The 57,671-nt window shown below is 41.7% G+C and carries 50 protein-coding genes, 2 tRNA genes, 1 other RNA gene and 3 pseudogenes; 33 read left to right on the top strand and 23 right to left on the bottom strand.

The window, feature by feature from the left end; translation table 11 throughout:
• Window positions 1-75: 75 nt before the first annotated feature.
• The 6 genes from KVY11_RS02745 to KVY11_RS02720 all read left to right on the top strand — a co-directional run bounded on the left by KVY11_RS02745 (window position 76) and on the right by KVY11_RS02720 (window position 3,905).
• Window positions 76-597, top strand: a complete 522-nt coding sequence (locus KVY11_RS02745) for a PadR family transcriptional regulator (RefSeq protein WP_218288025.1) — start codon at window positions 76-78, stop codon at window positions 595-597.
• Between the two features lie 9 nt (window positions 598-606).
• Window positions 607-909, top strand: coding sequence for a DUF3861 domain-containing protein (locus KVY11_RS02740; RefSeq protein WP_218288024.1), 303 nt, complete (start codon window positions 607-609; stop codon window positions 907-909).
• Between the two features lie 28 nt (window positions 910-937).
• Window positions 938-1,198: a DUF2798 domain-containing protein gene (locus KVY11_RS02735; protein WP_218288023.1), complete on the top strand. Its 261-nt coding sequence runs from the start codon at window positions 938-940 to the stop codon at window positions 1,196-1,198.
• Window positions 1,199-1,427: 229 nt separating this feature from the next.
• A complete protein-coding gene (locus tag KVY11_RS02730; protein ID WP_218288022.1) occupies window positions 1,428-2,420 on the top strand; it encodes an NAD(P)H-quinone oxidoreductase in 993 nt (330 codons plus the stop codon).
• A 202-nt stretch (window positions 2,421-2,622) separates the two neighbouring features.
• Window positions 2,623-2,853, top strand: coding sequence for a hypothetical protein (locus tag KVY11_RS02725; RefSeq protein ID WP_238953681.1), 231 nt, complete (start codon window positions 2,623-2,625; stop codon window positions 2,851-2,853).
• A gap of 146 nt (window positions 2,854-2,999) precedes the next feature.
• The gene (locus tag KVY11_RS02720; protein ID WP_218288021.1) at window positions 3,000-3,905 is read left to right on the top strand and encodes a YafY family protein; all 906 of its coding nucleotides are present in this window, start codon (window positions 3,000-3,002) and stop codon (window positions 3,903-3,905) included.
• Window positions 3,906-4,042: 137 nt separating this feature from the next.
• On the opposite strand, the gene KVY11_RS02715 is transcribed toward KVY11_RS02720, so the two are convergent.
• Both KVY11_RS02715 and KVY11_RS02710 read right to left on the bottom strand, forming a co-directional pair.
• Window positions 4,043-4,128 (bottom strand) — tRNA-Leu (locus KVY11_RS02715).
• A 10-nt stretch (window positions 4,129-4,138) separates the two neighbouring features.
• Window positions 4,139-4,212 (bottom strand) — tRNA-Cys (locus KVY11_RS02710).
• 152 nt (window positions 4,213-4,364) lie between these two features.
• Between KVY11_RS02710 and folD the strand changes: the two genes are divergently transcribed.
• Window positions 4,365-5,213 carry a bifunctional methylenetetrahydrofolate dehydrogenase/methenyltetrahydrofolate cyclohydrolase FolD gene (folD, locus tag KVY11_RS02705; protein WP_218288020.1) on the top strand — a complete coding sequence of 283 codons (849 nt, stop codon included), beginning with the start codon at window positions 4,365-4,367 and terminating at the stop codon, window positions 5,211-5,213.
• A gap of 272 nt (window positions 5,214-5,485) precedes the next feature.
• The gene (locus KVY11_RS02700; RefSeq protein ID WP_218288205.1) at window positions 5,486-6,172 is read left to right on the top strand and encodes a methyltransferase; all 687 of its coding nucleotides are present in this window, start codon (window positions 5,486-5,488) and stop codon (window positions 6,170-6,172) included.
• Between the two features lie 27 nt (window positions 6,173-6,199).
• Here KVY11_RS02700 and KVY11_RS02695 read toward each other — a convergent pair whose 3' ends face one another.
• Window positions 6,200-6,628, bottom strand: coding sequence for a hypothetical protein (locus KVY11_RS02695; RefSeq protein ID WP_058869220.1), 429 nt, complete (start codon window positions 6,626-6,628; stop codon window positions 6,200-6,202).
• Between the two features lie 172 nt (window positions 6,629-6,800).
• Window positions 6,801-8,120, bottom strand: a complete 1,320-nt coding sequence (locus KVY11_RS02690; protein WP_062034098.1) for an MFS transporter — start codon at window positions 8,118-8,120, stop codon at window positions 6,801-6,803.
• A gap of 537 nt (window positions 8,121-8,657) precedes the next feature.
• On the opposite strand from KVY11_RS02690, the gene glpD reads away from it, so the two are divergent.
• Entirely contained in the window at window positions 8,658-10,175 is a 1,518-nt protein-coding gene (gene glpD / locus KVY11_RS02685) for a glycerol-3-phosphate dehydrogenase (RefSeq protein WP_218288019.1), read from the top strand.
• 71 nt (window positions 10,176-10,246) lie between these two features.
• Here glpD and KVY11_RS16575 read toward each other — a convergent pair.
• Both KVY11_RS16575 and KVY11_RS02680 read right to left on the bottom strand, forming a co-directional pair.
• Window positions 10,247-10,458 (bottom strand): annotated as a pseudogene (locus tag KVY11_RS16575) (hypothetical protein); the annotation flags it as partial.
• Between the two features lie 189 nt (window positions 10,459-10,647).
• Window positions 10,648-12,480 (bottom strand): phosphoenolpyruvate carboxykinase (GTP), encoded by a 1,833-nt coding sequence (locus tag KVY11_RS02680; protein WP_218288018.1) that lies wholly within the window; start codon window positions 12,478-12,480, stop codon window positions 10,648-10,650.
• A gap of 415 nt (window positions 12,481-12,895) precedes the next feature.
• Between KVY11_RS02680 and KVY11_RS02675 the strand changes: the two genes are divergently transcribed.
• The 7 genes and pseudogenes from KVY11_RS02675 to KVY11_RS02645 all read left to right on the top strand — a co-directional run bounded on the left by KVY11_RS02675 (window position 12,896) and on the right by KVY11_RS02645 (window position 21,452).
• Complete coding sequence (locus KVY11_RS02675) at window positions 12,896-13,819, top strand: diacylglycerol kinase family protein (RefSeq protein WP_159128221.1); 924 nt, start codon at window positions 12,896-12,898, stop codon at window positions 13,817-13,819.
• A complete protein-coding gene (locus KVY11_RS02670; protein ID WP_218288017.1) occupies window positions 13,816-14,574 on the top strand; it encodes a metallophosphoesterase in 759 nt (252 codons plus the stop codon). Before KVY11_RS02675 ends, KVY11_RS02670 begins: the two co-directional genes overlap by 4 nt.
• Window positions 14,575-14,786: 212 nt before the next feature.
• Window positions 14,787-15,077 carry a co-chaperone GroES gene (groES, locus tag KVY11_RS02665; protein WP_010326285.1) on the top strand — a complete coding sequence of 97 codons (291 nt, stop codon included), beginning with the start codon at window positions 14,787-14,789 and terminating at the stop codon, window positions 15,075-15,077.
• A 67-nt stretch (window positions 15,078-15,144) separates the two neighbouring features.
• On the top strand, window positions 15,145-16,779 hold the full coding sequence (gene groL / locus KVY11_RS02660; RefSeq protein WP_218288016.1) for a chaperonin GroEL: 1,635 nt from the start codon (window positions 15,145-15,147) through the stop codon (window positions 16,777-16,779).
• A gap of 208 nt (window positions 16,780-16,987) precedes the next feature.
• A pseudogene (locus KVY11_RS02655) lies at window positions 16,988-17,887 on the top strand (IS5 family transposase).
• A gap of 630 nt (window positions 17,888-18,517) precedes the next feature.
• Complete coding sequence (locus tag KVY11_RS02650) at window positions 18,518-19,783, top strand: anaerobic sulfatase maturase (protein WP_218288015.1); 1,266 nt, start codon at window positions 18,518-18,520, stop codon at window positions 19,781-19,783.
• 118 nt (window positions 19,784-19,901) lie between these two features.
• Window positions 19,902-21,452, top strand: a complete 1,551-nt coding sequence (locus tag KVY11_RS02645; RefSeq protein WP_171527545.1) for an arylsulfatase — start codon at window positions 19,902-19,904, stop codon at window positions 21,450-21,452.
• A 111-nt stretch (window positions 21,453-21,563) separates the two neighbouring features.
• On the opposite strand, the gene KVY11_RS02640 is transcribed toward KVY11_RS02645, so the two are convergent.
• Complete coding sequence (locus KVY11_RS02640; RefSeq protein ID WP_218288014.1) at window positions 21,564-22,040, bottom strand: copper resistance protein NlpE; 477 nt, start codon at window positions 22,038-22,040, stop codon at window positions 21,564-21,566.
• Window positions 22,041-22,317: 277 nt separating this feature from the next.
• Here KVY11_RS02640 and KVY11_RS02635 point away from each other — a divergent pair, with 277 nt between their 5' ends.
• Window positions 22,318-22,914: a 1-acyl-sn-glycerol-3-phosphate acyltransferase gene (locus KVY11_RS02635; protein WP_010326291.1), complete on the top strand. Its 597-nt coding sequence runs from the start codon at window positions 22,318-22,320 to the stop codon at window positions 22,912-22,914.
• A 70-nt stretch (window positions 22,915-22,984) separates the two neighbouring features.
• Here the strand turns inward: KVY11_RS02635 and KVY11_RS02630 are convergent, their stop codons facing one another.
• The 4 genes from KVY11_RS02630 to mrdA all read right to left on the bottom strand — a co-directional run bounded on the left by KVY11_RS02630 (window position 22,985) and on the right by mrdA (window position 27,040).
• Entirely contained in the window at window positions 22,985-23,320 is a 336-nt protein-coding gene (locus KVY11_RS02630) for a hypothetical protein (protein ID WP_218288013.1), read from the bottom strand.
• Between the two features lie 163 nt (window positions 23,321-23,483).
• The gene (locus tag KVY11_RS02625) at window positions 23,484-24,218 is read right to left on the bottom strand and encodes a sulfite exporter TauE/SafE family protein (protein ID WP_218288012.1); all 735 of its coding nucleotides are present in this window, start codon (window positions 24,216-24,218) and stop codon (window positions 23,484-23,486) included.
• 207 nt (window positions 24,219-24,425) lie between these two features.
• A complete protein-coding gene (rsmD, locus tag KVY11_RS02620) occupies window positions 24,426-24,992 on the bottom strand; it encodes a 16S rRNA (guanine(966)-N(2))-methyltransferase RsmD (RefSeq protein ID WP_218288011.1) in 567 nt (188 codons plus the stop codon).
• A 2-nt stretch (window positions 24,993-24,994) separates the two neighbouring features.
• The gene (mrdA, locus tag KVY11_RS02615; protein ID WP_218288010.1) at window positions 24,995-27,040 is read right to left on the bottom strand and encodes a penicillin-binding protein 2; all 2,046 of its coding nucleotides are present in this window, start codon (window positions 27,038-27,040) and stop codon (window positions 24,995-24,997) included.
• Between the two features lie 241 nt (window positions 27,041-27,281).
• Between mrdA and KVY11_RS02610 the strand changes: the two genes are divergently transcribed.
• From KVY11_RS02610 to KVY11_RS02595, 4 genes are all read left to right on the top strand, one after another.
• Window positions 27,282-27,800 (top strand): hypothetical protein, encoded by a 519-nt coding sequence (locus KVY11_RS02610; protein WP_168159166.1) that lies wholly within the window; start codon window positions 27,282-27,284, stop codon window positions 27,798-27,800.
• Window positions 27,801-27,863: 63 nt separating this feature from the next.
• Window positions 27,864-29,180 (top strand): hypothetical protein, encoded by a 1,317-nt coding sequence (locus KVY11_RS02605; protein ID WP_004694304.1) that lies wholly within the window; start codon window positions 27,864-27,866, stop codon window positions 29,178-29,180.
• Window positions 29,181-29,257: 77 nt separating this feature from the next.
• Window positions 29,258-29,917, top strand: coding sequence for an adenylate kinase (gene adk / locus KVY11_RS02600; RefSeq protein ID WP_058869236.1), 660 nt, complete (start codon window positions 29,258-29,260; stop codon window positions 29,915-29,917).
• A 94-nt stretch (window positions 29,918-30,011) separates the two neighbouring features.
• Window positions 30,012-30,197 (top strand): hypothetical protein, encoded by a 186-nt coding sequence (locus tag KVY11_RS02595; RefSeq protein WP_371315909.1) that lies wholly within the window; start codon window positions 30,012-30,014, stop codon window positions 30,195-30,197.
• A gap of 12 nt (window positions 30,198-30,209) precedes the next feature.
• On the opposite strand, the gene nth is transcribed toward KVY11_RS02595, so the two are convergent.
• Window positions 30,210-30,920, bottom strand: a complete 711-nt coding sequence (gene nth, locus KVY11_RS02590) for an endonuclease III (protein ID WP_010326297.1) — start codon at window positions 30,918-30,920, stop codon at window positions 30,210-30,212.
• A 3-nt stretch (window positions 30,921-30,923) separates the two neighbouring features.
• Window positions 30,924-31,718, bottom strand: coding sequence for an RnfABCDGE type electron transport complex subunit B (locus tag KVY11_RS02585; RefSeq protein ID WP_218288008.1), 795 nt, complete (start codon window positions 31,716-31,718; stop codon window positions 30,924-30,926).
• A gap of 347 nt (window positions 31,719-32,065) precedes the next feature.
• On the opposite strand from KVY11_RS02585, the gene gdhA reads away from it, so the two are divergent.
• Entirely contained in the window at window positions 32,066-33,409 is a 1,344-nt protein-coding gene (gdhA, locus tag KVY11_RS02580) for an NADP-specific glutamate dehydrogenase (protein ID WP_183176240.1), read from the top strand.
• A gap of 74 nt (window positions 33,410-33,483) precedes the next feature.
• Here gdhA and KVY11_RS02575 read toward each other — a convergent pair whose 3' ends face one another.
• The 3 genes from KVY11_RS02575 to rlmH all read right to left on the bottom strand — a co-directional run bounded on the left by KVY11_RS02575 (window position 33,484) and on the right by rlmH (window position 35,775).
• Entirely contained in the window at window positions 33,484-34,266 is a 783-nt protein-coding gene (locus KVY11_RS02575) for a DUF4377 domain-containing protein (protein WP_218288007.1), read from the bottom strand.
• A 141-nt stretch (window positions 34,267-34,407) separates the two neighbouring features.
• Entirely contained in the window at window positions 34,408-35,184 is a 777-nt protein-coding gene (locus KVY11_RS02570) for a dioxygenase (protein WP_218288006.1), read from the bottom strand.
• Window positions 35,185-35,292: 108 nt separating this feature from the next.
• Complete coding sequence (gene rlmH / locus KVY11_RS02565) at window positions 35,293-35,775, bottom strand: 23S rRNA (pseudouridine(1915)-N(3))-methyltransferase RlmH (RefSeq protein WP_218288005.1); 483 nt, start codon at window positions 35,773-35,775, stop codon at window positions 35,293-35,295.
• Between the two features lie 146 nt (window positions 35,776-35,921).
• On the opposite strand from rlmH, the gene KVY11_RS02560 reads away from it, so the two are divergent.
• The gene (locus tag KVY11_RS02560) at window positions 35,922-36,863 is read left to right on the top strand and encodes a M20/M25/M40 family metallo-hydrolase (RefSeq protein WP_218288004.1); all 942 of its coding nucleotides are present in this window, start codon (window positions 35,922-35,924) and stop codon (window positions 36,861-36,863) included.
• A 245-nt stretch (window positions 36,864-37,108) separates the two neighbouring features.
• Here KVY11_RS02560 and KVY11_RS02555 read toward each other — a convergent pair whose 3' ends face one another.
• From KVY11_RS02555 to KVY11_RS02540, 4 genes are all read right to left on the bottom strand, one after another.
• Window positions 37,109-37,489, bottom strand: coding sequence for a VOC family protein (locus KVY11_RS02555; protein ID WP_004980894.1), 381 nt, complete (start codon window positions 37,487-37,489; stop codon window positions 37,109-37,111).
• Window positions 37,490-37,618: 129 nt separating this feature from the next.
• Window positions 37,619-40,048 carry an endopeptidase La gene (gene lon, locus KVY11_RS02550; RefSeq protein ID WP_148826423.1) on the bottom strand — a complete coding sequence of 810 codons (2,430 nt, stop codon included), beginning with the start codon at window positions 40,046-40,048 and terminating at the stop codon, window positions 37,619-37,621.
• A gap of 148 nt (window positions 40,049-40,196) precedes the next feature.
• Window positions 40,197-40,787, bottom strand: a complete 591-nt coding sequence (locus tag KVY11_RS02545) for a 5-formyltetrahydrofolate cyclo-ligase (RefSeq protein WP_218288003.1) — start codon at window positions 40,785-40,787, stop codon at window positions 40,197-40,199.
• 71 nt (window positions 40,788-40,858) lie between these two features.
• On the bottom strand, window positions 40,859-41,254 hold the full coding sequence (locus KVY11_RS02540) for a MerR family transcriptional regulator (RefSeq protein WP_218288002.1): 396 nt from the start codon (window positions 41,252-41,254) through the stop codon (window positions 40,859-40,861).
• An 82-nt stretch (window positions 41,255-41,336) separates the two neighbouring features.
• Here KVY11_RS02540 and KVY11_RS02535 point away from each other — a divergent pair, with 82 nt between their 5' ends.
• The 7 genes and pseudogenes from KVY11_RS02535 (at window position 41,337) to KVY11_RS02505 (ending at window position 52,105) form a co-directional block, all read left to right on the top strand.
• On the top strand, window positions 41,337-44,294 hold the full coding sequence (locus KVY11_RS02535; protein ID WP_218288001.1) for a heavy metal translocating P-type ATPase: 2,958 nt from the start codon (window positions 41,337-41,339) through the stop codon (window positions 44,292-44,294).
• A gap of 342 nt (window positions 44,295-44,636) precedes the next feature.
• Window positions 44,637-45,548 carry a LysR family transcriptional regulator MumR gene (mumR, locus tag KVY11_RS02530; protein ID WP_004694273.1) on the top strand — a complete coding sequence of 304 codons (912 nt, stop codon included), beginning with the start codon at window positions 44,637-44,639 and terminating at the stop codon, window positions 45,546-45,548.
• A 346-nt stretch (window positions 45,549-45,894) separates the two neighbouring features.
• Window positions 45,895-47,149: pseudogene (locus KVY11_RS02525) on the top strand (NRAMP family divalent metal transporter).
• A gap of 35 nt (window positions 47,150-47,184) precedes the next feature.
• Window positions 47,185-47,967, top strand: a complete 783-nt coding sequence (locus KVY11_RS02520; RefSeq protein WP_218287999.1) for a LamB/YcsF family protein — start codon at window positions 47,185-47,187, stop codon at window positions 47,965-47,967.
• Window positions 47,960-48,766: a putative hydro-lyase gene (locus KVY11_RS02515; protein ID WP_151836205.1), complete on the top strand. Its 807-nt coding sequence runs from the start codon at window positions 47,960-47,962 to the stop codon at window positions 48,764-48,766. Before KVY11_RS02520 ends, KVY11_RS02515 begins: the two co-directional genes overlap by 8 nt.
• A gap of 34 nt (window positions 48,767-48,800) precedes the next feature.
• The gene (locus tag KVY11_RS02510) at window positions 48,801-50,384 is read left to right on the top strand and encodes an urea amidolyase family protein (RefSeq protein ID WP_218287998.1); all 1,584 of its coding nucleotides are present in this window, start codon (window positions 48,801-48,803) and stop codon (window positions 50,382-50,384) included.
• Window positions 50,384-52,105, top strand: a complete 1,722-nt coding sequence (locus KVY11_RS02505) for a biotin carboxylase N-terminal domain-containing protein (RefSeq protein ID WP_218288204.1) — start codon at window positions 50,384-50,386, stop codon at window positions 52,103-52,105. The genes KVY11_RS02510 and KVY11_RS02505 overlap by 1 nt, the downstream gene beginning before the upstream one ends.
• 286 nt (window positions 52,106-52,391) lie before the next feature.
• Here the strand turns inward: KVY11_RS02505 and ssrS are convergent.
• From ssrS to KVY11_RS02490, 3 genes are all read right to left on the bottom strand, one after another.
• Window positions 52,392-52,575, bottom strand: a non-coding RNA gene (gene ssrS, locus KVY11_RS02500) — 6S RNA.
• A gap of 99 nt (window positions 52,576-52,674) precedes the next feature.
• On the bottom strand, window positions 52,675-52,959 hold the full coding sequence (locus tag KVY11_RS02495) for a cell division protein ZapA (protein WP_004694243.1): 285 nt from the start codon (window positions 52,957-52,959) through the stop codon (window positions 52,675-52,677).
• A gap of 2 nt (window positions 52,960-52,961) precedes the next feature.
• A complete protein-coding gene (locus KVY11_RS02490; protein WP_183173965.1) occupies window positions 52,962-53,513 on the bottom strand; it encodes a hypothetical protein in 552 nt (183 codons plus the stop codon).
• 64 nt (window positions 53,514-53,577) lie between these two features.
• Here KVY11_RS02490 and KVY11_RS02485 point away from each other — a divergent pair, with 64 nt between their 5' ends.
• The 3 genes from KVY11_RS02485 to KVY11_RS02475 all read left to right on the top strand — a co-directional run.
• Complete coding sequence (locus KVY11_RS02485) at window positions 53,578-54,210, top strand: UPF0149 family protein (RefSeq protein ID WP_218287997.1); 633 nt, start codon at window positions 53,578-53,580, stop codon at window positions 54,208-54,210.
• Window positions 54,211-54,289: 79 nt separating this feature from the next.
• Window positions 54,290-55,612, top strand: a complete 1,323-nt coding sequence (pepP, locus tag KVY11_RS02480) for a Xaa-Pro aminopeptidase (protein WP_218287996.1) — start codon at window positions 54,290-54,292, stop codon at window positions 55,610-55,612.
• Window positions 55,613-56,285: 673 nt separating this feature from the next.
• A partial coding sequence (locus KVY11_RS02475) for an ESPR-type extended signal peptide-containing protein (protein ID WP_256350565.1) occupies window positions 56,286-57,671 on the top strand: 1,386 nt, incomplete at its 3' end.

The following is a 57,671-nucleotide window of genomic DNA, read 5'->3' as shown; positions in this document are numbered from 1 at the left end:
TTTCAGAATTTAAGGTTGCAATCATTAAAAATGTAGTTAAGATATATCTTAATTGTTTTAAGTTGTATCTTAGATATGTCTAAAACACAAAAAGTTGAATCCTTTACTGATTTGGAAATAGCGCCAGTGTTACGTAAACAGCGCCTATTTGAAGCGGGTCAGATGAAACTTTTAGCCTTACATCTCATTTCATTCGCGCCTAAATATGGCTATGACCTTATTAAAGAAGTGGGTGAAATTGTGGGAGGGGGCTATTGCCCAAGTGCAGGAACGATCTATCCAACCTTGAATTATTTGGAAGAGCAGCAGTTTGTTCAGGTCGTGTTAGATGATGCTGAGCGCAAGCAATACCGTATAACGGCCTTGGGTTTGAAGCATCTTGAGGTTGAGCAAGCAAATGTGGAAAAGATTTTATCTCGTTTCGATACGCGTAAAAAAATTCAAAATAATGAACAATATCTTGACATTAAACGTGCGATGGAAAACCTCAAAGCTTCCTTAAAGCTCAAGATACAACACAGTGAGCTGAGCGCTGAACAAATTCGTGTTATTGCAGAACAAATTGATCAAGCAGCGGTGAATATTGCACGTCTCTAGGAAAACAGAATGAAACAACATGCTTATGAAGTCACACTTAAACACATTGCAGATGCTCAAGGCAACCCGTCGACCTATACCGATATTTTGAGTTTTAACAGCTATAACCACGACGATATTTTTAAAGTGTTACAGGTGATTCAAAACAGTCAAATACTGGATGATGAAGCAGTGAAATCATTTGCTGTTGGTTTAAAGCTCTTTAGTGAGGTAATGCTAGAGCATAAACACCTTCCGCTCTTTAAAGATTTTATGCCACATTTTGGGCAGTTTATGAAAGCTTTAAAACAAACAGTTAAAACGCAAAGCTAAAGTTAATTTTTATTTACTCAGGTCGATTATGTTCAACACGCTCCCCAAAATTCATATCAAACACTTAAATTGGTTAATGCCTTTATTGCTTTCTGGCCTGATGAGTGGTTCTATTTCTGGTTTTAACTTACTGTTAAATAAAGGCCTAGTGCATAATTTCTTCCATCTTTGGCTCAAAAGCTGGAGCTTATCTTGGTTGATTGCATTTCCACTAATTATGGTGTTTTTGCCTTTGGTTCGTAAATTTCTAATGCAGTTTATGTCTTTGCCTGATCAGCCACGCAACTGAATACCTGTGCTTTTCATCTGGTCCGAATCGTTCTAAGTAATGTTTGAGAGGGATGTCGAGTATAGTCGTATTGATGTCGCAGTTTACTTTTTTATCAATGATTAGTGCTATCACGCAGCAAAATAGTCTTCAGACTATACATAAGTACGGTGTTCTTCATTTCAATTTATTTCTATGATCAAATAGGTCTATGAAACTTGAAAAATATCGCAAGAGTTAGGAATAAATCATGTCACAAACAACGATGCAACAGGTCATTATTACAGAGCCGGGTGGTGTGGATAAGCTGGCATATGAAACAGTGACTATCCCTGAAGCAAAAGCAGACGAGGTCTTGGTTAAGGTTCATGCGTTTGGTATTAACCGTCCAGATATTTTACAGCGTCAGGGTTTATACCCAATGCCGCCTGGGGTAACGCAAGTGCCAGGACTTGAGGTTGCAGGTGAGGTTGTTGCAGTTGGAGCTGAAGTTAACCAGTTTAAATTAGGCGATAAAGTTTGTGGTTTGACTAATGGTGGTGGTTATGCCGAGTATTGTGTGGTTCCACAAAGTCAAACTTTACATATTCCAGAAAATGTAAGCTTTGTGGAAGCGGCGGCTATTCCTGAAACTTTTTTCACGGTCTGGGCCAATGTGTTCCAAATGGGTAAAGCCAAAGCAGGGGAAGTGGTGTTGGTACATGGTGGAACCAGTGGCATTGGCACTACGGCACTCATGTTATGTAAAGCATTGGGCATTAAAACCTTTGCAACCGTTGGCAGCGATGAAAAAGTACAAGCCATTGCGAATTTGACAGATGCCATCAATTATAAAACCCAAGACTTTGAACACGAGATCAATGAGAAAACGGAAAATGCTGGTGTTGATGTCATTTTAGATATGGTGGGCGCACCGTATTTAGAAAAGAATATGAACTTGCTCCGCCGCGATGGACGTTTGGTTTATATTGCTTTTTTAGGTGGTGCAAAAGCCAAAGAGGTTAAATTGGGGCAAATTATGATGAAGCGCTTAACCATCACAGGCTCGACCATGCGTGCACGAAATACGGCTGAGAAAGCTGAGATTGCACAAGGTTTACAAGATCATGTAGCACCGCTATGGGCCAAGGGCGAGTGCTTGCCAATGATTTATCAAACTTTTGAGTTCGATCAGATACAAGCAGCGCATGCGTGCATGGACACGGGTGAGCACGTGGGTAAAGTTGTGGTAAAAATTCTGTAATATTTCTATAGTATAAAAAGTAGAGCTGACCTAGTGTCAGCTTTTCTTTTGTCTAAAATTTTCCAAAAAATAAAAATAATGTACTGAAAACAGAAAATAATTTAACAAAGATTAAAAAATGATAACTGTTCGACACAACCTGTCAAAACTGTGGTGTAAATTTTCAACTAAATTTAAACCTGACAAATTTACGTGGTTTTAAATGAAAAATAAAACAGAAAAGAGGGTTGTCATGAAAATTTTATCGACATCATATACACATGCACATGGTTTCCGTGCGCTCAAGCGCTTGCATAAGGCGGTTATCTATAATAGTGTTTTACCTGATGAGTTACACAAGTTGTATAAAGCCTTAATTCATTTTGAGCGCTATATAGAGCGATTAGCGCATCAGCAAACCGCTGTAAAGAAGAAGAAATCTAACAAACATTGATCACTTTTGTTGATAAAAACATGACATAGCTTGAAAGCTAATCGTTTGTCTTTTACTTAATATTATTCAGTGACTTATATTGAATATAATGCTTAGGCATTTAACTATAAATAAAGACACAACATTGATTGTGCAGCGAGGGCAATATGAAGCGTAAAGCTTCAACACATGAACGCCTTGCGGAGCGTTTAGCAAATATTTTGACTAAATTAAATACTGGATATCAATTAGGGGTTGCAGAACTAGCACATGAATTTCAGGTGAGTACGCGAACGATAGAGCGAGATTTTGATCGTCTCAATACGTATTTGCCTTTACTTCAAGATGAATATACCAAGAAGTACTTCTTAGATCCGGTTTATCTTGGACGCTTTAAGCTACAAGACATTCAAAACTTTGCGCAGCTTTCTGGGATCAGTGAGCTCTATCCATCTCTAGATATGTCTTTTCTACGTGGTCTGCTTGATGAGCGTGCGAATCAAGTGTTCTCTGCCAAAGGTTATTATTATGAAAATGCACAGCAATTTGCTGAACATTTTCAGGTTTTTGCGGGCGCGATTCATAAGCGTCAAAAAATCAGTTTTATTTATAATGATCGTTTGCGCCATGTTGACCCGTATCGTTTAATTCATCATCAGGGAAGTTGGTATTTGGCTGCAGCTGTAGCTGATGAATTACGTGCTTATCGTTTAAGTAAAATAGATCAAGTGGTTGTACATGAGTCGGAGCTTTTCGAACACCATTTAGAAGTTTTGACCCAATTAGAGCTCAGTGAGGGGATTTGGTTTGCAAAGCATAAGCAAACGGTGAAAATATCGGTGCGGCCTGAAGTTGCCTTATATTTTAAGCAACGTTTGTTATTGCCAGAGCAACAAATCGTACTAGAAGATGTATCGGGTGGTTTATTAATTGATTGTCAAATTTGCCATGAAATGCAACTTTTACCTTTGGTGCGTTATTGGATTCCATACATTAAAATTATTGAGCCAGCTCATTTTCAAGAAAAATTAGAACAAGATCTGCAACATTATTTATTACCACCCTTATCGTGATAAACGAATGAGATATTATTTTTAAGAGAGTCAATGTGCTCTCTTTTTTGTGCATTGCATTATGCTTTTTCTGTAGGCATAAAAAAACCAGCTTAACGCTGGGTTCTTTATATGCACCATACTTAGAAGTATAAGAATGGTGCCCGAGGCCAGACTCGAACTGGCACGCTTTGTGGGCGGGGGATTTTAAATCCCCTGTGTCTACCGATTTCACCACTCGGGCTTTAACAAGATGGAGGCGGAGGTCGGAATCGAACCGGCGTCCACGGAGTTGCAGTCCGCTGCATGACCACTCTGCCACCCCGCCGCGTCTTGTTGATGCGTATATTAGCAAGCTCTGAAAAAAAAACAATAGTGCTTTCATTCGTATGCGCATAAAAACAGCATATAGCGAAAAATATTTAAAATTATCATGTATTATGTGCAAAATTGATTCATATCAACACTTGGAGATGTGCCGTGGCATTAGTTTTAGATGGTCGTGCATTGGCAAAACAAATTGAAGCTGACTTGTTAACTCGCGTTGAAGCGCTCAAAGCAAAATCAGGTCGTACCCCAATTCTTGCGACTATTTTGGTGGGTGACGATGGTGCATCTGCAACTTATGTACGTATGAAAGGAAATGCCTGCCGTCGTGTTGGTATGGACTCACTTAAAGTTGAACTGCCAAAAGAGACCACCACTGAACAATTGTTGGCAGAAATTGAAAAACTGAATGCAAATCCTGATGTTCACGGTATTTTGCTTCAACATCCAGTGCCTGAACAAATTGATGAGCGTGCATGTTTTGATGCAATTTCTCTTGCAAAAGATGTGGATGGCGTAACGTGTCTTGGTTTTGGTCGTATGGCCATGGGAGAAGCAGCATATGGCTCTGCGACGCCTGCTGGCATTATGACTATTTTGCAAGAAAACAATATTGAAATTGCTGGAAAGCATGCCGTTGTTGTAGGTCGTTCTGCAATTTTAGGTAAGCCAATGGCTGCGATGTTACTTCAAGCCAATGCAACCGTAACGATCTGTCACTCACGTACTCAAAACTTAGCTGACTTTGTAAAGCAAGCCGATATTATCGTGGGTGCGGTTGGTAAGGCAGAATTGATTCAAAAAGATTGGATCAAACAAGGTGCAGTGGTTGTTGATGCTGGTTTCCATCCACGTGATGGTGGTGGTGTAGGCGACATTCAATTGGTCGGTATTGAAGAAGTGGCTTCTGCGTACACACCTGTTCCAGGTGGTGTTGGCCCAATGACGATTACGACACTAATTTGTCAAACAGTTGAAGCGGCTGAGAAAGCTTTAGGTTAATTTTTATAAGACTCTAAAATCAGTTTTATGATGGTTTGGGAGTCGTGACATCGTCATTTGCTGTTGTTCGAGGCCGGACTAAATTTGATAAAAATGTTTCTGCGAAGCAGTAAATAAATGATGATTTCAGTCGAGTTCAGCAAATGGCAATGGTTTTGCCTACTTTTGTCGAAACAAAAGTAGGTCGAACCGAAGGTTATGCATATCATGCGTCTTAATGTGTAAGACTCCGTTGTGCGTTTATTAAAAAATTCTACAAATATAAAATGTCCATGAGCTGTACTTTCCAATTCCCCAAAGCCCCAGATCATTTACTTCAAGCCTTGCATGAAGTGATTCCACAGTGTGAATTGCTTGCGCAACAGCTTCCTGAAACATCTATTTCGCTGTGGCTCATTCCTCCCGTATTTCCAACCGATAAACTGGATGATGAAATCATTCGTCGCATTTGGAATGAAACGCCATATTGGATCTTTTGTTGGGCTTCAGGCCTAGCCATGGCACAGTGGTTACTGGCAGAACCTCATCATGTCAGAGATAAGGTGGTATTGGATTTTGGTGCAGGTTCAGGTGTGGTGGCGATTGCAGCCAAAATGGCGGGTGCAAAACGTGTGATTTGTTGTGATATTGATGCCGTTAGTTTAGATGCTTGCCGTGCCAATGCGGAACTCAATAACGTAGAGCTAGAGTATTTGGATGACTTGTATCAATCTGAACAGGTCGATGTTCTATTGGCTGCCGATGTTTTATATGACCAATGTAATCGATTCTTTTTAGATGAATTTTTAAAGTTTGCACCTGAGGTTTGGGTGGCAGATAGTCGTGTTAAAAATTTTAGTCACCCGCAGTACATAAAGCTTGATGAGCGTAGTGCCACAACTTGGCCAGATCTAGATGAGTCACCAGAGTTTCGTAATGTGAGTTTTTATCGAACTTTAGAGACTCAAAAAGGGCACTAAGCCCTTTTTTATGTATATTAAGCGCTGTTAAGAACAAGTATAGCGTACTACATGGAGTGTGCTTGGGCGTGCTTCAAGTGACTCACGTGTTGCAAAGTTTTCACCTTGATGTAGGTCAGGTGTATTGCTTAAACCAAAAGTGGCACGAGTTTGACCAATTTGGCGTCCATATTCGGGAACATCTGCTGCAGTATTAGGAATTTCATTAATGCTTAAAATCGCCAATTTATAATTCTTTTGTGAACCTAAAACTTTTTGGCAAGCACGTTGTAATTTATTTTCATCGAGTTGCTGATTTTTACGAGCAGCAAGCGTATAAGCAAGGGTAGCACTCGACGCTGATTGATGTTCAATTTGATAGCCAACATTGCCATTGTACTGGCGAGGTGTGCTTTGACATGCAGATACTGCTAAAACGATACAGCTTAAGCCTAAAAGTTTATACGTATTTTTCATATAAAAAGTTCCTAACATTATTCTTGTTCTTAGTATGCCATACACAGGTGTAATTCACGATATTTCAATCGATCAAGTTTCGGCAAAAAAATTGATCAAACATAAAAAATGCCTTCATTCGAGAAGGCATTTTTTATGTTTAGCTTATTAACTTACACAGTCAATTTAAGCATCAATGATCGGTAATCATGCTGTGCTTTTTGGTGTCTTTCATAAAGATGTAAGTCAGTAGAGATAAGCCAATCATGAAGGTGATGTAGTAAAAGAAGTAGTTTTCATGTCCTGCATTTTTAAAGCTCAACGCCACAAGCTCTGCTGTGCCACCAAAGATGGTATTAGCAATCGCATAAGGTAGGGCAACCCCTAATGCACGAATATGCGCTGGGAAGAGCTCTGCTTTAACTACTGCATTAATCGCAGTATAACCTGTCACAATCACCATACCACTCATACATAACATAAATGCGGTTGTTGGGCTGCTGGTTGAACCTAGACCATTGAAAATTGGAATTGTGAACAGTACGCCCAATACACCAAAAGTGATCATAATTGGTTTACGACCAATTTTATCAGACAGTGCGCCCACCACAGGTTGTAATAGCATGAAGACAAAGATTGCTGCTGTGGTGATCTCTGTTGCTGTGGTTTTCTCAAAACCTGAGGTGTTAACCAAGTATTTTTGTAAATACGTGGTAAAGGTGTTGAATGCCAGTGTTCCACCCGCTGTCAGCATAATCACAGTGAATGCTTGCTTTGGATATTTGGTAAATAAAGCAAGTGCGCTAGATTTAGGGCCACCATTTTTAGCCTGTTCTTGTGCATCTTTTGAAGATTGGGTTTCAACCAAACCACGACGAATCCAGAACACCACAATGGCAAGTACAGCACCAATGAAGAAGGGAATACGCCAGCCCCATTCAGATAACTGTGCTTCGCTCATGGTGCGTTGTAAAATGATCAACACACACAGCGCCAAGAGCTGACCTGAAATGAGAGTCACATACTGAAAACTAGAGAAGAAACCACGATGGTTTTTACCAGCCATTTCCGTTAAATAGGTTGCGCTTGAACCGTACTCTCCACCAACACTTAAACCTTGTAATAAACGGGCAAAGAGTAATAAGGCAGGTGCGAGCATACCCACACTGGCATAGGTCGGTGCACAGGCAATAATCAAAGATCCCACACACATTAAAGATACAGACAGGGTAAGACCTGATTTACGTCCTTTACGATCTGCATAAATGCCCATGATCCACGCGCCAATAGGACGCATCAGGAAGCCCAGTGCAAAGACGGCAGCAGCTTGTAACAGTTTTACCGTGTCATCCCCTTCAGGGAAAAACTGTGGCGCGAAATATAAGGTAAATGCGGCATAGACATACCAGTCATACCATTCAACTAAGTTGCCAGCTGAACCACCGAGAATCGATTTTAAGCGGGTCTTTTTATCGATGCTTACTGGAGCAGCTTGGGGAGATAGATCAGTCACAAAAATTTCCCAAGGAGAAGTTCGGAAAATACATCTTTTAACTTTTTAAGTAGAAAAAGTTAAAACAATATATTTTAAGATTAAACAAAAAATTCAGTTTCGTTATACGCCCCTTATCCTTGGACTTCATTCGACTTTAGTCTAAATGTTAGTATGATTTATATGCTGTTAAGTTTTTCTAATGAATATCTTTATTTTAATGGGAAATTATCATTTTACTTATTCAAAACAAACTCTTGTGATTTTTTAATGTGTGAATAGTCAATTAAAATACAAGAGGTTATAGTGCTTTTTTATTTTATGGTGAATGTCGATTTTTAGAAAAGAAAGTGTTTTTTAGCTTGGAAATTAGTCGATTTTTCACTGAATAGTCAAAATTAAAAATTAAATTGTAAAAATAGATGCGGTTATTAATTTATTTAGAGTAACGAATTTTCTCTGATTTGACTGGCTTTGGAATATGACAAGGTTGGATTTTGATGTTAAGTTTAGCGTGAAGAACAAAAATAACACAATAACTCAACGAGAGAGGTGGATATGCAAGACACAGATGCCATTTATGATATTGCCGTTGTGGGCGCGGGCATCAATGGGGTGGGCATTGCAAATGACGCTGTAGGGCGCGGTTTAAGTGTTTTCGTCTGCGAAAAAGATGACTTAGCTAGTCATACGTCTTCAGCCAGTAGCAAGCTCATTCATGGTGGATTGCGTTATCTCGAACAGAAAGAATTTCGTTTGGTGCGTGAAGCGTTATTAGAGCGTGAAGTACTGTTAAAAAAAGCCCCACATTTGATCCATCCTATGCGTTTTATTATGCCGCATTTACCGTATTTGCGCCCTGCATGGCTGATTCGTTCAGGCTTATTTATCTATGACTATTTGGCAAAACGAGAAACATTAGAGGGCTCGGAGCTTGTTCATTTTAATGTCGACAGCCCCTTAAAAGACACCATTAAACGTGGTTTCGAATATTCAGACTGTACTGTGGATGATGCGCGTTTGGTGGTGGTTAATGCAATTCAAGCGCATGAGCTGGGAGCTCAAATTCGGACACAAACACGATGTGTTTCTGCGGTTCAGCAGGAGGGTGTGTGGTGTCTAACCTTAGAGCATCAAAAACAACATTACCAAATTAAAGCTCGAACTTTGGTTAATGCAACGGGTGCATGGGTCACAGATTTTATTCAACAGCAAATGTCCAAAACCCCAAAGGCAGGCATTCGATTGGTTCAGGGCAGTCATATTATTGTGAAGCGTTTATACCCGGAACCGCATGCGTTTATTCTACAAAATGATGATCAACGCATTGTGTTTGTAATTCCTTATTTAGATGAATACAGCCTGATTGGTACCACGGACGTAGAGTTTGAAGGTGATGCAAATTATGTCCACATTACCGAGCAGGAAACGGCTTATTTGATTGATGTGATTAATGACCATTTCAAGCTTCAATTACAGCCAGAAGATGTAATCTCAAGCTTTGCAGGCGTAAGGGCTTTGTATGATGATGCAAGTACACAAGCCTCTAAAGTGACACGTGATTATGTACTGGCGATGTCTAAACCTGTTGTGAATGAAGCACCATTGTTATCTGTTTATGGTGGAAAGTTAACGACTTATCGCAAGTTGGCGGAAGCGGCTTTGCTACAGCTGAAACGATATTTTCCACACATGAAAGCGGAATGGACGGCTGAGGCAAAACTCCCAGGTGCAGAAGGTTTTAGTTCAGTCGAGGTTTTATGTGCAGAGTTGATGCATGAAATCAAAGGGCTAGAGTCTCAAACAGCACATCGTTGGGCAAACAGTTATGGTAGTCGAGTGTGGCATATGCTTGGTGAGAACAAAGATGTACAAGCTTTAGGGCAATCTTTTGGCCATGGCTTGTATCAGCAAGAAGTGGATTATGTGGTGAAACGTGAGTGGGCCATCGGTAGTGAAGATATTTTAAAACGACGGACTAAACTGTATTTAAAATTTGATGCACTAGAAACTCAAGCTTTAGACCTCTACTTGCAGGATTTACACCTGCGTCGTATGCAGGGGGATGCTGCATAGTGTTAAGTATGTGTAATGGATACAGTTGATTTCGTTCTATTAAAAAAGCCACTATCACGACTTTTTTAGATTTAAATTTCGATACCGCCGAGCTGTTTACAGTCTACAGGTGTCTTCCATTTTACAGCCGTTCCCCAAACGACTGGACGGACAATACGCCAAAGCGTTGGTTGGCATTGTAGTCAATGACGACGTAACACCGACTTGATTGTGCACGTTCAGCAAGACGCGGATAGAGTTCAACCACACTGCCATAAGTGCCCTTGGCGACTTTGCTGAGCTTTTGATTTCAAAATTGAGTTGAATCGGAGGGGTCTTTGATCGAGTAAACATGAAGTGCTGGCTAAGTTGTTGCTACTTATTTTAGTCGCGATTGGTTGGATAAATTTTGTTGAGTTATAAAGTTTTAAAAGTATAAATAGATTAAAAAAAAGACCGCTTACGCGGTCTTTTTTTTTGCTTAATTTAAAGATTAAGCAGATTGCTTAACAGCATCTAAAAGTTCGTTTTGACGAGCTTTAAGTGCAGCTGGTAGGCGTTCACCAAGTTTGTCGAATAGTTCAGTGTGGCTTTCAAGCTCTTTGATCCATTGATCTTTGTCTTGAGAAGTCACAAGGTCAAACTGAGCTTTAGTGAAGTCAGAACCTGTCCAGTTCAACTGTTCATACGTTGGAACTAAACCAATTGGTGTTTCAACTGCATCAGCACGGCCTTCACAACGGTCAATGATCCACTCAAGAACACGCATGTTTTGACCGAAACCAGGCCATACGAAGTTGCCTTCAGCATCACGACGGAACCAGTTCACGTTGTAGATACCCGGAAGTTTGTTGCCCGCAGCTTTAGCTTTTGCTGCTACTTCTTCACCAAGCTCTAACCAGTGAGAGAAGTAATCCGCCATGTTGTAACCCGCAAATGGAAGCATTGCGAATGGGTCACGACGAACAATACCTTGTTGACCAACAGCAGCAGCAGTTGTTTCAGAGCCCATAGTTGCAGCTTTGTAAACACCATCTACCCAGTCAAATGCTTCTGAAATTAGAGGCACTGTGTCTGCACGGCGACCACCAAAGATGAATGCTGAAATTGGAACACCAGCTGGATTTTCCCAGTCAGCATCAATAGAAGGACATTGACCTGCTGAAACAGTGAAGCGCGCATTTGGATGAGCCGCTTTTTCTGCGCCAGTGTGAGGTTGACCTTTCCAGTTAGTCAGGTTGGCAGGTGCTTCTTTAGTAAGACCTTCCCACCATACTTCACCGTTATCAGTTACCGCAACATTGGTATAAATCACGTCTTTGTGAAGTGTAGCCATACAGTTCGGGTTGGTCTTGGTATTTGTACCAGGCGCTACACCGAAGAAGCCTGCTTCTGGGTTGATTGCGTATAAGCGACCGTCTTCACCTGGTTTGATCCAAGCAATATCGTCACCTACAGTTTCAATTTTCCAACCTTCGTAGCCTGCTGGTGGAATCAACATCGCGAAGTTTGTTTTACCACAAGCAGACGGGAATGCCGCTGCGATGTAGTGTTTTTCGCATTGAGGATTAGTCACACCAAGAATCAGCATGTGTTCTGCTAACCAACCTTGTTGACGACCCATAGAAGACGCAATACGTAAAGCTAAGCATTTTTTACCTAACAATGCGTTACCACCGTAACCAGAACCGTAAGACCAGATTTCACGTGTTTCTGGGTAATGCACGATGTATTTTTCAGGGTTGCAAGGCCATGCAACATCTTTTTCGCCATCAGCAAGCGGCGCACCAACAGTATGTACGCAAGGAATGAATTCACCGTCTGTACCAAGAACGTCATAAACAGCTTTACCCATGCGAGCCATTTTAGACATGCTAACTGCTACATATGGAGAGTCAGTTAATTCGATACCAATATGCGCAATATGAGAACCTAATGGGCCCATAGAGAACGGTACTACATATAAAGTACGACCTGCCATTGAACCGTCAAACAAACCATTTAGGCGAGCACGCATTTCAGCAGGCTCTTCCCAGTTGTTTGTTGCACCAGCATCTTCTTGTTTTTCAGAGCAGATGTAAGTACGACCTTCAACACGAGCAACGTCAGAAGGATCAGAATTAGCAAGATAAGAACCAGGATGCGTTTCTTGGTTAAGCGCTTGCATTGTGCCGTTAGCGATCATCAAGTTGATATAACGTTGATATTCTTCTTCGCTGCCGTCACACCATTCAATTTTCGCTGGTTTTGTTAATTTTGCAATTTCTTCCACCCACGCAATAAGCTTAGGGTGACGAACGAATTCTGGTGCGTTCACTTGGGTCATGGTGAGGCCTATCTCAAATATGTACACGTTTGTACAAAGTACAATCTCAGCAATAAAATTTACTGCAGAGATGAAAAGATGAAAAAAAAGTGGCTGTATTAAAGCATAATTTGATAAAAAAAATAAGACCAAAGGCGTATCTAAATTATGAACAGTTCGATGGGGTTGCTTTATTTTAACTATTAAAAAACAATAGTTTGGTTGGATTTTTTGCTTTTATTTTGTGTATTTATTATATTTATGAGGATTATTCATTTAAGATATTAGTATTAAAATCATATGTTTGCATTTATTTTGTGATTGAGATTTATTATTGATTAAATAAATGGTAGTCATTTGAATTTTACATAACAAAACTGTTAAGTGTTGAATATTTGGACAAAAATAGAGCAATTACTTCAAGTTTAGGTGCAAAATGTCAGAGCAACTCAAACCTTTATCACTTATTTATAATAAAAAATCAGGTTTTCATGCCGCAAATAAAGATGAAGTGTATGAACAGTTGGTAGCAGATCTGAGTACCGCGGGTTTTGAAATACAGTCATTTGAGTTAAGTGAGTGCATGAACTTTGATCAGATGATGCAAGAGATTTTACTACGCCATCGTCAAGCAGAAAATGTAGGGGTCATCGTTGCTGCAGGTGGGGATGGTACTTTAAATGCTGTTGCGTCTAAATTGATGGGAACGGATATTCCCATGGGGATCTTGCCTCTAGGTACCTTTAACTATGTTGCGCGAGTGCTGAATATACCGCTGGACCTATTAGACGCAGCCAAAGCCATTAGTGAAGGTCAGCCACGTTCTGTACATGTGGCACAGCTCAATCAACATATCTATTTGAACAATGCCAGTTTAGGGCTTTATCCTTTATTTATTCAAAAAAGAGAACAGTTTAATAAGCATTTTGGACGTTTTCCATTGCATGCGTATACCTCGGCATTGGATGTTCTCATCCGCGACCGTAAAGAGTTAAAACTTGAAGTGGAAGTCGATGGACAGCGCTATCCAGTGAAAACGCCATTGATTTTCTTTGGCAATAACCAACTTCAACTGGCTGAAATGAAACTACGTATTGCCGAGGCGGCGGAAGCAGGCAAAGTGGCGGGCGTGGTAGTAGCAAAAAGTGATAAGCGGACTTTGTTCAAGACCTTATGGCAGCTGATTAAAGGCAATTTGGATCAGGCTTCCGATGTCTATAGCTTTGCAGCAGATGAAGTGATTGTTCATTCAAAGCGTAATAAGCTCACGGTTGCGGTAGATGGAGAAATTGTCACGATGACACCACCGCTGAAAATTACAGTACGTAAGCATGCGCTGAATATCATGGTTCCCGCATGATTTTACATTTGTCAGATTTACATTTTGGAACCGAACGCGAAGTCTGTTTGCAGGCCATTCGTCAGTTATGTGAGGAACATCCTTTTGAAGCCGTAGTGGTCAGTGGGGACTTGACCCAACGTGCGCGGTTTATTCAGTTTTATGCTTGTCGGCAGTTTTTAGACAGTTTGAAGCTGCCGTATTTGGTGGTGCCAGGGAATCATGATATTCCGCTGTACCATGTGTGGAATCGTTTTTTTAGCCCCTTTGCACGTTATCAACTGTTTTTTGGGGGGATGGAAAACACGTTGGAAACTGAACACTTTTATGTCATTGGGGTGAATAGTATTCGTCGGCGCTACCATACACGAGGGCATATTTCACTGAGCCAAATTCAAGAGATTGACCTGAAATTACAGCAAGCACCAGCGCACAAAATTAAACTGATCGCCGCGCATCAGCCTTTTTATACTCCGCCAGACCATAGTCATGGTGTGAAAGACTGCCCAATGCTTGGTCGTATTGCGTTGGAGCAATGGAGCCAACATGGTTTAAATGGACTGTTACATGGGCATTTACACCACGCTGCCGTTTATGATTTGAACCAGATTTATCAACTTGGGGTATCTCATCCTGTGCTGGATATTCATGCGGGAACGGCGACATCTTATCGTTTACATGCGGGCTTGCCCAATAGCTTGAATATTATTTTGCCGAATGCTGATGTACAACATTTGAGCTTTAACGCTGCAACCAATCGCTTCGAGTTGATGTAGCGAAATACGTCAGATTGAATTGAGTGTCTAAACTTTGATGAGGTTTGCTTAAAAAGAGCGCAAAAATATAAAAATATTTTGTGTTTGCCCTTGAAGCGTTTTATTCCATCCCCACAAAAGTGTCATATCAAAATTTTGTTGATGACCTAGGAATAAGAAGTCATCTTCACATCGTAAACAATGGCATTTTGAAAATGTCTATGGAGCAAGAAATGAGCAAAATTCGTCCTTTACATGACAACGTTGTGATTCGCCGCGTAGAAAAGGAAACTAAAACTGCAGGTGGTTTAATTTTGAGTACTTCTGCTGCTGAACAGCCAGCTCAAGGTGAAATCATTGCAGTAGGTAATGGCAAAATTACAGACAATGGCGTTCGTGCTTTAGACGTAAAAGTGGGCGACAATGTACTGTTTGGTGCATATGCAGGCACTAAAGTTAAAGTTGAAGGCGAAGAACTTCTTGTGATGAAAGAGTCTGATATTTTAGCGGTTCTTGAAGGTTAATTCAGAACGTTCATTTGCTGTTTAAGCAATACAATTGATTAAAATTTAAGAATATTTGGAGTTTAGTATGTCAGCTAAAGACGTAAAATTTGGTGATTCAGCTCGTTCTAAAATGATTGCAGGCGTAAACGTGCTTGCAGATGCTGTAAAAGTAACTTTGGGTCCTAAAGGCCGTAACGTTGTGATCGACCGTTCTTTTGGTGCACCGCACATTACTAAAGATGGTGTAACTGTTGCGAAAGAAATTTCTCTAAAAGACAAATTTGAGAACATGGGTGCTCAATTGGTTCGTGAAGTATCTTCTAAAACCAATGACATCGCTGGTGACGGTACAACAACAGCGACTGTACTTGCTCAAGCAATTCTAAACGAAGGCATCAAGTCAGTGACTGCGGGCATGAACCCAATGGACTTGAAACGTGGTATTGATCTTGCTGTTAAAGCATTGGTTGCTGAAATTAAAGCAACAGCAAAACCTGCTTCTGATACCAAAGCGATTGAACAAGTGGGTTCAATCTCTGCAAACTCTGACGAAACTGTAGGTAAACTCATTGCACAAGCAATGGAACGCGTTGGTAAAGAAGGCGTGATTACTGTTGAAGAAGGTTCAGGCTTTGAAGATGCGCTTGACGTTGTTGAAGGTATGCAGTTTGACCGTGGTTATATCAGCCCATACTTTGCAAACAAACAAGATACATTAACGGCTGAACTTGAAAATCCGTTTATCTTGCTTGTTGACAAAAAAATCAGCAACATCCGTGAATTGATTACTGTACTTGAAGCTGTTGCTAAAACAGGCAAGCCACTTTTAATCATCGCTGAAGATGTTGAAGGTGAAGCGTTAGCGACACTTGTTGTGAACAACATGCGCGGAATTATCAAAGTATGTGCGGTTAAAGCACCAGGTTTTGGTGACCGTCGTAAAGCAATGCTTCAAGATATCGCAATCTTGACGGGCGCGACTGTGATTTCTGAAGAAGTCGGCATGACTTTAGAGCAAGCTTCTCTTCAAGACTTAGGTACTGCGCACAAAATTACTGTATCTAAAGAAAACACTGTGATTGTTGACGGTGCTGGTGATGCTGCTCAAATCGCTGAGCGCGTTCAACAAATCCGTGCACAAATTGAAGAATCTACGTCTGAATATGACAAAGAAAAACTTCAAGAACGCGTTGCTAAATTAGCAGGCGGTGTTGCAGTCATTAAAATTGGCGCTGCAACTGAAGTTGAAATGAAAGAGAAGAAAGACCGTGTTGACGATGCACTTCATGCAACGCGTGCTGCGGTTGAAGAAGGTGTTGTTGCGGGTGGTGGTGTTGCGCTTGTACGTGCAGCAGCAGCGCTTGACGGCGTAACAGGTACAAATGATGACCAAAACGTAGGTATTAACATTTTACGTCGTGCGATTGAAGCGCCACTTCGTCAAATCGTTGCTAATGCGGGTGATGAGCCTTCAGTTGTGATCAACGCTGTGAAAAACGGCGAAGGTAACTTTGGTTATAACGCTGCAACTTCTGAGTATGGCGACATGCTAGAAATGGGTATTCTTGACCCTGCGAAAGTAACACGTTCTGCACTTGAGCATGCTGCATCTGTAGCAGGTTTAATGTTGACAACTGAATGTATGATTACTGATGTTCCAGAAGACAAGCCTGCAATGCCTGATATGGGCGGCATGGGTGGTATGGGCGGAATGATGTAATCTGCACCATATTATTTTAGATGTAAAAAGGCCGCTTAAATGCGGCCTTTTTATTATTTGTAAATGTTGGATTGGTTTGATGCATAATGCTTAAAGTGGTTTAGTTAGGCTGTTTAATTAAAATAATTGATTTTTTTCTATTTTAGTCTGAATAGACTTTGTTGCACAAACCTATTCTTAAGGGCTTCTTCATCAATATAATTTCTAAATGAAGAAGGCTGCACCTAAAATTTATCGCACAACTAATTGGCCCTTGTATAACCGAGCACTAATAAATAGAGGAAACATCTTCATTTGGTTTGGCCCAACGACTCAATGGTATGCTCAACCACAAGGCAAGCAGGGTCGAAATCAAACTTATGCCGATACCGAGATTCAGTGCTGTTTAATAATCAAATCGCTATTTCTACTCTCTTTACGCATAGTCACAGGATTTGTTCAGAGCCTCATTAAACTTAGTGGATTAGATTGGACAGCACCAGATTATTCCACGCTGTGTAGAAGACAGAAGCATATTGATATTGCAATTCGCTATCAAAAAAGTAGTAATGGACTTCACTTGCCCGTGGACTCTACTGGCTTAAAGTTTTTAGGTGAAGGTGAATAGAAAAGGAAGAAACATCAGCCTGAATATCGTCGCCAATGGCGTAAGCTTCACATTGTTATAGATGCTGGAACGCTACAAATACGTGCAGTTCAGCTCACAACGAACAATATCAGTGATTCACAGGTACTCGGTGATTTACTTGGTCAAATACCACTTGATGAGCGAATAGATTCTGTCTATACCGATGGAGCCTATGACACTAAATGCTGCAGACGAGTGATCTCAGATCGTCAAGCACATGCAGTGATTCTGCCAAGAAAAAATGCAAAACCATGGAAAGACAAAAAAGTAGAATCTTTAGAAAGAAATGAATTATTGAAAATAGTTAAACGCCTAGGAAAAATGGTCAGGCTATCATCGTCGTAGTTTGGTCGAAACTAAGATGCATTGCATCAAATTACTAGGCGATAAACTCAGTGCTAAACCTTAAAAGCTAGGTCAACGAGGTACATGCCCGTATAGCCATTTTAAGACCGATCTCATACCCAAGTTGTCACTTAAATTTGAGTTGCTTAGGGGTGTTTTTTTAAATATTTGTGCAACAAAATCCTTTTTCAGCAAAAATTCCAGACGACGATAGGTCTGTATTCGCTGTATAGGAAAAGGCATTTTTTCAAATACACACTAAAGAATAATAAGTTTTAGAACATGGTCTGAATCCGAAGAAAGCTTTAATAAAAAGAGAGCATAAAAAATGCAATTACCATTCTTTTGAGTGGTTTTTCTATTTTCAAAGTTTGATAACGTGCTCTACCAAGCGATGCAACTATGTGAGATGGGTCAGTATTTTTCAGTATGCCAAAATTGGAATTGGCTGTTGATTTTTACTCTTACACAGTAGCTTTGCTGATGAAAATTAAGCTTAGGGACAAGAAGAGAATGAATTATAAAACATTGGAATTATCAAAATATCCGCAAGGTCATTTTATAGCACCTTTCCTGTTGCATGTGTAGCGGCAACAGTCACTTGGGTTAATCCATTCAAAATACCAAAGGCTTGGGTCTTTAGCAGACTACATGCAGTGAATGGAATGAAACTCGCTAATATCTTTTCACAGAATGACTTGTGCACATGGTTTTGTACAGTTGCGAATTAGTGCCTGAACGCTGAAAAAATGAGGACTCTAAAAAATGCGAATGATACCTATACAAGCTGAATCGCCGCCTTTAAAAAGCCTGCAAGTGCAGGGACAAACATATCGCTATCACGTGATGGTCAAGCCCTCTGGCGCACAGTGTAACTTGGACTGTAGTTATTGCTTCTATTTGCATAAGCAAGATATGTTGCATCAACCGAAAACTCCGCGCATGACGGAGTCAATGCTAGAGCTTCATATTAAGCAATATATTGAAGCACAAACTGGGGATGAAATTGTCTTTAGTTGGCAGGGCGGTGAGCCGACCTTGATGGGGTTGGATTTTTTCAAACGCGTGACGGCACTACAACATAAATATAAGAAACCCAATCAACGTATAGAAAATGACTTACAAACCAACGGCATTTTACTTGATGAACACTGGTGTGCCTTTCTAAAAAAACATGATTACCTAGTTGGCTTATCCATTGATGGTCCAGCCGATTTGCACGACATCCACCGTTATAACAAAGGTGGTAAACCTACCCATGCCAAAGTGATGCATGCTGCGCAATTACTGCATCAATACCAAATACGCTTTAACGCATTATGTGTGGTCAATCGCGATAACAGCAAACGACCGCTCGATGTGTACCGTTTCCTGCGTGATCAGGTTAAACCTTACATGATTCAGTTTATTCCAGGCATGGAAAGTGCGCAGTTCCAACAAACAGCGCCAGGACAGTGGAATCCAGCCGATTTACCGAAACTAGGCAGTACAGCAGCACAACCCGGAACTGCTGATTCCGTAGTAACCGACTGGTCGATTGCTGCGGATGATTGGGGGAGCTTCTTATCTGTCGTATGGAAGGAGTGGTTTGCTCAAGACTTTGGACAGGTGTTTATCGATCAATTTGAGAATGTGATTTCGATGATGTTTGGATATGGCGCACAAAAATGTGTATCTGGCCAGATTTGCGGGAAGTCACTCGCAGTGGAGCACAATGGTGATTTATTTTCCTGTGATCACTTTGTCTATCCAGAATATAAGCTCGGCAATATTCACGAGATTCATCAAGGGGATTTAGTTTTTTCAGAACGACAGAAAAAATTCGCCTACGCCAAATCCAGCACTCTCCCTGAATATTGCAAGCAATGTCCATATTTGCAACTGTGTTGGGGTGACTGTCCGAAAGACCGTTTCCTGAAAACTCCAGATGGAGAAGCAGGTTTACATTACCTATGCTCGGGCTTAAAGAAGTTTTTTTATACCGTAACTTCATCCAAGCATGAAATCGCGAGACGTTTACAACCACATTAAAAGAATTGTTGTAATGCCGGGCAGGATTGACCCGTAAATAATGAATAATCAAATAGTTGCTTAAATGTGGCTGTTTGCAGATAGGTTTTAAGTTTCAATAATCTGTTAAGGAAAACACATGCGTAAAAAAACTATTTCACGTTCTATCGCGTTGGCTGCTGGAGCGTTACTATCAACGGCTGTTATGGCAAAGCCTCCAAATATCTTGGTGATTATGTCTGATGATGTTGGGTGGGAAAACGTGAGTGCTTACAGTCATGGCACGATGGGCTATAACACCCCAAATATTGATCGAATTGCCAAAGAAGGCATTATGTTTACCGATCATTATGCACAGCCAAGTTCAACTGCAGGCCGTGCAGCCTTTATTACGGGACAATATCCAATTCGTTCAGGTCTCACCACGGTAGGGCGTCCTGGTTCACCTTTAGGTATTCAAGCTGCAACACCAACGCTTGCTGAGGTTCTTAAGCCTTTAGGTTATATGAATGGTCAGTTTGGTAAAAACCACTTGGGTGACCGTAACGAACATTTACCGACAGTGCATGGCTTTGATGAGTTCTACGGTAATTTATATCACCTCAATACTGAAGATACTTTTGAACAAGTAGATTATCCAAAAGACCCTGAATTCCGTAAAAAATTTGGTACACGTGGTGTTCTGCATTGTTATGCAACAAGCACAGAGGATGAAACCACAGATCCACGTTTTGGGAAAATGGGTAAGCAAAAATGTGAAGATACTGGAGCACTTTCCAGTAAGCGAATGGAAACGGTGGATGATGAGTTCATCGCAGCCAGTACTGACTTTATGAAGCGCAGTAAAAATGCCGATAAACCATTTTTCGTGTGGTTAAACCCAAGCCGTATGCACATGTATACACGCTTACGAGAGTCGCATCGTTATCTAGCAGCCAAGGCAACTTCAGAAGAAGATATGTATGGTAGCGGCATGATTGAACATGACATGCAAGTAGGTAAGCTATTAGATGATATGAAAAAGATGGGTGTATTAGATAACACCATCATTATTTATACTTCTGATAATGGACCTGAGCACAGTGCCAAAAATCATGGTGGAACCACGCCGTTCCGTGGTGAGAAAATGACCACCTATGAGGGTGGTGTTCGTGTGCCAACAATGATCCGTTGGCCGGGGCATATACCTGCTGGGCAAGTGAAAACTGGTATTCAAGCCAATATGGATCTTTTCACCACTTTGGCGACCATTGCGGGTGATCCAAATGTTGTAGAGGAAATGAAAAATGACCGTAAACAATATATTGATGGGATTAATAACCTAGATTACTGGACTGGAAAATCAGCAGAAAGTAAGCGTAATAATTTCCTGTATTACCATGAGTCAACACTACGTGCCGTTCGAATGAACCAATGGAAGTTGCATTTTGAAACCAGCGAAAACTATTATGACACTTATAAAAAGTTAAAATTTCCTATCATTTTTAACCTTCGTCAAGATCCGTTTGAATCGTTTGATAGCACAACAGATCGCTCTGACATTATGCAAAAGAAACTCTGGTTGGGTGAGCCTTTAGAGGCACTACTGGCAGAACATATTAAGTCATTGATGGACTATCCACCGGTGCAAAAAGCCACAACGCTTGATTTTAGTAAATTGATTGAAAACTTACAGTCGAAAAAGCAGTAAATGGTGTTTAAAAGTAGCCGAGGAAATTCGGCTACTTTTTTGATGTTTGGGTAATTCATACACTGACACACAAATACGTAATTTAAATCATGCTTGATGTTAGGTGTACTCTCATTCTAAGAATTTGGTGAGTTTAAAGTTGAACTCGGGTTGATCCAGCACTTGACCTTTATCACCACGCATTTCAATAAATTGCGCACCAATATAATAAATACGGCTATCACCTGATGAGTCGAGCTGTATCAGTTGATCAGAGCCATTCAAAAATTGAAATGAACCTTTCACTTCATTGACATAATTATTATTCGATTTCCCTAAAAATTTTTGTTTCAGCACAAAATGATGATCTAAGGTCAGTTCAAGTTCAGTGTCGATCCCAGAACAATTGTGACAGGGCAAAACCCCTTGATATGTGCCTACCCAATCTAAGGCATTTGCTGTGTCTGGTGTATCCATCATGGTTGCGCTAGCACTGTCGTCCAGAGATGCGGTGACATTGTGATCTGGTGGAGGATTGTTTTCATTTGGCTTTGAGCATGCAGTTAACATGGTGAAAGATAGGCATAGTGCTAAAACAGTCTTTTGCATATACAGCACCCGATATTATTCAGTGTTTAGTTTTACCTTACAGGAGTGCTGGAAATGAATCTGTGAAGATCTGTGAGTGCCTCTGTATCGTCAATAAAGAATACTATTCACGTATTTTGCCTTTAATCTCAAAGACCCTGTTTTTTCTTGAAATATTTGGAATTAAATAAAATATACGTTTATAGATTAATTGTTGTTTTATTGAGCGTCTCGCCGTGTATTTGATCAGCAGCATTGCTAGAATCGGCGCGGATTTTCACTAATGTGGTATTTTTTTGTGTTCGAAAAGCTTGCAGAACAAAGTTTGGCCTTAATGGGGTGGCAGATTGATAATCATTGGGATTTGAATATCGATCAATGTGTAATGATTGCAGCGCCACATACCAGCAACTGGGATGCGTTGTACGCTCGTTTGGCATTAAAAGCCTTAGGTGTGCATGTCCGTATCACTATTAAAGACAGCTATATGAAACTACCATTTGGGCCATTTGTTCGTGCAATGGGTGGGATAGGTATTGACCGTCGTCCAAAGCATGAAGGTGAACCACGTCCAAGTATGGTGCAACTCATGAGTGATCTTTTTAAAGAGCACCCTAAGTTGGTCATGTTGGTCACTCCTGAAGGGACACGTGCCAAGCAGGAACAGTGGAAAACAGGTTTTTACCATGTTGCAGTCAGTGCTGGTGTTCCGATTGCGCTGGCCTATATGGATTATGCGAAGAAAAAAACTGGAGTGGGTAAAATTATTTATCCTACGGGTGACTATGAAAAAGATATGGCTGAAATTATGGCATTTTATGCGCAAATTTCTGCTAAATTTCCTCAAGATTTCAGTGTCGATACTCGCTATCACAACGACTCAACTGTGTCTTAACTTCAAATTTAAGTCATATGAAATTAAAAAAGACAGCTTTCGAGCTGTCTTTTTTATTGCTAATCGTATTTTAAGGGTTTTGCTGGGGATTGGGTAAAACCCCACCTAGTGACTGGCATGCGGCCATATAACTTTGTAGCTGTGTTTCAATCACTTCGGGCAGGGGCAGGTCAAAAATTTGATCGCCATGTTGATAGCTTTCTACATAGGATTGGGCTTTTTGTTTGCTGCTGGCAAGCACTTGTTCATGATAACTGGTCATGCTGCTGTGGTCTGCCTGATCGCGCTCTATATTTTGACAGTTAAAAGATTGGAGAAGTTTTTCGGCTTGTTTTATTTCTTTGGATGAGCTTATGGAGCAAGCACTGATAAAGCAAAAACTCAGTAGTGCAAGAGGCAGTTTCATATATGGTGGGCGGTGGGTTTGAAGGTGTGCCAATTGTATAAATATTTTTGGAGTTGGAGAAAGCCCAGTAGAGCTAAGTTGTTTAAAGATGAGCCTATTTTGACACAAAATACACAATTGCTGACCCAAGCCATTGCAAAGTTCAGAGTCAGGTTCTATAGCACTACAGAAAGCGGTAGCTGATACATAGAAAACAACCTGAGCTAAACAATAAACCCAGTACAGTATGTTTGAACTGCCGCTCGGAAATTTTATAAAACAACTGCGCGCCGAGCATGGCCGGTAGACTCACACTCAAAAGTAAGATGCCCATATAGGGCAAGTGTTGCAAGTTTAAATTTCCGCGGAGCAGATAGGTGAGTAGGGTGAATAGCTGAATGGCGAAATTAAAATGCCTTAAAATTGAGCGCTGTTGCTCTTTAGGAAGGTTTTTTAACATGACCCAAGCTGAAGGCAGTGAGCCACAAAAGCCTCCCAACCCGCCCAATACACCCCCAAGAAAACCAATACTACTATCGGCGTATTTTCCAGAGTTTTGAATGAAGCGAATTTGGGGGTTAAGTAGCATCAATGGACACCAAAGAATCAAAAAAATTCCTAGAACCAGTTTAAAGGTATGTGCTTCAATGATGTCTAACAGATAGGTTCCCAATGGAACGCCAATCAGACCTGCAAGGATATAAGGTGCAACGAGGCTTTTATCAAGTTGAAAGGCAGATTCTGACTTTAAAGAAATCAGGTGACTCCAGACTGAGGCGAACACCACCAAGGGCGCTGCGAGCTGAGGTGCCAAGATCCAGACCCAAAATGACATGGCGATTAAGGCAAATGCAAAGCCCGTGAGCCCCTGTATAAAACCAGCCACCATTGCACCTAAGATAAAGATCAACCAAGTCATATGCGATATATTTAAAATTTTAGCGAGTGTACGGTTTTTTGATCGGTCTACATAGTTTTTAGGCGTAAAAAATGACTAAAGCTTTAGCTTGATTTTGAATATGTATATTGATCTTCATGCATAGCGTAGCTCAGAACCACGCTAATATGTGCTAAGACCACTTTCTTTCGTGATGGCGTCAATCAAAAGGACATAAAAGTGTCTAGATTATGGGGAAACCACTATTTTCTTTTGATATAAACCTGCACGTACAGACCCAGCTTTGGTGTTCTTCATTTGAATCCACGATGCTGGAAGTTTTAACTGATTCAAATCCCGATCGGCTTCTACATAAATATAGCCATTATTTTGAATCATCGGATCCGCCAAGAGGGCCAGTTCTTCCCATAGCTCTAGGCTATACGGCGGGTCTAAAAAGACCAAATCAAACTGTTCTTTTAAAGTGGGTAATGTTTGCTGTGCAGTCGATACTTTTAACTGGGCACGAGACTTAGGTACTTTAAGGAGTTCCAAGTTTTGTGTTAAAAACTGTGCTTGACTGCGGTCAGGTTCAATCATCACTACTTTTGAGGCACCACGTGATAAGGCTTCAAATGCCAATGCACCCGAACCTGCACAAATATCCAAAACATTGGTATTTTGCACATCCCACATGAGCCAATTAAACAAAGTCTCACGTACGCGATCAGGCGTAGGGCGTAAACCTTCAATACTGGCAAAAGGCAATTGACGACGTTTCCAGTCCCCTCCAATGATGCGGAGTTGGTTTTTCATAATTAGTCTGACTCCACAGGTGCAGAAGGCGGTGTAGTTGAACGGCTTGTATTTGCCGTTGTTGAAGTGGGTGCCGTATTGGAAGTACTGGTTGGTGTAGCTGCACTTGTCCCTGTTGTGGTCGCTGGTGGAGTGCTACCACTTGGTAATTCACCCGGTTTAATCCCCGCCGTCATCAAGCCGCCACTAATTTGATGGTTTTGTGGACGAATTGGATTTTTATGACGTGTGAGCAGCCAGTAGTCTAAGATCGGACGAGCCAGCTGCGCGGCAGAACCACCATGGCGACCATTTTCCCACACTACTGCAATCGCAATTTCAGGGTTTTCCGCAGGTGCAAAGCCCACGAATAAGCCGTGGTCTAACTGACGTTCGGTCAATAGGGCTTCATTGTAGCGTTTACCTTGGGCAATACTTTTGACCTGTGCAGTACCGGTTTTACCTGCAATTTTATACATTGGCGTCCGAATGCCACGTCCAGTCCCTGTCTCAATGACATCGACCATGGCATCACGCATTTGTATCCAGTCTTGATCAGTACCATTGAACTGGATTCTGCCATCAGGTGCATTTAAATCTTTATGTGGTTTTGCACCTTTACTGGTTTGTAAAACATGCGGAATCACATGTGAACCATGGTTGGCGGTAATGGCTGTTGCCATGGCCAATTGCAGCGGTGTTGCTGTAAAAGCACCTTGTCCAATACTTACTGAAATGGTTTCCCCTTTGAGCCATTTGGCATCTCGGGTACGCATTTTCCATTCGGGGTTTGGGTAAAGGCCTGTACTTTCACTTGGTAAATCCACACCAGTTTTTTCACCAAAGCCAAACTGGCGCATCCATGTGTTCATTTTTTCAATGCCCATACGGAACGACAGAATGTAGAAGAAGGTATCACAAGAGACTACTTGTGATTTATGCAAGTTGACTACACCGTGTCCTGATTTTTTCCAGTCGCGGAATTTATGCGAATCGCCTGGAAGGGTGAAATAGCCATGATCGGAAATGGCTGTGCCCCAATCAATTAAGCCATAATGAATACCACCTAAACCAAACATCGGTTTAATGGTCGAGCCAGGTGGATAAGCGCCTTGCACAGCACGATTATATAGCGGTTGATCGAGGTTATCACGTAAACCACTATAGTCGGTATGACTAATGCCTGTGACAAACAGGTTAGGGTTAAAACTTGGACTTGAGACCAAGGCCAGGATTTCACCTGTACGTGGATCCATCGCCACGATTGCACCACGACGACCTGCAAGCTGCTCTGAGGCAACCGTCTGCAAACCATAATCGAGTGAAAGATATAAGTCATTACCACGAACGGGTTCTTTGCGGCCTAAATGGCGCAGCACGTTACCATGTGCATCGGCTTCGACAGACTCATTTCCTGGTACACCATGTAACAAATCTTCATAGGACTTTTCTACCCCAATTTTACCAATCAGGTTAGTGCCCGCATACAAATCTTTATTGATGCTTTTTAATTCTTTATCGTTAATTCGACCCACATAACCAATCACATGGGCAAACAGCTCACCATGTGGATAGTAGCGCGTCATCTGAGTTTCGATATTAACCCCAGGGAATTGATATTTAACTTCGCTAAAGCGAGCAATATCGTTTTCATTGAGATTAAGTTTAATGGAAACGCGTTCAGTTTTACGTGAGGCTTTAATACGACTGTTAAAGCGCTCAATATCATCTGGGGTGAGTTCTAAGATTGGCGTTAAACGTTCAATCGTAGCATCAATATCCGTCACATCGGCTCGACTCATCGTCGCGGTAAAGACAGGATAGTTGTCTGCCAACAGCACACCATTGCGGTCATAAATATAACCACGTGCAGGGGCTAAAGGTTGTAGACGGATACGGTTTTGATCGGATGCAGTTGAAAACTCGTCAAATTGAACCAGCTGCAAATAGGCATAGCGAGTGACTAAAATCAGCAAGAAAAAGACCACAATACCCATGGAGATAAAGGTACGATTTCGAAAAATGCGCTTTTCTTGTTGGACATTTTTTAAAGGAAAGTGCTGTTTCATACCAAATCGACTTAAACACATGGATAAAGAGGAAAATACCTGCGCGCTATTCTAACGCATGTCACACTGTTTTGATATTTGTAATCGCGGCTTCTGCTTTTCATTTTTGCCTAAATTTTGACTTTATAGACATCAAAAATATAAATTGCTGTATATAAGTGTTTTATAAATTCTGCTACAGTCAAAATCCTGTAAAAAGGGACCAATTACTAAAATAACATTACGGATAATGGTGACAATAATGACAAGAATTTATCCAGTGTTGGCACTTGTTGCCTGTGCAAACGTAGCCTACGCTCAAGATAATTCCTTTTTGCCAGATGCAAAAATTCCTGCTGGCAGTGCTCAAACGTGGAATGTAGGGGTTGGTGTAACGCAGAAATTACTGCACACCAATCTAGAATGGGTGAATCCTTATGGCATTGCATATGCAAAAGCTGGGGTATTTATCAATGATGATTACCCTGTAGGTGGTCAGCTGGGTTTTAGATTTCCAGTTCATTTTACTGGTAAAGATAAAAATGGCTATTATCTCGGTGTTTACGCAGGGCATATTGACAGCAAGAAAGTAGATGGCGAGTACGAATCTCGCCTTGGTGGTGGTGTAGATCTTGCTTATGTGTTACTGAGTCCTGAACGAATCAGCACTTTCAGTGTAGGGATTGGTGCAGGGGAAAAACTCGAAGCCAAATCGGGCTATGTGGTTGCAGAAACTGAACCGAGACTACAATTTTCCTATACTCTAAGTTTCGGTTTATAGACACAATATCTTTTTTAAAACGCTATATAATTCAGTTAATAAAATTAAATATGGAAGTTATGCATGCTTGAGTACGTCAATCAGTTGTGGCAAACCTTTTTGAATCGACCCGATTTTTGGGCTGTACTCAGCATTATTCCTGTGACTGCTTTTGTGACTTGGGCGCACGTTTGGATGGCCCTGAAAATGGTCTTTTACCCGATTACATTTTGGGGTTTTCATATTGGGCCTTTGCCTGTGGGTTGGCAGGGCATTGTGCCCAGAAAAGCGGGGCGTATTTCAGGCATCATTACGGATAACACCTTATCTAAGCTTGGTTCTTTGCGTGAATTTTTAGATGCAATGGATCCTGAGGATATGGCGCGAATCATTGGTGAGCAAGTTGGTTTTGAACTTGAGCACCTGATTGATGAAGTCATGATTGATCGCAATGCAGTACTTTGGGAAAACTTACCTTATTCAATTAAGCGTCGAATTTATGCGCAGGCACACAAACAGCTTCCGGCTGTGCTCAGAGAATTAGTGACTGAACTGACCATGAACGTCGAGTCACTTGTGGATATGCGCGATATGGTGGTCAGCCAAATGGAAGGTGACCGCAGACTAATGGTGCGTATGTTCTTGAAAGTGGGTCAGAAAGAAATCAACTTTATTTGGCATATTAGTGCACTCATCGGGATGTTCTTTGGTATCTTCCAAATGATTGTTTGGTTTGTGGTGCCATGGCATTGGACGGTCCCATTTTGGGCGGCAGTATGGGGCTTCTTAACCAACTGGATTGCGATTTGGATGGTGTTTAATCCAATTGAGCCACACTATGTTCGATACTTGCAACTGACTGAATTAACAAAAGATCGTAAGTTTCCATGGATTAAACCTGTGATTCCGCGCATTGGGACTTATAATGTACAAGGCGCTTTCATGAAGCGCCAAGAAGAAGTGTCAGATGTGTTTGCAAGTGTAGTCACAGAAGACCTGATTACGTTAAAATCTATCATGACTGAAATGATGTATGGCAATAAAAAAGACAAGACCCGTCGTATTGTCAAGCGTCATATTAATGAAATCATGGAAACACCATTGGTGAGAACATCTTTGCAGTTGTCTTTGGGGCCACGTGAATACGCAAAACTCAAGACGGACTTGATTGATCGTTCAATTGAAATTACGATGGTGCCTGTATGCGACCCAGCGTTCAATGCGAGCCGTGCACAGAAAATCTATCAAATGTTTAGAGACCGTATTCGGGAGCTAACGCCGAAAGAATTTCAAAACTTATTACGTCCTGCATTTCAGGAAGACGAATGGATTTTGATTTTATTGGGTGGGGTAACGGGCTTCATTGCGGGTACAATACATTTGTTTGTAGCTTTCTTATAATTAGATGCTAAAAATATGTCGAATTTGTCGGCATGTACAAAGTGTCAAATACATTGTTTAAATGAGGATGTTTTTTTATGCGCATTATCTTACTCGGACCACCTGGAGCAGGTAAAGGTACACAAGCTCAGTTGATCTGTAAGCGCTACAATGTCCCACAAATTTCAACCGGTGATATGCTCCGTGCTGCAATTCGTGAAGGAACTGAACTCGGTCTACAAGCTAAAAGCGTGATGGACAATGGTGGTCTTGTATCTGATGAACTGATCATTGGTTTAGTGAAAGAACGTATTGCACAACCTGACTGTGTAAATGGCTGTATCTTTGATGGTTTCCCACGTACCATTCCTCAAGCCGAAGCGCTTGAAAATGAAGGCATCAACATTGATCACGTGATTGAAATTGATGTTCCTGACGAAGAAATCGTACAACGTCTTTCTGGTCGCCGTCAGCACCCTGCATCGGGCCGTGTTTATCACATCGTTTACAACCCACCTAAAGTGGAAGGTAAGGATGACGAAACTGGTGAAGAACTGGTACAACGTCCAGATGACCAAGAAGCAACGATTCGTAAGCGTTTAGGTTCATACCACACTGAAACTGAACAGTTGGTTGGTTTCTACCAAGGTCGCGCAGCGTCTGGTGAAAATGCACCAACCTATGACAAGCTGAATGGCTTACGTCCAATTGAAGAAGTACAAGCAGATTTGTTTGCGATTCTTGATCAAGACAAATAATTGCATGTTTTAAACATGGCAATGTTTTGACATTGAAAGAGCTCTAAGTCATATTAGGGCTCTTTTTCTTGATCCTCTAAAAATGGAGTCGCGTGTGGCACAATTTGGAATCATTGTTTTAATTATTGTTGCTGCGGCGGTATTGGTGGGTTTGTTTTACATTAGCGTAAAAATGCTACGCGATGTCAGTAAACAAGAAAAAATGTCGAAGAAGCAGCCAGAACGTCAGTTACATCCGAAGTTGCAGCAGGATTTCAAAGATAAATCAAATCAACAATAAAAAAACTGAACTTTAATGTTCTGCTTCTATCGTCGTTGTGGCAATACGTGCTGCACCAAATTCAAAACGATCTGGCCAGTTACACACATCTGAAACAATACACTCATGGCATTTCGGTTTGCGTGCGATACAGCAGTATCGACCATGTAAAATCAGCCAATGATGCGAGTCGACAATAAATTCTTTTGGTATGACTTTTACCAAACGGTGTTCGACTTCAAGCACATTTTTGCCGACCGCTAATCCCGTACGATTGCCTAAACGAAAAATATGCGTATCGACCGCCATGGTCGGTTGTCCAAAAGCAGTATTTAACACCACATTGGCTGTTTTTCTTCCTACACCGGGCAAGGCTTCTAAATCGGCACGGTTGTTTGGCACGATGCTGTTATGTTTTTCAATCAGCATCTTACAGGCTTTAATGACATTTTCGGCCTTCGCATTATATAAACCTATGGTTTTAATGTAGGTTTTTAAACCATCGACCCCTAAGGCATAAATCGTTTCAGGTGTATTGGCAACAGGAAAGAGTTTATCGGTGGCTTTGTTGACACTCACATCTGTCGCCTGAGCAGACAAGGTCACAGCCACCAACAGCTCAAAAGGACTCGAATAATTCAATTCAGTTTTGGGGTTTGGACGTTGTGCACGTAAACGTTCAAAAAAGATTTGGATTTGCTTTTTGGTCATGTTTTTTACAGGTTTTCCGCTTGTCGTTAGCATGTTTTAAACTCCCTGTAACTGATGAAGCTGTTGGGTTAAGTCATCTAACAACAGACGTTTTTTCGCATCTTCACGAACACTAAGCTGCTTTTCTAATTTTTTAATTTGTACACGTAATTTCGCCAGCTCAATGGTGGATTTTGCATCGAGCTTTGCTGCCATTTCTGGTTCTTTTTCAATGATCTGAATATCAGGTACAGCATCGTTCTGTGCTGAAAACTGGGCAAATAAAGCCGTATCAATTTCCGCGCGAACCACTGGGCCTTTACGGTGTAGGCGCTGTTTTTCTTCACGTTGAATATGTGCGTAATAGCGTTGTCTTAAATCATCTTGCTCAGCTTTGCGCAAGATTTCCGTTGGTATGCCGTCTACATCTGGAATAAGGTCAATACAGTCAACAGGACAAGGCGGGATACACAGTTCACAGCCTGTACACAGGTCAGTCAAAATACTGTGCATGAGTTTACCTGAGCCAATAATGGCATCTACAGGACAGGCACTAATACATTTGGTACAACCAATGCATTCATCTTCACGAATGATTGCTTTCATTCTCTGTGGGCGGCCATCGGCTTGAATAGGCCAAATACTTTCTTCTGCAATTAATGCTGGCCTGTTTAGCAACTGAGCCAATGCATCGGCTACAGGCTGCCCGCCGGGTACACATTTATTGGCTGCTTCACCTTCGCTGATGGCTTGGGCATAAGGCAGACATCCATCACGATGTCCGCAGAGTCCACATTGGGTTTGGGGAAGGAGGGCATCGATATTTTGGATCAGGGAAATGTGCGAATTCATGCGTAAACCAATCCTGCAACTGAATTTGCAGAGATATTAGGAGAAATGGGTAGATCACTGAATTTTACCATGTTTTTTTTGAATAATCCTGTGTTCTAAAATGGTTCATTAACTGCATCATTTTTGAGCAAAAAATGATTTTAAACCTGTGTTTTCATTGGTGTTTTTTTATAACCAGTTTTGAGGTATGTTTTATATAAATAATTGTTATATAAATGATAAATATGTTTTTTTATAGAAATGTGTTGTGAATTGTTGGTAAAAGATATTTAATTGTTTGCGCCAAAATTTAACATTGTTTATAAAATTTGACCAATTTTGATCCATTTTCTGCTGAGGATTAAGCGTTGAAATATAACAGCCTTAATGAGTTTTTAGATTACGTGAAAACACGTGATGAACATCAACCCGAATTTCTACAAGCGGTAGAGGAAGTCATGACCAGCCTTTGGCCGTTCATTGAAAAAAATCCTCGTTATGCAGACCACGGTTTGCTGGAGCGTTTGGTTGAGCCAGAGCGTGCGATTCAATTCCGCGTTTCATGGGTGGATGATCAAGGTCAAACGCATGTAAATCGTGCTTTCCGTGTTCAATACAACTCGGCGATTGGTCCATTTAAAGGCGGTATGCGTTTTCACCCATCGGTAAATCTCTCGATCCTAAAATTTTTAGGCTTTGAGCAAACCTTTAAAAATGCGTTAACGACACTACCAATGGGTGGTGGTAAAGGCGGTTCAGACTTCGATCCTAAGGGGAAGTCTGAAGGCGAAATTATGCGTTTCTGCCAAGCGCTAATGATTGAGCTATACCGTCACCTAGGTTCAAATACGGATATCCCTGCGGGTGATATTGGTGTGGGTGGCCGTGAAGTGGGCTATATGGCTGGCATGATGAAGAAGCTGAGCAATGACACTTCATCTGTGTTTACGGGTAAAGGTTTAACCTTTGGTGGTTCTTTGGCGCGTCCTGAAGCAACGGGCTACGGCACAGTGTATTTTGCTGAAGAAATGCTGAAAACCCGTGGCGACTGCTTCCAAGGCAAAACAGTCACGATTTCTGGTTCTGGTAACGTAGCACAGTACGCAGCTGAAAAAGCAATGTACCTAGGTGCGAAAGTCGTTTCATTGTCTGACTCTGCGGGTACAGTATATGTGAAAGCAGGCTTTACCGATGCTTTACTGGCTGAAGTGATGGAACTGAAAAATGTAAAGCGTGGTCGTATTTCTGAGTTTGCGTCTAAGCATGGCTTTGAATACTTAGAAGGTCAGCGTCCATGGTCTATTCCATGTGATATTGCACTGCCATGTGCAACTCAAAATGAGTTAGATCAGGCAGATGCTGAAGTACTCCTTACAAATGGAGTAATTTGTGTCGCTGAAGGGGCGAACATGCCTTCTACCTTAGATGCAGTCGAAAAATTCGTTGAAGCGAAAATTTTATACGCACCAGGTAAAGCATCCAACGCGGGTGGTGTTGCGACCTCTGGCCTAGAAATGTCACAAAATGCTTTGCGTTTGGGTTGGACTTTTGAAGAAGTCGATGAGCGCTTACATGCGATCATGAAAGAAATTCACCGTAACTGTGTGAAATACGGTACACAAGCAGATGGTACTGTGAACTATGTAAATGGTGCCAACATTGCAGGCTTTGTAAAAGTTGCAGATGCAATGCTTGCTCAAGGCGTATTCTAAGTTTTGTACACTTAGAAAACTCCCAATAAAAAACCGAGGCTTGAGGCCTCGGTTTTTTCTAGGTCATTGAACGATTACAATGAACCTTTTACTGCTTCACGTTCAATAATCATGTCTTGAACATAAGCATATTTTGACTGGTCAGCCGCAGGGTTGGCAATTTCATAACGTTTAACACGTACGATTTGACGCTCTTTCGGATTGTGGGTGAAACCATCGATATGGTTATAGAATAACGTCCAGTCTTTATCGACCTGTGTTTTTACGCCATTTTCAGCATATTTAATTTCACGAACTTGTAGGCATTCCATACGGGCAACTCCTGCAGAACATGTTTTGGTTTCTGGTGAAATTTCTAAGAAAACAGTTTCACCTTGGCTTTGATATTTCGATTCAGCAGTTTGCTTACCTGTGAATACAATTTTTTCACCTTTTGCCGATACCACGGTTAGTGTTGGTGCATCAGGATCATTTAGGTTTAAAACAAACGGTGCTTTACGGTTGTCAAATAAATCTGCTGCGACACCTTCTTGAGCCATGGCTTTTGGTTCACATGCCATTTGAGTCGCCATCAGGTTACCCGTCACAATTTGATTATTTTCAACTTTCCAACTAGTCCCCATACCGTTACAACTGGTTGCAATGCCTAAGCGACCTGCTTTTTTGTCAAAGTTTAAAACCAAAGGTTTAGGCGCATCTGCGGTGTTCGCGCTCCAATGATAGTTTGCGAGTGTTTGATCTGCATTTTGTTGTTGTAGTACAGACACAGCCAAATCTCCTACTTTTTGAATATCAGATGATTGGCAAGCAGCCAGTGCGAGAGGGAAAAGGGCAATCGCTAAATATTTTAATTTCATGGGTTACAAGTTCTTGATTTAAAATAACAAGATACATGATATCCGATGTTCTTTTTAAAAGAATGGATACATTCAGTTCTTTTGGGTTTCAAAATGTATCCATAAATATTTTTTTGTTAATATATAAGTAAAATTTATACATTAATCAAAACGGTAAATGTCCATGCCTAGTGCACCCATGGTAAAGCTACTATGCACAATATTAAAACGATGACCTGTACCCATCGCAAAAAATATTGGTGCAAAGTGTTCCAACGTTGGGTGGTTACGACGGACAAAAGGAATCGATTCCCAGTCTAAAACAGCGTCAAAGTCCTGATGGCTAAGTTTTGCGACCACATGATTACGAAACGTTGACGCCCACCCAGGTACAGCTTGTGACTGACCATGCCAAGACAATTCGGCTAAGTTATGGGTAATACTCCCTGAGCCAATGAGCAAGACCTGCTGCTCGCGAAGTGGCGCAAGGGTTTGTCCAATTTTATAAATCTCCTCTGCCGACAGATTCATCGGGAGTGAAATTTCCACCACAGGGATGTCTGCATCGGGATACAGATGGAGTAAAGGCATCCAAACGCCATGATCACGCGGACGGGTACTGTTTGCATGAGCTGAAAAACCCGCTTCTGCCAATAAATGTAGAATTTCTTCAGCTAGAACAGGTTGACCGGGTGCTGGGTAGCGAATGTCATAAAGCTCAGCAGGAAAGCCTCGAAAGTCATGCCATGTCTCAGGACGGACTCCAGTACTTACTTCAAGTGAGTTACTTTCCCAATGAGCGGACATAATCACAATTGCTTGTGGTGTCGGTAAGTTTAGGCCCAAACGATGCAACGCAGGCCCAACTTGCTCTGGATTCAACGCAAGCATGGGTGAGCCATGAGAAATGAATAAGCCGGGTAGCGTTTGTAAGTTCATTGTGAAAGCCTAATAAGGGAAGATGAAAAGGATTTTGTCAGATTCTTATCATCTGTGTAATGGGGGAAATATCAACGTATTGTTCCAAAAAAAGAACAATACTTGAGCTTAACCTGCACGATGATAAGGGTGATTATGGTTAATACTCATAGCACGATAAAGCTGTTCAATCAGCATCACGCGAACCATCGGGTGTGGTAAAGTCAGTTTGGATAAAGACCAATGCCAAGCAGCTGCTTTACGTACTGCTTCAGAGTGACCGTCAGGCCCACCAATTGCCAGTACAATATCATTGCCTTCAAGCATCCATCCTTTCATGGTTTCTGCCAGTTTTTCGGTGCTAAACTCACGACCACCGACTTCCAAAGCAATCAGTACTTCGTTGCCTTTCATTGCATTTAAAATGCTATCACCTTCAATTTGACGGTATTTTAAAATATCTGCTTCTGAATCATTTTTACCGCGCTTTGTCATTGGCAGTTCAATAATCTGCGTTTGCACAAAAGGTTGAATACGTTTGAAATAATCTTCAAAACCAGTCAGTACCCATGCAGGCATTTTTTGACCAATGGTCAGAATACGGATTTTCATAATGGGTCATGTATAAGGAGACGATTCATTATAACGGTGAAAGCAAGGCTTTGCAGTGAGACGAAACAAAATGCAATTGAATTCACTGAACTAATGTTGCTTAATTCAACAGATGAGAGGAATAAGAAATACTTGGAATAATAACAATGTGGCTCAAAACTTTAAAAAAACAGGCTTTTTTGTTGATTGTTGTACTGGGTACTTTCACAGGGCAGGTATTTGCAAGCAACGCCAAAATGGCTGATGAACAAAACCTACAAGTCTATTTGGAGCAAGTGATTGGTCAGGGTAAAGCACGTAACTATAAAAACCTTGATGAACTGAACCGTGTCTCTGCATGGATCAAAGAACAAATGCGCTTATTGGGCGTTCCATGTCACTATCAAAACTTTACTGCCAATCAGCAAATCTACCGAAATGTAGTGTGTAGTTTAAACGTCGGACGTGCAGACCGCGTGATTGTCGGGGCGCATTATGACGTCTTTGGCGATCAAGATGGTGCAGATGACAATGCCTCTGGTGTTGCCGGCGTGATTGAAACGGCGCGTATTTTGGCCGAGCAAAAGGCTAAACTACCCAATAATGTGGACTTTGTGTTCTATAGTTTAGAAGAACCACCGTTTTCTAAAACTGAACAAATGGGCAGTTATGTGCATGCGAAATCGATTCAGTTACAAAAAGATAAGATTAAAGGTGTGTATATTTTAGAAATGATCGGGTTCTTTAGCGAACAACCCATCCAAAGCTATCCTGTGGGCTTAAAGTGGATTTATCCAAGCCATGGTAATTTTATTGCGACAGTGAGTAATGTCAGTTCACGTGATTTAGGCGCAGGCTATTGTGCAGCGATGCAGCAACTTGATCAGTTAGAATGTCAGCGTTTGGTTGCTCCGAGCTTTGCCAATGCTTTTGATTTTTCAGATCATTTGAATTATTGGGAGTTTGATATTCCCGCAGTCATGATTACCGATACCGCATTTTATCGAAATGGTCACTACCATACCAAAGCAGACCGCTTAGCAACGTTGAATTTGACCAAAATGGCGAATGTGATCGATGGGTTGGTACAGCATTTATTGAAACCTTAATGTATTTTGAGCAATAAAAAACGCAGTTCCCAAGTAGCGAGAACTGCGATAAAAGGTCATCCGTCTGGAGAATCAGATGACCATGCAATTTCAAATCATCAATAAAAAGAAATATACAGCGCGTATCTATTCTTATTATTTATATCGGGCTTTTTATCGATTTTTCAAGTCTGATTGATGATAGAGGAAAAGGTTTAATACAAAAATTCAAACAACCTAAGTGAAAATTTGGGGCTTCATCTATTTCACGTCATGGAATGTAGGCCAATCATATTTCCTTCGCTATCAAAGGCCAGCACTATAAAACCATATTCACCAATGGCAGTTTTTGCTTCATGAATTTTTCCACCAGACTCAACAAGCCGGCTCGCTTCATTCGCACAATCATCACATGAAAAATAGATTAAGGTACTGTTTCCTCCTGCGGATAGGCCTGGCATCTTCACCAGTGCACCTGAAGCACCATAGGCTTGCATGTCTGAGGGGAAAGCCCACATTTGCAGTGAATTATCATCCGCTGGTGGCGTTAATTCAGTTAATTGAATGTTAAAAACAGATTCATAAAATTGTTTGGCACGAGATAAGTCATCCACATAAATCTCAAACCAGCCAATCGGGTTTTTCATTTTAGTTGTCCTACATGTATCCCTTGATCAAATTATTGTAGGAAATAAAAGCATAAAGATGTGTGGTGTTATCTACAGTAAATTGTAATAAAAAAGAGAGCCGAAGCTCTCTCTTTTTACGATGCGGAATTAGTGGCGTGCAGCTTTTTTGCCTTCATCGACCGCTTTCACAATTGGTGCTTTGACCAAAGGCTCAGGCATAGATGTCAACGCCAGTGGTAAAATCTCATCAATCGATTTCACCGCTTTAATCTCTAAACCTTCTTTAACATTGTCAGGGATTTCAGATAAATCACGGACGTTGTCTTGAGGAATGAAGACCAGCTTAATTCCACCACGGTGTGCAGCCAGAAGTTTCTCTTTCAAGCCACCAATGCGCATTGCACGACCACCGAGACTGGTTTCACCTGTCATGGCAATATCTGGACGAATTGGGATGCCTGTGAAAGCAGAAACCAATGCAGTTGTTAACGCTAAACCTGCAGATGGGCCATCTTTCGGTGTTGCACCTTCTGGTAAGTGGACGTGAACATCGGTTTCTTCGAAACGTGTCGACTCGATACCCAATTCATCTGCACGGGTACGCACGACAGTCATAGCAGCGGTAATCGACTCTTTCATTACATCGCCGAGTGAACCCGTGGTAATGAATTTACCTTTACCTTTGACCGCTGCAACTTCAATGGTCAACAACTCACCACCCACTGAAGTCCACGCTAAACCGTTAACACGACCGACTTGAGCTTCATCTTCCGCCATACCAAAGTCAAACTTATGTGGACCTAAGTAGTCTGGAAGATTGGCCGAAGTCACATCAACTTGCAGGTTTTTCGCCTTTTTGCTAACCGCTTCTTTTACCACTTTACGGGCAATTTTAGAGACTTCACGTTCTAAGCTACGCACACCAGCTTCACGTGTATAACGTTGCACGATGTCACGAATCGCTTCTTCATGAACAGTCAATTCTTTCGCACGTAGACCATTATTTTTCATTGCTTTCGGAACAAGGTAACGCTCAGCAATATTCACTTTTTCATCTTCGGTATAACCCGGTAGACGAATCACTTCCATACGGTCAAGCAATGCTTCTGGAATATTCATGCTGTTGGCAGTACAGATGAACATCACTTCAGACAGGTCCAGATCAAGATCTAAATAGTGATCGTTAAACTTGCTGTTCTGTGATGGATCGAGTACTTCAAGCAATGCAGAAGCAGGGTCGCCGCGGTAGTCTTGTGCCATCTTGTCGATTTCGTCGAGCAAGAACAATGGGTTCTTCACACCAACTTTCGTTAAAGATTGCACAATTTTACCCGGCATCGCACCAATATAGGTACGACGGTGACCACGGATTTCAGCTTCATCACGTACGCCACCGAGTGCCATACGTACAAACTCACGACCTGTCGCTTTCGCAACCGATTCACCCAGTGAAGTTTTACCTACACCTGGAGGACCAACCAAACAAAGGATTGGGCCTTTGAGTTTTTTCACGCGAGATTGAACTGCGAGATATTCCACAATACGATCTTTCACGTCATCTAAGCCGTAATGGTCTGCATCGAGAATTTCTTGCGCTTTGCTTAAGTTAATGCTGACTTTGCTGGCTTTATTCCAAGGCGTATCTAAGATAGCCTCGATATAATTGCGCACCACAGCCGCTTCACTAGACGCAGGTTGCATCGCTTTAAGCTTACGGAATTCGCTTTCAGCTTTTTTGCGCACGTGTTCAGGCAAATCAGCTTCAGCAAGACGTTTTTCAATTTCAGCAACGTCATCTTCCGCGCCGCCATTCATGTCAGAAAGCTCACGCTGAATGACCTTCATCTTTTCATTGAGGAAGTATTCGCGTTGATTTTTCTCCATTTGGCGCTTCACTGAGTCATGTAAAGTTTGCTCAATCTGTTGTTCTTCAGATTGTTGCAATAAATACGTCATCAGTTCTTGTAGATGTGCTTCAAACTCATCGTGTTCGAGGAATTTTTGCTTCACATCAATATTCAGGGGAACACGGGTCGCTACGAAGAATAACAATTGCAGTAAATCGTCAATCTTGTTCGCAGCAGCAATCAGTTCACGTGCATTGCGCAACTTTGCTTCAGCATATTGAGCAAACAGGGCACGTAATTCTTGAACACGTGTTTCTTGCGTTGTTTCGTCAATGTGGACTGACATTGGGCTAAGCGCATGTTCTGCGGTTAGATAATCATTTTCATCAATGATTTTTTCTAGCTTTGAACGATGCAAGCCTTCAATTAATACTTTTATACAGTTTTCATCATTTTCATGATTCACAACTTGCACAATCTTCGCGACAGTACCGTATTGATATAAGTTGTCGTGATCAATTTCTTCTGAAAGAGAATCTTTCTGAGCAACTACAAATACTAGATTGTCACTGTTACGAGCCACATCAACTGCATTGATCGATTTTTCACGACCTACAAATAGCGCGATTTGCATGTGTGGATACACCACCACATCACGTAACGCTAAAAGTGGTAATACACTTGGAACCTGAGGCTCTAAGGTTTCTTGATTCATAATAATTTCAGACATGGGCACTCCTAATGAGTGACAACGGTGTTGCCATGTTTTTTATAGTGATGGGTATTTTAAAAAATACAAGGGCAGGTCAAAATAAATTGTATAAAAAATGACTAAACATGTGATTTTAAAGTATTCACAACAGTCAAAAATGTCAATTTTAGCGCTTGAAGCGTAAATGTTGTTGAGGGGTCAGCAGTCCATCTAAAGGCTGATCCCATGTTTCTCGAATCAAGCGCTGTGGCACCAACTGGAAGTGATGAGCCAAACCAAGACGAAATGGGCGGTGGTAGGGCGCAGATGCTAAGGTTTTGTCATAAAAACCACCGCCCATGCCAATCCGTGTGCCATAAGGATCACACGCCAATAAGGGCATGAGTAGCAGATCTAAATGTGAAACGTGCTGACCACGTGTTGCCATAGGCTCTTGCATACCCAACGGATGGTGAGAAAAGCGTTTATTTTGAAATTGATGACGTGAAATTTTGACCCACACCAAGTGCTGATTCATATTGCAAATCATTGGTAAATACACAGTTTTTTTTTGATGAAAGCAATATTCTATGATTTTACGGGTTTGAATTTCCCCAAAAGCATGTAGATAGATCCCGACACGGGTGGCATGTTTAAATTCGGGCACACGTCTTAAACGTTGTAAAATTTGCAGTTCGGACTGCTGCTGTTGATAGGCGGAAACTTGTCTGCGTTGTTTGCGAAGCTGTTTTCTGAGTTTGGCAAGTTCAATCGACATGGTGAACGCAGTCCTGAGTATCGAAATAGTGAGTGTGAAAGTGAGCGCCAAATTTCAAAGATGGTATCTGTTTATGGCGTAGTCGTTGAACCTTTTTTCAGTTCTTGCAAAATTGGGCAGCAACTGTCAGTGGTGGTTTTACATTCATCCACCCAAGTTGAAAGACGCTGTTTCAGTGCATTTAATTCTTGAATCCGTTGATCAATTTTTTCCAGTCGTTGCTGAATCACATCACGGACTTTTTCTCGGTCATCCAGTTGCAAATGCAATAGATCTTGAATTTCACTGAGCTGTAAGCCCGCATCTTTGCCTTTTTGTATAAAGCTCAACGTTTCAATATCTTGCTGACTATAGTAGCGATAGTTTTGCGTGGTTTCAGGAATGCGCATCAGACCAATCCGTTGATAATAACGAATCGTTTCCACATTCACCTGACAGTGTTTTGCCAGCTTGCCGATAGTGAGCATAAAATAATCTCCAAAAGGCTTGACTCAGTACCTAGGTACAGACTTTATGCTAACACAATCAAAAAATAAAAGGTGAGTCAGAATGAGTGAGCAACACAAAACGTCTTGCTGTTCCAAACAGAAATTAGCGCCGATGGTGGTGAATATCGATCCTGTCTGTGGGATGACGGTCGCAGAGGACTCCCCTCATGTGTATGAGTATCAATCAGTTCGTTATTTGTTTTGTTGCTCAGGCTGTTTAAAGAAATTTTCGGTCAATCCAGAGGCTTACTTAACATCAGAAAGAGCGCCCAGTGTTTGTTGTAGTCAATCCAAAACAGATATAAGCGATGCTTCATCTCAGGGGAAAGAGGAAAGTGCTGTAGTTACTTCCAAAGGTTGTGGTTGCGGATCAAAACCTGTGTCAGATGCAGAGAAGACCACATTTATTGACCCTGTGTGTGGTATGACCGTAACAGATTTAACTAAACCGCATACCGAATGGCAGGGACAGGACTACTATTTTTGTAGTGAAAAATGTTTGCAAAAGTTTATTGCAACCCCAGAGGCTTATGTAAAGGCTGAAGATGCAGTATCGGTGTCTACTTCTACTGCGGGCTGTTGTGGTTCAACTCCGAAAGAGGCAGAGAAAAAAGCATCCTGTTGTGAGCCTAAGCCTCAAACAGAACCAGACACCAAAGCCAGTTGCTGTGTACCCAAGCCGAAAGTAGAAGCTGCAAAAAGTAGCTGCTGTGGTGGAGGAAAACATGAACATCATGCTCCATCTGGATCAGCTGAGTTTATTGACCCAGTTTGTGGCATGTCGGTTGACCCAAATACAGAGTTAAAAACGGATTATCAGCAACAGATTTATTATTTCTGTAATCCTTCCTGCTTAGATAAGTTTAAAGGGGATCCTGAGTTTTATCTGATTCCACCTGATCAGCGTCCTGTGCCTGAAGGGGCTGCGGATATGGACTATACCTGTCCGATGGACCCTGAAATTGTACAAAAAGGGCCGGGGACGTGTCCGATTTGTGGTATGGCACTCGAGCCGATGCAACCGACTTTAGATGATGCACCGAACCCTGAGTTGGTCGATTTTAGCCATCGCTTTTGGATGACCTTACCACTGACGTTGATCGTGTTTGTACTGGCGATGGGTTCACATATTCACAGTTTCATTTCACCGCATATTCAGCCGTGGATTGAGCTAGTGCTGGCGACCCCAGTGGTGCTGTGGGCAGGTAAACCCTTTATTGAACGTTGCTGGACTTCGTATAAAACCCGTAACTTAAATATGTGGAGCTTGATTGGTGTTGGAGTGTTAGCCGCCTATATCTATAGTGTGGTGGCAACGATTTTTCCAAGTGTGATTCCAATGGAAGCCAAAACTGGGCACGGCGTTGCAGTGTACTTTGAAGCCGCGTGTATGATCGTATCTTTAAGTTTGCTTGGTCAAATCATGGAGCTGAAAGCACGTGCCAAGACAGCAGATTCACTCAAAGCCTTACTCAAACTGCAAGCCAACACAGCCAAGTTGGTTCAAAATGATCAAGTGGTTGAAGTTGATATTGGTATGGTCAAACAAGGCGATATTTTACAAATTTCCTCGGGTGAGCAGATTCCACTGGATGGTGTGGTGGTTGAAGGCAAAACCTATGTCGATGAAGCCATGATGACCGGTGAACCTGTGCCTGTGAAAAAGCAAGTGCATGACACGGTGATCGGCGGGACGGTCAATCAACAAGGTAGTATTCGGATACAAACCACGGCGGTTGGGGCAAATACCACTTTGGCGAAAATGATTCAGACGGTGGCAGAAGCACAGCGTTCTAAAGCACCGTTACAACGTTTGGCAGATGTGTTTGCCAAGTATTTTGTGATTGTGGTGTTACTGATTAGTGTATTGACCTTTGCCACTTGGATGGTGTTTGGTGGTGCGCAATTTGATCTGGCACTGATGTGTGCGGTGGCGGTACTGATTATTGCCTGCCCGTGTGCGCTGGGTTTGGCGACGCCAATGTCAGTGATGGCCACCACCGGTCGTGCGGCACAAAAAGGGGTACTGTTTAAAGATGCGGAGGCGATTGAAGCTTTAAGTAAAGTGAATACGCTGATTGTCGATAAAACAGGGACTTTGACTGAAGGTAAACCAAGCCTGAAAGAAATTCAGTTGCTCAGCCCAAATGTAAACCAAGCGCAAGCGGAACAGTGGATTGCCTCGATTGAGCAGTATTCAAGTCATCCGATTGCACAGACTTTGACTCAAATAGTTCCTGCACAGCAATTGCTTAAAGTGGCAGACTTTGAGGATGTGACTGGCTTTGGTGTCAAAGGTCAGATTGGCGAGCAAACCTTCTATATTGGTAGTCAAAAGCTGCTTGAGCAACTCGGCATCACTTTAGATGATACTTTGCAAAGTCAGTTGAACCAGCAGCGTGCGACAGGCAATGTGATCAGTTTCTTAAGTAATAGCCAAGAAGTACTGGCTTATATTGCTATTCACGATGCGATTAAGGCCAATGCTCAGCAAGTCATCCAGCAGTTGATTGATGATGGTATTGAAGTGGTCATGGCAACAGGTGACCACGAACAAAATGCCCAGTTGGTGGCTCAGGAATTGGGTATTCAGCAAGTCTATGGCAACTGTACGCCAACTGAAAAACTGGATATTGTAAAGAAATATCAGGCCCAAGGTATGATTGTCGCGATGGCGGGAGATGGCATTAACGATGCACCAGCCTTAGCTCAAGCCAATGTGGGTATTGCGATGGGGAACGGAACTGATATCGCTAAACAAACCGCGCAAGTCACCTTAGTTAAAGGCGACATTCGTGGTGCAGCCGATGCACTACATATGGCGAAATTGAGTGTTCGTAATATGAAACAGAACCTTGCTTTTTCCTTTGTGTATAACGGCTTAGGTGTTCCTGTGGCAGCAGGAATTTTCTATCCAATAACAGGGTTATTACTCACCCCAATGTTCGCTGCGGTGGCCATGTCACTGAGCTCACTGTCCGTGGTCTTAAATGCTTTACGTTTACAGAAGAGTAAATAAGCGCTTTTAGATTTTTACGGTCTCTTTTTAAGTTGAGTTTTTAAAAAAGCATCTTTTTAACAAAGGTGCTTTTTTTATGATGATTCGTGATGGAATAAAGCGCAGCGCGAATAAAGATTGCTTTTTACAAGCGTCTTTTTTGATTCAACTTAATTTAAAGAGCCTTGAACAGGTTAGACCGAGTAAGGTTGTAATAGATACAAAATAGATGTATTTGGGTAAGAGGTAGAGTTTTAATGAGCGTCATCTTGTGAGTCATTTTGAAATTATATAAAACAGGAACTTAAAAAATAGTAGTAACTGCCGTACTATAAGCGGGATGGAGTAAAGGCAGGGTTCAGGGTGAATTTAAAAAATCTAGAAGCATTTTATTGGGTTGTGACTTTAAATAGTTTCAATAAGGCTGCCACAAAATTACAAACGACCCAGCCTGCTGTTTCACAAAAAATCACCTCTCTTGAAAATGATTTAGGTTTTAAAGTACTCGATCGCAGTTTTCGACAGCTTAAACCCACCCATAAAGGCATGACCCTGTTTAAATATGCTGAAAAGTTTATGCGTTTAGAAACCGATTTGGTGGCTGAGCTGACTGAAAACCAGCATCTAACAGGAACAATTCGTTTAGGTGTTTCCGAGACCATCGTTTATACGTGGTTGGTTGAATATATCGAAAAAGTACAAAAAGAGTTTCCTAAAGTTTCTGTGGAAATTGTGGTGGATTTAACCCCAAATTTGCAAGAAGGTGTACGTACCGGGGATTTGGACATGGCTTTTTTGCTGGGGCCGACTTTGGCTTTCGAGTGTGTAGAGCAGGCGCTGTGTGACTTTGAACTGAGCTTCTTGGCAGCTCCATCTTTTAAAGGTGGTGTGGGTCAAATGTCGTTTAAGGCATTGATGTCTCACACCATTTTAACCTATCCGAAAATTACCTATCCCTATAAAGAGCTCAAGGCCAAAATGAAAGAGCAGGCACTAGACGAGCCGCTTTCAATTACCAGTTATTCGCTTGCGACCTTATTGCGTCTTGCGGAGCAAGGTTTGGGGATCGCCGTTGTGCCGACCTTAACGGCCTTAAAGGAAATTACCGATGGTCGCTTGGAAATTTTAAATACCCCGATCCAGCTCAAAACCTTTCATTTCACCTCGATTTATATGCAAGGAAATGATGCTGCCTTGAAAGAGAAATTAACCGATGTCGCAGTCACTGTTTCTGAAAGCGCAATGAAAAGACTGCTTGAGAAAATTAAAAAATAATTGAGGCGTACGTAGCTTTTTGACAAGCGATGTTTCTTTATCTCAATACGTAATTTGTTTGAAAAACTATAAAAGCAGCTTATCGTGCGTGATAAGTAAAATTTATCATTAGACTTTTAATAAGTAAAAAAATGATAAAATACAGTTATTTAGTTTTAATAATGGATGTAAAAAGTCGTATTGTTCATCGCGCTTGCCTATGTTCTTATTTCAAATAGAAGATTTGATCCGCCATGGCTTTGGTTGGGCAACAGGGAATCTTTGTCAGTTAAAGGGACTTAAGAACAGAATTTGTAAGCAAAATGATGTTCTTGGTTCAACTTGAAAATAGCGTTATTAAGCTCAAATGGACGAGGAACGCATTAAATATGTCTTTATTAAAATCTTCTTTTTTATCAGATCGTCAATGGGCCATTGTTGCTTCAATCTTCATGATGGCAACCTCCGCCATGGGACCTGGTTTTCTAACTCAAACCGCGGTCTTTACTGTGAAATTGGGTGCGGCGTTTGGCTTTGCCATTCTCGTGTCTATTTTGATTGATTATGTGGTTCAGCAAAATATTTGGCGTGTCGTAACACTGACGCAAATGCGTGCCTCGGATATTGCCAATAAAGCTTTGCCGGGCAGTGGTTACTTACTGGCTTTTCTGGTCATTTTGGGTGGCTTCTTCTTCAGTATTGGTAATATTGCAGGCGCGGCTTTAGGTCTCAATGCATTATTTGGTTTGGACACTAAATGGGGCGGCATTTTAAGTGGTGCTTTAGCCATTTTAATTTTTGCTTCAAGAAAAGCCACGCTGGCGATGGATAAAAGCATGATCGTTTTGGGGTTGCTCAAAATCATCTTGATTATCATTGTTGCTGTCATTGTGATGCCACCTGTGGGCCAAGCAGTTCATCAAACGTTTGCACCCGATCAGATTGATTTTGCCATCATCACCACGATTGTTGGTGGAACGGTCGGCGGCTATATCTGCTATGCAGGCGCCCATCGTTTACTGGATAAAGGTGCGGTTGGCCCTGAAAATATTGATGAAGTCGCAAGAGCTGCAACCAAAGGTATTGTGGTTGTAGGCATCATGCGTTATGTGCTGTTTTTAGCTTTCTTGGGTGTAGTGGTGAGTGGTGCAAGTATTGATTTAGCCAGCCATGATGCCAATCCAGCAGCGCAAGCTTTTCAATATGCCGCAGGGACTTTCGGTTATAAATTATTTGGTCTGATTTTCTGGGCAGCAGGGATCAGTAGTACCATTGGCGCCGCTTATACTTCGGTTTCATTCTTTACCGCATTTAAGAAAAACCTGAGTCCAAAGCAAAGCAATTACACCACCATTACATTTATCTCTTTAGCGTTATTGCTGTATGTCGTACTGGGCGCAACCCCTGCTGGACTGTTGATCTTCGTTGGTGGCTTTAATGGCTTAGTATTGCCGATTGGTTTAACGATTTTTGTTTATGTTGCCGCTTGCCGTAAAGATATGATGGGGAATTATAACTATCCAAAATGGTTACTTATTTTGGGTGTACTCACATGTATGTTGACATGGTGGATGGGCTATATGTCCTTTACCACAGTCTTTAATTATTTAACCAAACTTTAAGCCAGACGACGGTGAAGTGATAAAGGAATTAAGCCATGTTTGTAGATTTAAATAGTGACTTAGGTGAAAGTTTTGGTTCATGGAAAATGGGCAATGATGACCAAATTCTACCTGTTGTAACCAGTGCCAATATTGCATGTGGCTTTCATGCAGGAGATCCGCTGGGGATTTTAAAAACACTGCGTAAGGCTGTTGAATTAAATGTCGCGATTGGCGCGCATGTATCTTATCCAGACCTCGTCGGTTTTGGTCGTCGCAATATGGATGTGTCACGTGATGAGCTGATTGCCGATGTGTTGTATCAAATTTCTGCACTAGATGGTTTAGCCAAAGTGGCTGGTTCTCACGTGCAATATGTGAAACCACATGGCGCACTGTATAACACCATTGCACATGATCACGCTCAGGCCGCTGCGGTGATTGATGCTATCAAGATGTATAACCCAGAACTGGTTTTGGTGGCACTGGCAGGTTCCAACTTGGTTGAGCAAGCACGTGCAGCAGGCTTAAAGGTTGTATCCGAGGCATTTGCAGACCGTGCTTATAACAGTGATGGTTCATTGGTTTCACGTCGTTTGGACGGGGCTGTTTTGCATGACTCAGCCTTTGTGGCACGCCGTGTGGTGTCTATGTTGAAAAATGGCGGCGTTGACTCGATTGATGGTGTATTTACCCCGATTCAAGCGGACACGATTTGCTTACATGGTGACACCGCAGGTGCTTTAGAGATGTCGGCTGCGATTAAAGCTGAACTGCTAAATCATCATATTGAAATTCGCCCCTTTGTATTAAAGCATGAGGAAGTACGCAATGTATAAGGATATCCGAGTCGATTCAGCGCAGCTTGAAGCCGCTTTAGCCGCACGTTTAAAAATCCGTGCAGGCTTTGACAAACCAACGGCGGGTATGGCTGCGGGCATGACGCAGGTCAATATGATTTCGGTACCTAAAGATTGGGCTTATGATTTTCTACTGTATGCACATCGCAATCCGCAAAGCTGCCCTGTTTTAGATGTGTTAGAAGAAGGTGTTTATGCCACAAGACTGGCAGAAAACTCAGATATACGCACCGACTTTCCACGTTATCGCATCTGGAAAGAGGGTGAAATGGTCGATGAAGTAACCGATGCGAGTGACATTTATCATGCACATCCTGACTTGGTGACGTTTCTAATAGGCTGTAGTTTTTCTTTTGAAACCGCATTGCAAGAAGCAGGTATTGAAGTTCGTCATATCCATGATCAGACCAATGTACCGATGTATTTGAGTAATATTCAATGTCAGCCTGCGGGGCGTATTTCGGGCAACATGGTGGTTTCTATGCGCCCAATTCCATCCCATCAAATCGCGGATGCCGTCAAAATTACAGCACGGATGCCAAGTGTGCATGGTGCGCCTGTACATATTGGACATCCTGAAGGTTTAGGCATTCGTGATGTGAATCAGCCAGACTTTGGCGATGCTTCACGTATTGAGGCTGGGGAAATTCCAGTATTTTGGGCTTGTGGTGTAACCCCACAAGCAGCGGTGATGAACTCAAAAATTCCTTTTGCCATAAGCCATGCTCCCGGTCATATGTTGATTACCGACATTCCTGATCGTGCATGGATGGGTTAAGCGGCACGAAAGAACAATTAAAAAGGATAGGCACATGCGTTTTTTATCGGTAAACGCGGATTGTTTTCTCATAGAGCTCGACAGCCTAGAGGAAACATTGGCGTTGTACAATAAATTGCACACGATGCAATTGAATGGAATTAAAGACTTAGTCCCTGCTGCAAAAACGATTTTGGTATTTTTTAATGAAATCGAGACCACCTTTAAAACACTGGTTGCTTCGATTCAGACTGTAAAAATCGGTTCAGGCGTTGAGCGTAATGTCCAAGAGCTGATCATTCCTATCTGCTATACGGGCGAAGATCTTGCTCAAGTTGCAGCGTTACAAGGGCTTTCAATTGCGGATGTGATTTTGAAGCATCGTCAAAGTGTTTGGAATGTGGCTTTTATTGGCTTTGCGCCGGGCTTTGCTTATATGAGCAGTCCCGATCGACCTTTTACAGATATTCCTCGCTTAGCTGTGCCACGTAAAAAAATACCGTCGGGTTCTTTGGGACTGGCAGGACAATATTCAGGGATTTACCCGAAAGATAGTCCGGGGGGCTGGCAGCTGATCGGTACGACTGCTGCAAAAATGTGGGATTTGGAACGTAAAAATCCAGCGCTACTGTTACCGGGGATGACGGTCCATTTTGAAGATGTTACACATCAACCGACCACGGTTAGTGTACCACAGCAAGTCACTCGTACAGTTGAACCTAAACACTCCATGCCTGTGTTTACGGTAACAGCACCGAGTTTACAGATGCTGATCCAAGATGAAGGGCGTTTTAACCAGACCAAGATTGGGGTTGGTGTTGCAGGGGCGATGGATGTATCGGCGATGCACAGTGCAAATCGAATTGTCGGTAACCCAACTCCGACGCCTGTGATTGAAATTTTAAATGGTGGTTTGAAAGCCAAAATGCATCAGTCCGCAGTCATTGCGGTTACGGGAGCAATTTCAAACATCCACGTGAAATTTAGTGATGGCCAAAAGGCTGACTTTGAGAGTTATCAAGCGATTGCCCTTGATGAAGGTGATGAATTTCAGATTCAAGCACCGACGGCAGGGCTAAGAAATTATCTGGCGATTCGTGGTGGTATCGACGTACAGCCTGTGCTGAATAGCGCCTCATTTGATAGTTTGGCTGTATTAGGACCAGAACCTCTAAAAATGGGGGATACGGTTAATCAAGGACAGGTTGAAGTTTCAAATATCAGTAATACCGAAATTGCGAAGTTACACTTGCCCAAAGTCGGCGATGTAGTAGAGCTCGACATTGTGATGGGACCGCGAACGGATTGGTTCGAAGCAGAGAGCATTGAGCGCTTATGTCAGCAAGCTTGGCTTGTGACCAATGAAAGTAATAGGGTTGGACTGAGACTTTCAGGTGAGCAGCCGTTGCAACGCAAAATTACCCATGAGTTGGAAAGTGAGGGAACTTGTATTGGTGCCTTACAGATTCCACCCAGTGGACAGCCTGTATTGTTTATGAATGACCATCCTTTAACTGGTGGCTACCCCGTGATTGCGGCTGTGGCGAAGCACCATTGGGACTTGGTGGCGCAGATTCCAGCAGGTTGCCAAATCAAATTTAAAAAAATGACCGAATTTACAGATTTTGAGAATGAATGATGACTACTGAAAAATTATTAATTGCAAACCGTGGTGAAATTGCTGTTCGTATTATTCATGCTTGCCGCGATATGGGTATTAGCTCAGTTGCGTTATATGCCGATGATGATATGGATAGTATGCATGTCGAACTGGCGGATGAAGCATGGGGGCTGGCGGGTGCAACGGCACGTGAAACTTATTTGAATATTCCAGCCATTCTTGAGGTTGCTAAAAAATCCAAGGCGACCATGGTGCATCCAGGTTATGGTTTTTTATCTGAACGTGCAGAATTTGCTCAGGCCGTAATTGATGCAGGCTTAAAGTGGGTCGGGCCGCCACCGAATGCTATTGAAAAGTTGGGTGATAAAATTGAAGCACGTAAGATAGCGGCTTCAGTGGGTGCACCTTTAGTTCAAGGCACACAAGACCCCCTAAATAATGCTGATGAAGCTCTCGAATTTGCAAAGCAGTTTGGTTTACCTATTGCGATTAAGGCCGCTTTTGGCGGTGGTGGTCGCGGTTTAAAAGTTGTTTGGAAACTGGAAGATGTAAAAGAGCTGTATGATTCGGCTGTACGTGAAGCACAAGCCGCTTTTGGCCGCGGTGAGTGTTTTGTTGAGCAATACTTAGATCAGCCTCGCCATGTCGAAGCGCAAGTGATTGCCGATCAACATGGCAATGTAGTGGTTTTAGGTACACGTGATTGTTCGCTACAGCGTCGTAATCAGAAGTTGGTTGAAGAAGCCCCAGCGCCTTTTATCAGCGATGCAATTTATGAAGAAATTTTAACTTCAGCCAAAAATATCTGTCAGGCAGCCAACTATGTCGGTGCGGGTACCGTTGAATATTTGTTAAGCCGTGATGGAAAGCTTTCATTTTTAGAAGTAAATACCCGCTTGCAGGTGGAACATCCTGTCACGGAAGAAACGGCCAAAGTCGATTTGGTGGTTGAGCAAATTCGCGTGGCTCAAGGCCATGAACTTTCAATCAAAGAAACCCCGAAAGCGCAGGGGCATGCCATTGAGTTTCGTATCAATGCTGAAGACCCTGCTCGTGGCTTCATTCCTGCATTTGGTGTATTGAGTTTATTTGAAGCACCATTTGGCCAGGGCGTACGCGTAGACACAGGTGTTCGTACTGGTTCTTTGGTGTCGAGTCATTTTGATTCGCTTATGGCAAAACTGATTATCACAGGCCCAACCCGTGAAATTGCGATCGCTCGCGCTAAACGTGCGCTGAAGCAATTTAAAATTGAAGGTGTTGCTTCGGTTTTAGACTTTCATCGTGCTGTATTAAATGAAGCTGATTTTACCGACACATTTAATGTCCATACTCGTTGGATTGAAAATGATTTTAAACAGGACTTAAAGCCAACGAAACGCAGTATTCCGAATCATCAACAGCCAATGTTACTCAGTTATATTGAAATTGATGGGAAATTACATCGTTTAGGCTTACCTGCGGGTATGTTTGCACAAAACCCTACAATGACGTCTCAAGACCAACCAGCTACAGAAACAGCAGTGAGTGCTGAACACTTACTCGCTCCAATCAATGGCGTAATTAGCGCTTGGAAGGTAGAAAACGGGGAGCAGGTCGCAGAGGGGCAAGTGGTGGCGATTATGGAAGCCATGAAAATGGAAGTCCCTGTACTTGCGCATCAAAGCGGAGTGATTCAATTGACGGTTCAGCAAGGGGAGACCTGTCACGCAGAGCATATTATTGGATCGATTTGCTAAAAAATTTAATCATGTGAATGAACCTGATGCAGCATTCAGCTAAGTCGGGTTTTTCATTTGGAAATGCTTAAAAGTTGAGGGCTAGTTAGCTTTGTCTTATGGACAAATGAAGTAGAAAAATGGTTCGATAAAGATTGAATAGTCCAATAAAACGTTATTTAACGAGATAGAGATATTCAATAATCATTTTGTTCTGTAGCTCGGAGACAAGATGAAAACGATAAACTTGAAAAATAAAAATTAAAGAATATTAGCGATGTATGTAATTATTATTTTTAACTAAATAAAGTACTCCGAAGATGCCGCTGCATGTGTCGTTACCCTGAACCCGATGAGTTCAAGGTGGACGCGACGTATACTTGCTGGGTTTCCCACATGAAAGTGGGCATACACTCTAAATATACAGAACACATCCATAAGTTTAAGTATCGGCAGGGGAATAGACCCGCTGGCGAACACCTCAGAGTTGCCTTAAGTATAACGAATCTCACGCTGATGGCAACTCATACACCGCTACGAACTGTAAACAACTGAAGTAAGTGTTGATACTTTATTCAATTCAGTCGAGTTTAAACAAGTTCCGCAACGTCATCGATAATATTTGCCAGTAATCGTTCTGCGTGTGCATACTCTTGCAGTGTTTTATTCATCGACAACACTTCTTGCATTAACTCTAGTGCCACCATAATGATAATTTTACTGGGTTCTACACGTGGCGCTTTACGGCGAAATTCATCATATTTATCATTTAAAAGCAGAGCTGCACGTTCAAGGTCAGCTTTTTCTTTTTCCGTTGTGACTAAACGAAAGCTATGGCCTAAGACACGTAATTCAACAGTAATTGGTTCACTCATGATTAAACTTCCTCGCCAGCTTCAGTAGGGTGGGCAAGTTGTTGAATTTCTTGCGCGTGATGATCTTGCTCTGTGCCTAAAACAGCCAAACGTTGGATGATGGCTTCGACTTTAGCTTTGGCATGCTCATTTTTTTGTAACAATCTTTCACGTTCTTGCTGAAGTGCTTGGATTTCTTGCTGAGCTTGACGCTGATCATTGTTCATTTTTTCTTTAATTGCACGTAATTCATTACGTTCAGCCAAGATTTCCTGAAAGCGATTTTTTAAATCCGTACAACTTTTTTCCAAACGACTATAACGATCGGCCAAAGCAGTCGCATCAGTGTTTAAGTGTTGATATTGGGTCTGAGCGCTGCTTAATTGCTCAGTTAAATCGTCAATTTGTTCTTGCTTCTGGGTAATTAAGCTATTTTTTTGCACAACTTGAGAACGGTGCTGTTCTTCAGCATCCAGTTTAGCTGCATTTAAAGTGCTATTTTCACTTTCAAAATGAGCAAGTCGCGTTTTTAAAACGCCAATATGCGCCTGTAGACGCTGTAATTCTTCTAACATATCGTGGTCGCACAGTGCTGCAAACAAAGGTAATATATAAGAAGTATAGAGATTGGATAAACGAATGCAAGACGATATTTCAGGTTGGTCAGAATGGCAGCCAAATTTTTCTAAAATTGAAGAGATTTCTAGCCCAAGTGAGTTACATGGTTTACTCACGGGTATCATTTGTGTAACTCAGGCACCGAGCCGTGAAGAGTGGCAACACATCCTCACGACTTTGGAAATTCCAGAGTTAAGTGAAGAAGCTTTGGCTTTGTTAGCCGATGAAGCAGAAGATGTCGCACATGCACTTTCTGACGATGAATTGGACTATTTACCGTTACTTCCCGATGACACTCATACGCTGGCAGACCGTGTACAAGCTTTGGCGGATTGGTGCGCAGGCGTAGTGCTGGGCTTTGGTTTGGCGTCTGGTCATATTCGCCCAGATGAAATGGAACTGATCGAACATTTACAAGATGTCGCGGCAGTTGAGTTTGAAGAAACCGATGATGACGAAGAGGGTGAAGAGAGTTATCAAGAGTTATACGAGTTTGTACGTTTAATTCCTGTGAGCTTATCTGTAGGCCGCAAAAAGATTGCGGTTGATGAAAGTTCGCTGCTTAAACACTTTCATAACAAGCAACAAATCGATCGTTCTGTAACAGAAGCGAACAATGTTGTAGAAATGTTTACGCCGCATCGCCCAAGCTGATTGGCATAAGACTTGCTACGCGTACATGATAGGGTGCGCGTGGCACTTTTATTCTTTGGTATAAAAAGACAGATCAAACATGAAACTAACGCAAGTGGATTTTCAGGAACGCCGTGACCGTTTGGCTGCACAAATGGGTCCGAACAGTATTGCCATTATTGCAACCAGTCCAGTGGCTATGCGTAATCGTGATGCGGACTATAAATACCGTACCGATAGCAGCTTCTTTTATCTAACGGGTTTTGCTGAGCCCGAAGCCGTGGCGGTCATTGAAACTTTTGCCGAAGACGATGAAGACGGTTACAGCTACAGTTTGTTCTGCCGTGAACGTGATCGCGAGATGGAAATCTGGAATGGTTATCGCGCAGGTGTGGATGGCGCGGTAGATGACTATGAAGCTGACGAAGCGTATGCGATAGATTTGTTAGATGAAGAAATCATTGAAAAACTCTTAAGCAAAGAAAAATTATTCTATCGTATTGGGCAACAGCCCGAATTTGATGCGCGCGTAGCAAAATGGATCACGACGGCCAATGGTGAGTCACGTCGTGGGACTGCTGCACCTGCACAAGTGATACAGCTCGATCGTATTTTAGATGAAATGCGTTTGTTTAAATCAGCACAAGAAATTGCATTGATGCAAACGGCTTCTAATATCTCTGCACAAGCTCATATTCGTGCCATGCAAACTGTTAAGCCAGGCATGATGGAATATGCTCTAGAAGCTGAGCTGAATTATGTATTTGGTCAAAATGGCTGTGTGCCGTCGTATAACAGCATTGTCGGTGGTGGTGAAAACGCTTGCATTTTGCACTATGTAGAGAACAATAAAGAGCTAAAAGATGGCGATTTGGTGCTGATCGATGCAGCGTGTGAATATGAATATTATGCTTCAGACATCACCCGTACTTTCCCCGTCAATGGAAAGTTCAGCCCTGAGCAAAAAGCTCTTTATAATGTAATTCTCGATGCACAACTTGCTGCAATTGACGCAGTGCGTGTAGGCAACTCGTATAAAGAACCACATAATGTTGCTGTGCGCATTTTAGTCCAAGGTCTACTTGATCTGGGGATTATGCAAGGTGATATTGAAGAGATTATCCAAAAGGAAAGTTTCCGTCAGTTTTATATGCATGGTACAGGGCACTGGTTGGGTATGGACGTGCATGATGTTGGTTCATATAAGCAAGATGGTGTGTGGCGTGCCTATGAAGAAGGCATGGTCGTGACTGTTGAACCAGGCTTGTACATTGCACCTGATGATGAAACTGTCGATGCGAAATGGCGTGGTATTGGTATTCGTATTGAAGATGACATCGTAGCAACCCAAAATGGTCCACTGAATTTGACTGCGAAAGTGGTGAAGTCGGTAGAAGAGATTGAAGCGTTAATGGCGCGATAAATATAACTTACTGTATAAAAGCCGATCATGTGATCGGCTTTTATTTTTTATAAGGTATTTATTTTAAACAGAGTGAATTGTTAGCTTTAAAATCAGCACTGATTCGAGGAAGAGTCGATTTTATTATACTGTTATGTAGGTTTTAAATTGATTGTTTAAAATGCAATTTTTGAAAATACAGTCATCAATATCTCGTTTATTTTTATTAAAATCTCCAATAATCTCACCCCGAAATATAATATTTATTTGCCTGGTTTGAGTTAAATGATAGTTTTTTTAATACAATGCAAATATGGAAATAATATATTTAAAATCAATAGCATGAATCGTTTAAAAATTTATTTTTTGGTACTAATTATCCCCAGAATTTCATTGGATCCCAAATGTTCCAGAATGAATTTTAAATGCTCATGATCTTCTATGATTTGAACTGCATATTTTATTTTGATTAAGCATTCCTAAAATTAACAAAATATCCGTTATATGAAAGATCTGGTTTATGGACTTGATGGTATTCATAGCCAGCTTTAACTTGGCAGTTCCAAGGATTAAATAGCTTTGATGCAAAAAAAAGATTAAAAAATTATATCTCAAGTATAGATAAATTATAAAAAATGAATATAATGCCCACCTTCTGTAGATTTTGTCTCTTTATTATTTATTAATGTGACTCATGTCACAATGGCGGGTTGGTGTGAATAAAATTTATAAAGTAATTTGGAACGCTTCAATCGGTGCATGGGTTGCCGTTTCTGAGCTAGTAACAGCGAAAGGGCATTCGTCAACTCGTATTAAAGCGGTTGCAAGCTCTAGTACTGAATTAACCATAGTGAAAACAAAAAAAACGATTAATTTAAGTCTATTAGCTGCAGCTTTACTTTCACTTTCACCACAACTATATGCGGTGAAAGTAGGCAATGGTGATGATTCTTCAGCTTATTCTATTGCTATATCTGATCCAAATTGTGGTTCAGCAGTGACCAGCATCACAACCTCAATTGCAATTGGCTGTTCTGCTAATGTTGCTGCTGGTACTGGACAACAAGGTGGTATTGCCATCGGTGAAAATTCACGTGTCATCAATGACGGTATTGCCATTGGCCGTAATGCAAATGCAAATAGTGGCGATGACAAAGGTGGTGTTGCCATTGGTAATGACACTTGGGCGTGGGCGCACAGTGTTGCTATTGGCACAGGGGCAATTGCCGATCAAGCGCAAACGGATGTAGATAATGCGTCAGTTGCGATTGGTGCTAAAGCCAATTCAGGTAATTCTGACGGTGGTGTTGCAATCGGTATTGCTTCTAAAATTGGTGATAATACTGGGGATACTGTCGCGATTGGCCGTAAGGCATCTGTTGAAGGTGGTGCTGAGAAAAGTTTAGCCTTGGGCTCAAACTCTTCTATTGCTGCCAATGCAAAAGAATCAACAGCTTTAGGCTTTGGTTCAAGAGTAGAAAAAAGTAGTGGTGTTGCTATTGGTAATGCCTCTAAAGTAACAAAAACGAATGCTGTCGCAATTGGTTCAAAATCAAATACAGATACCGATGCAACAAAAGAAATAGAAGCAACCATTGATGGCATAAAATTTGGTTCATTTGCTGGTGCTGCAAGTCAGGCGGGCGATCAAGTTTCTTTAGGATCTGCTGGAGCTGAACGTCAGCTTAAAAATGTGGCGGCTGGTCATATTAGTGCTACAAGTACTGATGGTATTAATGGTAGCCAACTTTACAGAACCAATGTGGTATTGGGTAATGTTGCAAATAGTGCTGCAGATATTATTGGTGGTGGCGTTACTGTAGGTGATAATGGCAAGTTAACTGGGCCATTTAATGTCGCTGGTAATGATTATACTTCTATCGCAGAAGCAATTGAAAAAAATGCTGGAGCTGGTACGAAAACTAGCGTTGTGGAAGGCGACAACATCACAGTTACCGATGTCACCAATGCAGATGGTAGCAAAGAATACAAAGTTGCTACTAAAAAAGACGTTAATTTCGACTCAGTCACGCTTGGTAATACGCTCATTAACAATGCTGGCTTAAGCATCAAAGACGGT

Source organism: Acinetobacter sp. CWB-G5, assembly GCF_019209785.1.
Classification (GTDB): Bacteria; Pseudomonadota; Gammaproteobacteria; order Pseudomonadales; family Moraxellaceae; genus Acinetobacter; species Acinetobacter johnsonii.
The sequence above is the reverse complement of the archived record's forward strand: the minus strand, read 5'-3'. Positions and strand labels throughout refer to the sequence as shown.

Coding starts and splice junctions, on each gene's coding strand:
- KVY11_RS02695 (WP_058869220.1), bottom strand. CDS start 6,628: ATGAAAAATACGTATAAACTTTTAGGCTTAAGCTGTATCGTTTTAGCA.
- rsmD (WP_218288011.1), bottom strand. CDS start 24,992: ATGAAAAACCAACTCCGCATCATTGGAGGGGACTGGAAACGTCGTCAA.
- KVY11_RS02630 (WP_218288013.1), bottom strand. CDS start 23,320: ATGAAACTGCCTCTTGCACTACTGAGTTTTTGCTTTATCAGTGCTTGC.
- mrdA (WP_218288010.1), bottom strand. CDS start 27,040: ATGAAACAGCACTTTCCTTTAAAAAATGTCCAACAAGAAAAGCGCATT.
- KVY11_RS02735 (WP_218288023.1), top strand. CDS start 938: ATGTTCAACACGCTCCCCAAAATTCATATCAAACACTTAAATTGGTTA.
- KVY11_RS02700 (WP_218288205.1), top strand. CDS start 5,486: ATGAGCTGTACTTTCCAATTCCCCAAAGCCCCAGATCATTTACTTCAA.
- KVY11_RS02640 (WP_218288014.1), bottom strand. CDS start 22,040: ATGCAAAAGACTGTTTTAGCACTATGCCTATCTTTCACCATGTTAACT.
- adk (WP_058869236.1), top strand. CDS start 29,258: ATGCGCATTATCTTACTCGGACCACCTGGAGCAGGTAAAGGTACACAA.
- KVY11_RS02740 (WP_218288024.1), top strand. CDS start 607: ATGAAACAACATGCTTATGAAGTCACACTTAAACACATTGCAGATGCT.
- nth (WP_010326297.1), bottom strand. CDS start 30,920: ATGCTAACGACAAGCGGAAAACCTGTAAAAAACATGACCAAAAAGCAA.
- rlmH (WP_218288005.1), bottom strand. CDS start 35,775: ATGAAAATCCGTATTCTGACCATTGGTCAAAAAATGCCTGCATGGGTA.
- KVY11_RS02745 (WP_218288025.1), top strand. CDS start 76: ATGTCTAAAACACAAAAAGTTGAATCCTTTACTGATTTGGAAATAGCG.
- KVY11_RS02515 (WP_151836205.1), top strand. CDS start 47,960: ATGTATAAGGATATCCGAGTCGATTCAGCGCAGCTTGAAGCCGCTTTA.
- KVY11_RS02510 (WP_218287998.1), top strand. CDS start 48,801: ATGCGTTTTTTATCGGTAAACGCGGATTGTTTTCTCATAGAGCTCGAC.
- KVY11_RS02720 (WP_218288021.1), top strand. CDS start 3,000: ATGAAGCGTAAAGCTTCAACACATGAACGCCTTGCGGAGCGTTTAGCA.
- KVY11_RS02675 (WP_159128221.1), top strand. CDS start 12,896: ATGTCAGAGCAACTCAAACCTTTATCACTTATTTATAATAAAAAATCA.
- lon (WP_148826423.1), bottom strand. CDS start 40,048: ATGTCTGAAATTATTATGAATCAAGAAACCTTAGAGCCTCAGGTTCCA.
- KVY11_RS02560 (WP_218288004.1), top strand. CDS start 35,922: ATGTGGCTCAAAACTTTAAAAAAACAGGCTTTTTTGTTGATTGTTGTA.
- KVY11_RS02545 (WP_218288003.1), bottom strand. CDS start 40,787: ATGTCGATTGAACTTGCCAAACTCAGAAAACAGCTTCGCAAACAACGC.
- KVY11_RS02725 (WP_238953681.1), top strand. CDS start 2,623: ATGAAAAATAAAACAGAAAAGAGGGTTGTCATGAAAATTTTATCGACA.
- KVY11_RS02610 (WP_168159166.1), top strand. CDS start 27,282: ATGACAAGAATTTATCCAGTGTTGGCACTTGTTGCCTGTGCAAACGTA.
- KVY11_RS02520 (WP_218287999.1), top strand. CDS start 47,185: ATGTTTGTAGATTTAAATAGTGACTTAGGTGAAAGTTTTGGTTCATGG.
- KVY11_RS02645 (WP_171527545.1), top strand. CDS start 19,902: ATGCGTAAAAAAACTATTTCACGTTCTATCGCGTTGGCTGCTGGAGCG.
- pepP (WP_218287996.1), top strand. CDS start 54,290: ATGAAACTAACGCAAGTGGATTTTCAGGAACGCCGTGACCGTTTGGCT.
- groES (WP_010326285.1), top strand. CDS start 14,787: ATGAGCAAAATTCGTCCTTTACATGACAACGTTGTGATTCGCCGCGTA.
- KVY11_RS02570 (WP_218288006.1), bottom strand. CDS start 35,184: ATGAACTTACAAACGCTACCCGGCTTATTCATTTCTCATGGCTCACCC.
- KVY11_RS02670 (WP_218288017.1), top strand. CDS start 13,816: ATGATTTTACATTTGTCAGATTTACATTTTGGAACCGAACGCGAAGTC.
- KVY11_RS02540 (WP_218288002.1), bottom strand. CDS start 41,254: ATGCTCACTATCGGCAAGCTGGCAAAACACTGTCAGGTGAATGTGGAA.
- KVY11_RS02680 (WP_218288018.1), bottom strand. CDS start 12,480: ATGACCCAAGTGAACGCACCAGAATTCGTTCGTCACCCTAAGCTTATT.
- KVY11_RS02495 (WP_004694243.1), bottom strand. CDS start 52,959: ATGAGTGAACCAATTACTGTTGAATTACGTGTCTTAGGCCATAGCTTT.
- KVY11_RS02490 (WP_183173965.1), bottom strand. CDS start 53,513: ATGTTAGAAGAATTACAGCGTCTACAGGCGCATATTGGCGTTTTAAAA.
- KVY11_RS02485 (WP_218287997.1), top strand. CDS start 53,578: ATGCAAGACGATATTTCAGGTTGGTCAGAATGGCAGCCAAATTTTTCT.
- KVY11_RS02625 (WP_218288012.1), bottom strand. CDS start 24,218: ATGACTTGGTTGATCTTTATCTTAGGTGCAATGGTGGCTGGTTTTATA.
- glpD (WP_218288019.1), top strand. CDS start 8,658: ATGCAAGACACAGATGCCATTTATGATATTGCCGTTGTGGGCGCGGGC.
- KVY11_RS02535 (WP_218288001.1), top strand. CDS start 41,337: ATGAGTGAGCAACACAAAACGTCTTGCTGTTCCAAACAGAAATTAGCG.
- KVY11_RS02605 (WP_004694304.1), top strand. CDS start 27,864: ATGCTTGAGTACGTCAATCAGTTGTGGCAAACCTTTTTGAATCGACCC.
- KVY11_RS02585 (WP_218288008.1), bottom strand. CDS start 31,718: ATGAATTCGCACATTTCCCTGATCCAAAATATCGATGCCCTCCTTCCC.
- groL (WP_218288016.1), top strand. CDS start 15,145: ATGTCAGCTAAAGACGTAAAATTTGGTGATTCAGCTCGTTCTAAAATG.
- KVY11_RS02730 (WP_218288022.1), top strand. CDS start 1,428: ATGTCACAAACAACGATGCAACAGGTCATTATTACAGAGCCGGGTGGT.
- KVY11_RS02575 (WP_218288007.1), bottom strand. CDS start 34,266: ATGAAATTAAAATATTTAGCGATTGCCCTTTTCCCTCTCGCACTGGCT.
- KVY11_RS02505 (WP_218288204.1), top strand. CDS start 50,384: ATGACTACTGAAAAATTATTAATTGCAAACCGTGGTGAAATTGCTGTT.
- KVY11_RS02650 (WP_218288015.1), top strand. CDS start 18,518: ATGCGAATGATACCTATACAAGCTGAATCGCCGCCTTTAAAAAGCCTG.
- KVY11_RS02555 (WP_004980894.1), bottom strand. CDS start 37,489: ATGAAAAACCCGATTGGCTGGTTTGAGATTTATGTGGATGACTTATCT.